Annotated in this window: 41 protein-coding genes and 2 tRNA genes; 26 read left to right on the top strand and 17 right to left on the bottom strand. The window is 62.7% G+C overall.

The genetic code is table 11. The features are described from left to right. The 6 genes from JHD73_RS09035 to hpaI form a co-directional block, all read left to right on the top strand. A partial coding sequence (locus JHD73_RS09035; protein ID WP_199029920.1) for a fumarylacetoacetate hydrolase family protein occupies window positions 1-733 on the top strand: 733 nt, incomplete at its 5' end. An 8-nt stretch (window positions 734-741) separates the two neighbouring features. Beyond that, complete coding sequence (hpaE, locus tag JHD73_RS09030; protein ID WP_199029924.1) at window positions 742-2,223, top strand: 5-carboxymethyl-2-hydroxymuconate semialdehyde dehydrogenase; 1,482 nt, start codon at window positions 742-744, stop codon at window positions 2,221-2,223. Between the two features lie 52 nt (window positions 2,224-2,275). Beyond that, window positions 2,276-3,145: a 3,4-dihydroxyphenylacetate 2,3-dioxygenase gene (gene hpaD, locus JHD73_RS09025; RefSeq protein WP_199029918.1), complete on the top strand. Its 870-nt coding sequence runs from the start codon at window positions 2,276-2,278 to the stop codon at window positions 3,143-3,145. A 13-nt stretch (window positions 3,146-3,158) separates the two neighbouring features. Next, window positions 3,159-3,548 carry a 5-carboxymethyl-2-hydroxymuconate Delta-isomerase gene (locus JHD73_RS09020; RefSeq protein ID WP_199029916.1) on the top strand — a complete coding sequence of 130 codons (390 nt, stop codon included), beginning with the start codon at window positions 3,159-3,161 and terminating at the stop codon, window positions 3,546-3,548. Between the two features lie 3 nt (window positions 3,549-3,551). Continuing rightward, on the top strand, window positions 3,552-4,355 hold the full coding sequence (hpaH, locus tag JHD73_RS09015; RefSeq protein WP_199029914.1) for a 2-oxo-hept-4-ene-1,7-dioate hydratase: 804 nt from the start codon (window positions 3,552-3,554) through the stop codon (window positions 4,353-4,355). Between the two features lie 29 nt (window positions 4,356-4,384). Next, window positions 4,385-5,188 carry a 4-hydroxy-2-oxoheptanedioate aldolase gene (gene hpaI / locus JHD73_RS09010; RefSeq protein WP_199029912.1) on the top strand — a complete coding sequence of 268 codons (804 nt, stop codon included), beginning with the start codon at window positions 4,385-4,387 and terminating at the stop codon, window positions 5,186-5,188. Window positions 5,189-5,194: 6 nt separating this feature from the next. On the opposite strand, the gene hpaR is transcribed toward hpaI, so the two are convergent. Further along, window positions 5,195-5,659 carry a homoprotocatechuate degradation operon regulator HpaR gene (gene hpaR / locus JHD73_RS09005; protein WP_021194657.1) on the bottom strand — a complete coding sequence of 155 codons (465 nt, stop codon included), beginning with the start codon at window positions 5,657-5,659 and terminating at the stop codon, window positions 5,195-5,197. Between the two features lie 12 nt (window positions 5,660-5,671). After that, window positions 5,672-6,481 (bottom strand): exodeoxyribonuclease III, encoded by an 810-nt coding sequence (gene xth, locus JHD73_RS09000; protein WP_199029911.1) that lies wholly within the window; start codon window positions 6,479-6,481, stop codon window positions 5,672-5,674. 140 nt (window positions 6,482-6,621) lie between these two features. On the opposite strand from xth, the gene JHD73_RS08995 reads away from it, so the two are divergent. Beyond that, on the top strand, window positions 6,622-7,896 hold the full coding sequence (locus tag JHD73_RS08995; RefSeq protein ID WP_199029909.1) for an amidohydrolase family protein: 1,275 nt from the start codon (window positions 6,622-6,624) through the stop codon (window positions 7,894-7,896). Between the two features lie 54 nt (window positions 7,897-7,950). Here the strand turns inward: JHD73_RS08995 and JHD73_RS08990 are convergent, their stop codons facing one another. The 4 genes from JHD73_RS08990 to JHD73_RS08975 form a co-directional block, all read right to left on the bottom strand. Then, window positions 7,951-10,053, bottom strand: coding sequence for a M3 family metallopeptidase (locus tag JHD73_RS08990; RefSeq protein WP_199029907.1), 2,103 nt, complete (start codon window positions 10,051-10,053; stop codon window positions 7,951-7,953). Window positions 10,054-10,145: 92 nt separating this feature from the next. After that, window positions 10,146-11,015: a bifunctional methylenetetrahydrofolate dehydrogenase/methenyltetrahydrofolate cyclohydrolase FolD gene (gene folD / locus JHD73_RS08985; RefSeq protein ID WP_199029905.1), complete on the bottom strand. Its 870-nt coding sequence runs from the start codon at window positions 11,013-11,015 to the stop codon at window positions 10,146-10,148. 94 nt (window positions 11,016-11,109) lie between these two features. After that, on the bottom strand, window positions 11,110-11,745 hold the full coding sequence (locus JHD73_RS08980) for a response regulator transcription factor (protein WP_199029903.1): 636 nt from the start codon (window positions 11,743-11,745) through the stop codon (window positions 11,110-11,112). A 37-nt stretch (window positions 11,746-11,782) separates the two neighbouring features. Continuing rightward, window positions 11,783-14,383: a PAS domain S-box protein gene (locus tag JHD73_RS08975; RefSeq protein ID WP_199029901.1), complete on the bottom strand. Its 2,601-nt coding sequence runs from the start codon at window positions 14,381-14,383 to the stop codon at window positions 11,783-11,785. A gap of 282 nt (window positions 14,384-14,665) precedes the next feature. Here JHD73_RS08975 and aceE point away from each other — a divergent pair, with 282 nt between their 5' ends. The 4 genes from aceE to lpdA all read left to right on the top strand — a co-directional run bounded on the left by aceE (window position 14,666) and on the right by lpdA (window position 21,657). Then, the gene (gene aceE / locus JHD73_RS08970; RefSeq protein ID WP_199029899.1) at window positions 14,666-17,356 is read left to right on the top strand and encodes a pyruvate dehydrogenase (acetyl-transferring), homodimeric type; all 2,691 of its coding nucleotides are present in this window, start codon (window positions 14,666-14,668) and stop codon (window positions 17,354-17,356) included. A gap of 153 nt (window positions 17,357-17,509) precedes the next feature. Then, window positions 17,510-19,168, top strand: coding sequence for a dihydrolipoyllysine-residue acetyltransferase (gene aceF / locus JHD73_RS08965; RefSeq protein ID WP_199029897.1), 1,659 nt, complete (start codon window positions 17,510-17,512; stop codon window positions 19,166-19,168). A 78-nt stretch (window positions 19,169-19,246) separates the two neighbouring features. Next, window positions 19,247-19,819, top strand: coding sequence for an MFS transporter (locus tag JHD73_RS08960; protein ID WP_199029895.1), 573 nt, complete (start codon window positions 19,247-19,249; stop codon window positions 19,817-19,819). Between the two features lie 56 nt (window positions 19,820-19,875). Then, window positions 19,876-21,657, top strand: a complete 1,782-nt coding sequence (gene lpdA, locus JHD73_RS08955) for a dihydrolipoyl dehydrogenase (protein ID WP_199029893.1) — start codon at window positions 19,876-19,878, stop codon at window positions 21,655-21,657. Window positions 21,658-21,755: 98 nt separating this feature from the next. Here lpdA and JHD73_RS08950 read toward each other — a convergent pair whose 3' ends face one another. After that, window positions 21,756-22,316, bottom strand: a complete 561-nt coding sequence (locus JHD73_RS08950; RefSeq protein WP_199029891.1) for a hypothetical protein — start codon at window positions 22,314-22,316, stop codon at window positions 21,756-21,758. 331 nt (window positions 22,317-22,647) lie between these two features. After that, the gene (locus JHD73_RS08945; RefSeq protein WP_021194645.1) at window positions 22,648-23,226 is read right to left on the bottom strand and encodes a phasin family protein; all 579 of its coding nucleotides are present in this window, start codon (window positions 23,224-23,226) and stop codon (window positions 22,648-22,650) included. Between the two features lie 405 nt (window positions 23,227-23,631). Here JHD73_RS08945 and JHD73_RS08940 point away from each other — a divergent pair, with 405 nt between their 5' ends. The 5 genes from JHD73_RS08940 to pbpG all read left to right on the top strand — a co-directional run bounded on the left by JHD73_RS08940 (window position 23,632) and on the right by pbpG (window position 28,364). Then, on the top strand, window positions 23,632-24,594 hold the full coding sequence (locus JHD73_RS08940) for a histone deacetylase (protein WP_199029889.1): 963 nt from the start codon (window positions 23,632-23,634) through the stop codon (window positions 24,592-24,594). Further along, window positions 24,591-25,508, top strand: a complete 918-nt coding sequence (locus JHD73_RS08935; RefSeq protein ID WP_199029887.1) for a DMT family transporter — start codon at window positions 24,591-24,593, stop codon at window positions 25,506-25,508. Before JHD73_RS08940 ends, JHD73_RS08935 begins: the two co-directional genes overlap by 4 nt. Window positions 25,509-25,574: 66 nt before the next feature. After that, on the top strand, window positions 25,575-26,018 hold the full coding sequence (locus tag JHD73_RS08930; RefSeq protein WP_199029885.1) for a thioesterase family protein: 444 nt from the start codon (window positions 25,575-25,577) through the stop codon (window positions 26,016-26,018). Between the two features lie 15 nt (window positions 26,019-26,033). After that, window positions 26,034-26,741, top strand: coding sequence for a nitroreductase (locus JHD73_RS08925; protein WP_199029883.1), 708 nt, complete (start codon window positions 26,034-26,036; stop codon window positions 26,739-26,741). A 432-nt stretch (window positions 26,742-27,173) separates the two neighbouring features. Then, window positions 27,174-28,364 carry a D-alanyl-D-alanine endopeptidase gene (pbpG, locus tag JHD73_RS08920; protein ID WP_199029881.1) on the top strand — a complete coding sequence of 397 codons (1,191 nt, stop codon included), beginning with the start codon at window positions 27,174-27,176 and terminating at the stop codon, window positions 28,362-28,364. Between the two features lie 69 nt (window positions 28,365-28,433). Here the strand turns inward: pbpG and JHD73_RS08915 are convergent, their stop codons facing one another. Beyond that, window positions 28,434-29,231, bottom strand: coding sequence for an IclR family transcriptional regulator (locus JHD73_RS08915; protein ID WP_039597466.1), 798 nt, complete (start codon window positions 29,229-29,231; stop codon window positions 28,434-28,436). A gap of 240 nt (window positions 29,232-29,471) precedes the next feature. Between JHD73_RS08915 and JHD73_RS08910 the strand changes: the two genes are divergently transcribed. From JHD73_RS08910 to JHD73_RS08890, 5 genes are all read left to right on the top strand, one after another. Further along, entirely contained in the window at window positions 29,472-30,197 is a 726-nt protein-coding gene (locus JHD73_RS08910; RefSeq protein WP_199029879.1) for a (Fe-S)-binding protein, read from the top strand. Between the two features lie 30 nt (window positions 30,198-30,227). After that, complete coding sequence (locus tag JHD73_RS08905) at window positions 30,228-31,637, top strand: LutB/LldF family L-lactate oxidation iron-sulfur protein (protein WP_199029877.1); 1,410 nt, start codon at window positions 30,228-30,230, stop codon at window positions 31,635-31,637. Beyond that, entirely contained in the window at window positions 31,634-31,915 is a 282-nt protein-coding gene (locus tag JHD73_RS08900) for a hypothetical protein (RefSeq protein WP_199029875.1), read from the top strand. Before JHD73_RS08905 ends, JHD73_RS08900 begins: the two co-directional genes overlap by 4 nt. A 69-nt stretch (window positions 31,916-31,984) precedes the next feature. Beyond that, window positions 31,985-32,299: a TM2 domain-containing protein gene (locus tag JHD73_RS08895; protein ID WP_199029872.1), complete on the top strand. Its 315-nt coding sequence runs from the start codon at window positions 31,985-31,987 to the stop codon at window positions 32,297-32,299. 14 nt (window positions 32,300-32,313) lie between these two features. Next, complete coding sequence (locus JHD73_RS08890; RefSeq protein ID WP_199029870.1) at window positions 32,314-32,481, top strand: hypothetical protein; 168 nt, start codon at window positions 32,314-32,316, stop codon at window positions 32,479-32,481. 3 nt (window positions 32,482-32,484) lie between these two features. On the opposite strand, the gene JHD73_RS08885 is transcribed toward JHD73_RS08890, so the two are convergent. The 5 genes from JHD73_RS08885 to JHD73_RS08865 form a co-directional block, all read right to left on the bottom strand. Continuing rightward, a complete protein-coding gene (locus JHD73_RS08885) occupies window positions 32,485-33,246 on the bottom strand; it encodes an arginyltransferase (protein WP_199029868.1) in 762 nt (253 codons plus the stop codon). Continuing rightward, on the bottom strand, window positions 33,233-33,979 hold the full coding sequence (aat, locus tag JHD73_RS08880) for a leucyl/phenylalanyl-tRNA--protein transferase (protein WP_199029866.1): 747 nt from the start codon (window positions 33,977-33,979) through the stop codon (window positions 33,233-33,235). Before aat ends, JHD73_RS08885 begins: the two co-directional genes overlap by 14 nt. 25 nt (window positions 33,980-34,004) lie before the next feature. Next, window positions 34,005-34,592, bottom strand: coding sequence for an NUDIX hydrolase (locus tag JHD73_RS08875; protein WP_199029864.1), 588 nt, complete (start codon window positions 34,590-34,592; stop codon window positions 34,005-34,007). 196 nt (window positions 34,593-34,788) lie between these two features. Beyond that, window positions 34,789-34,865 (bottom strand) — tRNA-Met (locus JHD73_RS08870). A gap of 28 nt (window positions 34,866-34,893) precedes the next feature. Continuing rightward, window positions 34,894-34,970: transfer RNA gene (locus JHD73_RS08865), tRNA-Met, on the bottom strand. A gap of 229 nt (window positions 34,971-35,199) precedes the next feature. Here JHD73_RS08865 and JHD73_RS08860 point away from each other — a divergent pair. Continuing rightward, complete coding sequence (locus JHD73_RS08860; RefSeq protein ID WP_199029863.1) at window positions 35,200-36,234, top strand: quinone-dependent dihydroorotate dehydrogenase; 1,035 nt, start codon at window positions 35,200-35,202, stop codon at window positions 36,232-36,234. 16 nt (window positions 36,235-36,250) lie between these two features. Here JHD73_RS08860 and JHD73_RS08855 read toward each other — a convergent pair whose 3' ends face one another. Further along, a complete protein-coding gene (locus JHD73_RS08855) occupies window positions 36,251-36,571 on the bottom strand; it encodes a hypothetical protein (protein ID WP_233176859.1) in 321 nt (106 codons plus the stop codon). Between the two features lie 313 nt (window positions 36,572-36,884). Here JHD73_RS08855 and JHD73_RS08850 point away from each other — a divergent pair, with 313 nt between their 5' ends. Then, window positions 36,885-38,789 carry a potassium transporter Kup gene (locus JHD73_RS08850; protein ID WP_199029861.1) on the top strand — a complete coding sequence of 635 codons (1,905 nt, stop codon included), beginning with the start codon at window positions 36,885-36,887 and terminating at the stop codon, window positions 38,787-38,789. A gap of 87 nt (window positions 38,790-38,876) precedes the next feature. On the opposite strand, the gene JHD73_RS08845 is transcribed toward JHD73_RS08850, so the two are convergent. Both JHD73_RS08845 and JHD73_RS08840 read right to left on the bottom strand, forming a co-directional pair. Further along, window positions 38,877-39,317 (bottom strand): hypothetical protein, encoded by a 441-nt coding sequence (locus tag JHD73_RS08845; protein WP_199029859.1) that lies wholly within the window; start codon window positions 39,315-39,317, stop codon window positions 38,877-38,879. A 202-nt stretch (window positions 39,318-39,519) separates the two neighbouring features. Then, window positions 39,520-41,856, bottom strand: a complete 2,337-nt coding sequence (locus JHD73_RS08840) for a Tex family protein (RefSeq protein WP_199029857.1) — start codon at window positions 41,854-41,856, stop codon at window positions 39,520-39,522. Between the two features lie 119 nt (window positions 41,857-41,975). Between JHD73_RS08840 and JHD73_RS08835 the strand changes: the two genes are divergently transcribed. The 3 genes from JHD73_RS08835 (at window position 41,976) to JHD73_RS08825 (ending at window position 45,179) form a co-directional block, all read left to right on the top strand. Next, window positions 41,976-42,743, top strand: a complete 768-nt coding sequence (locus JHD73_RS08835) for a hypothetical protein (protein WP_199029855.1) — start codon at window positions 41,976-41,978, stop codon at window positions 42,741-42,743. A gap of 38 nt (window positions 42,744-42,781) precedes the next feature. Beyond that, entirely contained in the window at window positions 42,782-42,985 is a 204-nt protein-coding gene (locus tag JHD73_RS08830) for a DUF465 domain-containing protein (RefSeq protein ID WP_021194625.1), read from the top strand. A 76-nt stretch (window positions 42,986-43,061) separates the two neighbouring features. Further along, complete coding sequence (locus tag JHD73_RS08825) at window positions 43,062-45,179, top strand: ATP-dependent DNA helicase (protein ID WP_199029853.1); 2,118 nt, start codon at window positions 43,062-43,064, stop codon at window positions 45,177-45,179. The last annotated feature ends 147 nt before the right edge of the window (window positions 45,180-45,326 follow it).

The following is a 45,326-nucleotide window of genomic DNA, read 5'->3' as shown; positions in this document are numbered from 1 at the left end:
TGCAGCGACCGCCGTACCTGGTGATGACACTCGTTTGCAGCTTGCCGATGGCCGCGTGCTGCATGAAAACGAAGTGATCTGGTTGCCACCGGTCGAGCCGCGCACGATCTTCGCGTTGGGCTTGAACTATGCCGATCACGCCAAGGAACTCGCTTTCAAGGCGCCTGAAGAGCCGCTCGCATTCCTGAAGGGGCCGAACACGCTGATCGGTCACCGCGCACACACCGTGCGCCCCGCGGGTGTGGCCTTCATGCATTACGAGTGCGAACTGGTTGTGGTGATCGGCAAGACTGCACGCGACGTGCCGCGTGAACGTGCCTATGAGGTTGTGGCTGGCTACACCGTGGCCAATGACTATGCCATTCGCGATTACCTCGAAAACTACTACCGCCCGAATCTACGCGTGAAGAGCCGTGACACGTGCACGCCCATCGGTCCATGGCTGGTCGACCGCGACGACGTGCCCGACCCGATGAACCTCGCCCTGCGCACCACCGTCAACGGCCGTGTTACGCAGGGAGGCAGTACGCGCGACATGATCTTCGACATCCCGGCGCTGATCGCATGGTTCTCCAGCTTCATGACGATCGAAGCCGGTGACATGATCCTGACCGGTACGCCCGAGGGCTTGGCCGACACGCAACCCGGCGACGAGGTCGTCACCGAAATCGAAGGCATCGGGCGATTGGTCAGCACCATCGCCGCAGAACAATCGAGCAAGGAGCCCGCATGAACACGCGCATGCATGCCGTCAGCATGGACCCCGTCAAACACTGGATCGACGGCCGTCAAATCGACAGCGCCGAGCGTTTCATTACCACCAACCCGGCCACGGGTGAGGCGATTGCCGAGGTGGCTTCGGGCGGCGAGGCGGAGATCAACGCAGCAGTGGCGGCGGCCAAGGCGGCATTCCCCGCGTGGGCCAATACCCCGGCCAAGCAACGCGCCAAGCTGATGCGCCGCCTGGGCGAGCTGATCGAGCAGAACGTGCCGCACCTTGCCGCGCTGGAGACGATGGACACCGGTTTGCCGATCGCTCAGACGAGCAAGCAGCTGATTCCGCGCGCATCGGAGAACTTCCACTTCTTTGCCGAGGTATGCACGCAGATCAACGGCCGCACATACCCGGTCGACGACCAGATGCTGAACTACACGCTGTATCAGCCGGTGGGCGTGTGCGCGCTGATCTCGCCGTGGAACGTGCCATTCATGACGGCCACCTGGAAGGTTGCGCCGTGCCTGGCGCTGGGCAACACGGCGGTGCTGAAGATGTCGGAGCTGTCACCGTTGACGGCGGATCAGCTGGGCCGTCTGGCGCTGGAAGCCGGCATTCCACCCGGTGTACTGAATGTGGTGCAAGGCTACGGCGCAACCGCTGGCGATGCGCTTGTGCGGCATCCGGACGTCCGCGTGGTGTCCTTCACGGGCGGCACCGCCACCGGCAAGCGGATCATGGAGCGCGCCGGCCTGAAGAAGTTTTCGATGGAACTGGGCGGCAAATCGCCCGTGCTGATCTTTGATGACGCCGATCTGGAGCGCGCGTTGGACGCATCGCTCTTCACCATCTTCTCGATCAACGGTGAGCGCTGCACCGCCGGCTCGCGCATCTTCGTGCAGGAGAGCGTGTATGACGACTTTGTGCGCAAGTTTGCCGAGCGGGCCAAGCGCCTTGTGGTGGGTGACCCAGGGGATGAGAAAACCAACGTCGGCTCGATGATCACGCGCGCGCACTGGGAAAAGGTGACGGGATACATCCGCCTGGGCGAGCAGGAAGGCGCCAAGATTCTAGCGGGGGGGGCGGATAAGCCGGCAGGTCTGCCGGAGCACCTGAAGAACGGCAATTTTGTCGGGCCTACGGTGCTGGCTGACGTAGATAACCGCATGTGCGTGGCCCAGGAAGAGATCTTTGGCCCCGTGGCGTGCCTGATCCCGTTCAAGGACGAGGCGGATGGCCTGAAGCTCGCCAACGACGTGGAATACGGCCTGGCCTCATATGTCTGGACACAAGATGTGGGCAAGGTGCACCGGCTGGCACGCGGCATTGAGGCGGGCATGGTGTTCGTCAACAGCCAGAACGTACGCGACCTGCGTCAGCCGTTTGGCGGCGTGAAGGCTTCCGGCACCGGGCGCGAGGGCGGCGAGTACAGTCTGGAGGTATTTGCCGAGATCAAGAACGTCTGCATTTCAATGGGCAGCCACCATATCCCGCGCTGGGGCGTGTGACACGCCGCAAGACAACGCAAGACAATCAAAGACAAGGGCGGAAGGAGACACCATGGGAAAGCTGGCCTTGGCCGCGAAGATCACCCACGTACCGTCGATGTACCTGTCAGAACTTCCCGGCAAGCACTACGGCTGCCGGGCGGCGGCCATCGATGGGCACCGCACCATTGGGCAGCGTTGCCGGGATCTGGGCGTGGACACCATCGTCGTGTCCGACGTGCACTGGCTGGTCAACGCCGGTTACCACGTCAATTGCAATGCGCGCTTCGAAGGCATCTACACGAGCAACGAGCTGCCACATTTCATCAAGGACATGCGGTATGCGTATCCGGGAAACCCGGTGCTCGGCCGACTGATTGCCGAGACGGCAACGGCGCGCGGCGTGTTCACGCGTGCGCACGAGATCGACAGCCTGGAACTCGAGTACGGCACGCTGGTGCCGATGCGCTACATGAACAGCGACCAGCATTTCAAGGTGGTGTCGATTGCCGGCTGGTGCGCGTGGCACAAGCTGGACGAGAGCCGCCGCTTTGGCGCCGCGCTGCTGGAGGCCATCGAGGCGAGTGACAGCACCGTCGCGTTCCTCGCCAGCGGATCGCTCTCGCACCGCTTCAACGACAACGGCAGCCCGGAAGCGTCCATCCACCAGATCAGCCGCGAGTTCTTCAGGCAGGTCGACCTGCGCGTGGTGGACCTGTGGAAGCAGGGCGACTGGAGGACCTTTTGCGCGATGTTGCCGGAGTATGCGGCGTTGTGCGAGGGCGAGGGCGGCATGCACGACACGGCCATGCTGCTTGGCCTGCTCGGCTGGGATGCCTACGACAAGGGTGTCGAAGTCATCACCGACTATTTCCCCAGTTCCGGTACGGGCCAGATCAACGCGATCTTTCCGCTGCCCGAACGGGGTCAAACCGGGGCTTGAGCAGGAGACCGTCATGCCGCACGTCATCGTCGAATACACCGACAACCTGGGCGACGACGCCCGTATTCCGCAACTGCTACAGGTCCTCAACGAGACCTTGATCGCGCAGAACGGCGTGTTCCCGACCGGGGGCGTCCGTTCGCGCGCCATCCGGTTGACGGACTACCGTGTTGCCGATGGCAAGGAAGACGACGCCTTCGTCCACGTCACGCTGAAGATCGGCGCTGGTCGCGCGGCCGCGGTCAAGAAAGCCGCCTGCGATGCGCTATTCGACGCCATCAAGACGCATTTTGCCGAGGCGTTTGCCAGGCGCTATCTGGCGCTCTCGATGGAGCTGACCGAATTCGATGAAGGCGGCAGCTACAAGCACAACAATATCCACGCGCGTTTCCGCAAAGCCTGACCCATGCTCGAACCCACGATCATCCAGACCATTGCGCGTCGCCTGCACCAGGCCGAGATCGACCGCAAGCAGATCCGTCAGGTTTCACTCGACCACCCCGGGATCACCATCGAAGATGCCTACGCCATCCAGCGTGAATGGGTGACCATGAAGCTGGAGGAGGGCCGGCGCCTGAAGGGCCACAAGATCGGCCTGACCTCGCGCGCGATGCAGCAGTCCTCGCAGATCGACGAGCCAGACTACGGCGCGCTGCTCGACGACATGTTTTTTGCCGAAGGCAGCGAGATTCCTACCAACCGCTTCATCGTGCCGCGCGTGGAAGTGGAGCTGGCCTTCGTGCTCGGCAAGCGGCTGGAAGGGCCGGAGGTGACGCTGTTCGATGTGTACGGCGCGGTGGATCACGTGATCCCGGCCTTGGAGATCATCGACGCACGTTCACAGTCGATTGACCCGGACAGCGGTCGCCCGCGCAAGGTGTTCGACACGATCGCGGATAACGCCGCCAATGCCGGCGTGGTGATGGGCGGCCGCCCAATCCGCATGCGTGATGTGGATCTGCGCTGGGTCGGTGCCATCCTGTCGCGCAATGCGGTGATTGAAGAGACCGGCGTGGCGGCGGGCGTGCTGAACCATCCTGCCAACGGCGTGGTCTGGTTGGCCAACAAGCTGGCCCCGCACGGTGTGGCGCTGGAGCCAGGGCAAGTCATTCTGGGTGGCTCGTTCACGCGCCCGGTGCCCGCCCGCCCCGGTGATACATTCCACTGCGACTATGGTCCGCTCGGCAGCATCGCCTGCCATTTCGTCTAACCGTCTAACGCTCAAAGGATGCCTCCGTCATGCAGCTCCCGGTGAACCACTTCAAGCGCGCGCTGGCCGAGGGTCGCCCGCAGATCGGCCTCTGGCTGGCGATGACGCATCCGTATCCAGCCGAGATCGTCGCGGGGGCTGGCTTCGACTGGCTGCTGATCGACAACGAGCACGCGCCGAACCAGTTGCAATCCACGCTGGCCCAGCTGCAGGCCGTCGCGCCGTATCCCTCTCACCCGATCGTGCGGCCAGCCTGGAATGACGCGGTGGAGATCAAGCGCCTGATGGACATCGGCGCACAGACGCTGCTGGTGCCGATGGTGCAAAGCGCAGACGAGGCCCGTGCGGCCGTTGAGGCGATGCGTTATCCGCCCGAGGGCATTCGCGGCGTGGGCAGCGCATTGGCACGCGCGTCGCGCTGGAACCGCGTTGACGACTACCTCCGCCGTGCCAACGCAGAAATGTGCACGCTGGTGCAGGTGGAAACCACCGAGGGCCTGACGCATCTCGATGCGATTCTTGCGGTGGATGGGGTGGACGGCGTCTTCATCGGCCCGGGGGACCTGGCGGCGTCCATGGGCCACCTGGGTGAGCCCGGCCATCCGGAAGTCCGCAAGACGATCGACGATACGATTCGCCGCATCGTGGCCTCTGGCCGGGCGGCGGGCATTCTCTCGGCTGACCAGGCGCAGGCTAGGCACTACTTGTCGCTCGGGGCGACCTTCGTGGCGGTCGGAACGGATGTGACCTTGCTGGCTCGCAGCGCCGAGCAACTGGCTCAGGCGTTCAAGGGCGAGGGCGCCAAGCCGCAGAGGGGCGGCAGCGTCTACTGACGGGCGTTATTCGTCACCGGTAAAACGCGACATCGGCGTGTGCGTTTCCATGACTCGGATGGATTCGTCGATGGCAACGTAGAGCGCATCCAGGCGCGCGCGCCCGAGCTGGGCTTCGATGCGCGCATACTCCGCGTCCACCTGAGGCTCCACATCGGCCAGGAACCTGCGGCTCTTGGGCGTGAGCGAGATCACCTGCCGGCGCTGATCCACCGACGAGCGCGTACGCACGATCATCTCCGACTGTTCCATTGCCGCCAGCATGCGCGTCAGGCTCGGACTCAGGATCAGGCATGCGTCGGCGAGCTGGTTGGGCTCCATGTCGCCGGTGTCGTTGAGCGTGCGCAGCACGCGCCATTGCTGCTCGGTGATGCCGTGCTCGCGCAGGATCGGCCGGAAGCGCGCCATGAAGGTCTCACGCGCACGCAGTAGCAGATGCGGCAGGTTGCGATGCTTGAAGGTGGATGCCATGCGGAGTCTGCCTTATGCGTCGCGCAAGGCTGCGACTACGGGCGTGTGGTCAGACGGCTGCTCCCAACCGCGCGGCACCTTGTCGATATGGCACGACTCGCACAGCTTGGCGAGTTCGGGCGACAGCATGATGTGGTCGATACGCAGGCCGGCGTTGCGTCTGAAGCCGAACATACGGTAGTCCCACCACGAGAAGAGCTTGTCTTCCTGCTCGAACATGCGGAATGCATCAACCAGCCCAGCACGCTCCATCGCCCGAAACGCCGCACGCTCCTCCGGCGATACCAGGTTCTGGCCCTCCCACTTCTTCGGGTCGTGCACGTCGCGATCTTCCGGAGCGATGTTGAAGTCGCCCAGTAGCATCAGGCGCGGATGCACGGCCATCTCGTCTTTCAGCCATGCTTGCAGCGCTTCAAGCCAGCGCAGCTTATAGACAAATTTGTCGGAGTCCAGCGCTTGGCCGTTTGGGATGTAGGCGGAGATCACTCGCACCGGGCCACCGGCCATGTCATAGGTGGCGGCCACGATGCGTTGCTGCTCGTCGGCAAAGCCAGGAATGTTCTTTACGACGTCGCGGCCTTCGGGCACGGCCGCCTTGCGCGCGAGGATGGCCACGCCGTTATAGGTCTTCTGTCCCGTGAAGAGCGACGCGTAGCCCGCGGCATCCAGTTCTGCCAGCGGGTAGCGGTCGTCAGGCAGCTTGAGTTCCTGCAGGCAAAGCAGGTCGATGGGGGTGCCGTCAGCCTCGCGTTCGGCCAGCCATTGCAGCACCTGCGGCAAGCGGACTTTGAGGGAGTTGACGTTCCAGGTGGCGACGCGCATGAGGGAGCGATCCTTGCAAATGGCGACGGCGCGTAGAAGCGGCGCCGTCCAAATCGAACGTTATTGTGCCATCAAGCGCCATCGCCGCCGCCATCGCCGGCTTGGGTTAGATTGGCGCAAGCGTAGCCACAGGAGCCCATATGGATTTCGTGATCCGCAATGCCAATCTGCCCGATGGATGCACCGGTATTGACATCGGCATCGAATCTGGCCGCATTGCCGCCGTGCAGCCGAACTTGCCCGTACGCGGTGTTGACGAGTTCGATGCAGCCGGGGCGCTCGTGTCGCCGCCGTTTGTCGACGCGCATTTCCACATGGATGCGACCTTGTCGTACGGCTTGCCGCGTGTGAACCAGTCCGGCACGCTGCTCGAGGGCATCGCGCTGTGGGGCGAACTCAAGCCAGCGCTTACGCAAGATGCGCTGGTCGAACGCGCCTTGCATTACTGCGACTGGGCCGTCGCGCGTGGCCTGCTGGCAATCCGCTCCCATGTGGACGTGTGCGACTCGCGTCTGTTGGCCGTCGAGGCGCTGCTGCACGTCAAGCGTCAAGTGGCGCCGTATCTGGATCTGCAGCTTGTCGCCTTCCCGCAGGACGGTCTGCTGCGCAGCCCGGGCGCCTTCGACAACCTCAAGCGCGCCATCAGCATGGGCGTGGACGTTGTTGGAGGCATCCCGCATTTCGAGCGGACGATGGCCGACGGCGCCGAGTCTGTGCGTCTGCTATGCGAATTCGCAGCCGAGTGCGGCCTGCGCATCGACATGCACTGTGATGAGTCTGATGACCCGTCCTCACGCCATATCGAAACACTTGCCGCGCAAACGCATCGCCTCGGTTTGCACGGTCGCGTGGCCGGCTCGCACCTGACGTCGATGCACTCGATGGACAACTACTACGTCAGCAAGCTGTTGCCGCTGATGCGCGAGGCGGGTGTGGCGGCGATTGCCAATCCGCTGATCAACATCACGCTGCAGGGGCGGTCCGATACGTATCCGAAGCGACGTGGCATGACGCGCGTGCCTGAGCTGCTGGCGGCCGGTATCGATGTCGCCTTCGGCCATGATTGCGTGATGGACCCTTGGTACAGCCTTGGCTCTGGTGACATGCTGGAGGTCGCCCACATGGGTCTGCATGTTGCGCAGATGACCGGACAAGACGCTATGCGCCAGTGTTTTGCAGCGGTGACCGAGGCGCCCGCGCGCATCCTGGGGTTGGAGGGCTACGGCATCGCGCTGGGGTGCCATGCGGATCTGGTGGTGCTGGATGCGCGTGATCCCATTGAGGCGATCCGCTTGCGCGCAACGCGCACGCTGGTGATGCGACGGGGTCAGGTGGTGGCGCGTACGCCGGCGCCACATGCAGCGCTATCACTGCCAGGCCGGTCTGCGCGCGTCGATTTTCGTTTGCCCCAATGAAAAACGCCGCTTCGGCTTGCGCGCGAAGCGGCGTTGTTCTTGCACCGTAGACCGTCAAGCGGCCTCGGCCACCATGCCGCCGTGGCGCAGCAGCGCGTCGATGCTCGGTGCACGCCCTCGGAAGGCTGTGAACGATTCGATCGCCGGGCGGCTGCCGCCAACTTCCAGCACTTCGCGGCGGTAGCGCGCACCGGTTTCAGTGTCGAGTACCGAGCCGCTCAGCTTGCTGGCTTCTTCAAACGCCGCGTAGGCATCTGCCGACAGCACCTCGGCCCACTTGTAGCTGTAATAGCCCGCTGCATAGCCGCCCGCGAAGATGTGGCTGAACGTATTCGGCCAGCGCGACAGTTCGGCCTGGGGTACCACGTGGAAGCGGTTGTTGACCTGGCGCGAAAGCTCCAGCACCGACGTTGAACCCTTCGGGTCGAAATCCGTATGCAGATGCATGTCGAACGTCGAGAACACGATCTGGCGCAGCGTCATCATGCCGTTCTGGAAGTTCTTCGCCGCCAGCATGCTGTCGTACAGCTTGCGCGGCAGGGGCTCGCCGGAATTGACATGGCGGGTCATGCGCGACAGGACTTCCCACTCCCAACAGAAGTTCTCCATGAACTGCGAGGGCAGCTCCACCGCATCCCATTCCACGCCGTTGATGCCGGACACGCCCAGCTCGTCCACACGCGTGAGCATGTGGTGCAGGCCATGGCCGAATTCATGGAAGAGGGTGATGACCTCGTCGTGCGTGAACAGCGCGGGTTTGTCGCCGACCGGGCCGGAGAAATTGCAGGTCAGGTAGGCCACCGGGGTTTGCACGCGCGAATCTGCCAGCGCCTTGCGGCCGCGCGCGTCATCCATCCAGGCGCCGCCACGCTTGCCGTCTCGGGCGTACAGGTCGATGTAGAACTGTGCGAGCAGCTCGCCCTGGGCCGATTCGACGCGGAAGAAGCGCACGTCCGGGTGCCACACCGCAGCTTGTTCCGGGCGAATCTTCACCGAGAACAGCGTCTGCACGACGTTGAACAGGCCGTCCAGCACAGCCGGCTCGGGGAAGTACTGCTTCACCTCTTGCTCCGAGAACGCATAGCGTGCCTCGCGCAGCTTTTCCGAGGCGTAGGCCATGTCCCATGGTTCGAGCTTGTCGATGCCGAGTGTGGTCTTGGCGAAAGCCTGCAGCTCTTCCCAATCCTTCTCGGCAAAGGGGCGGGCACGGTCGGCCAGCTCACTCAGGAAGCGCAGGACGTCTTCCGGCGAATCCGCCATTTTCGGCACGAGCGAGACCTCGCCAAAGTTGCGGTAGCCGAGCATGTGGGCTTCTTCCGCACGCAGCGCGAGCTGTTCTGCCATGTTGGCGGTGTTGTCCCACTCCGCCTTGCCGCCGCCGTACTGCGTGCCCAGTTCGGACGCGCGCGTGACGTTGGCTTCGTACAGCGTGCGGCGCAGCGCGCGGTCATCTGCGTATTGCAGCACCGGGAAGTACGACGGGAAGTGCAGGGTGAACTTCCAGCCGGTCGCGTTCGGGTTGTCGCGACGGGCGGCTTCCTGCGCGGCCTGCTTGGCGTCGTCGGGCAGGCCGGCCAGGCGGGCTTCGTCGTCGATCAGCAGCGCGTAGGCGTTGGTGGCGTCCAGCACGTGGTCGCTGAACGCCTTGGTCAGTTGCGCCTGCTGCTCCTGGACGGCGGCAAAACGCGGTTTCTGATCCTCCGGCAACTCGGCGCCACCCAGGCGGAAGCCGCGTAGTTCGTTGTCGAGCAACTTCTTGCGGGCGGCATTCAGGGTGGCGTATTCGGCACTTTGCGCGATGGCTTTGTACTTCTCGAACAGTGCGAGATCCTGCCCCAGGCCCGACCAGAATTCGGTGACGCGTGGCAGGTTGGCGGCGTGCGCTTCGCGCAGGGCCGGCGTGTCGGCTACCGCGCTCAGATGTCCGACGATGCCCCAGGCGCGGCCCAGCGGCTCAGTGGCGTCTTCCAGCGCGGTGACAACGGTATTCCAGGAGACTGGTGTGGCTGGGTCCTTGACCTTGGAGACCGCCGCTGCGGCGCGTTCAAGCAGCACGTCGATGGCCGGCGTGATGTGCTCAGGGCGGATATCTGCAAAGCGCGGCAGACCGGAGAAATCAAGCAGCGGATTATTGGCTTGGAGCGAGGTATCGGTCATGGCGGGCTCAGTAGGAAAAATCGGAGACAAAAAAAGCGTCCGATCCATCAGGTTGGGACGCTTTTTCCGTTTCCAATGGTGGAAAGTGAAGCTTACGCTGCCAGCGAACCTCCTGCGGCAACGCGTTCAGCAGCTTCCAGGGTGTTGATCAGCAGCATGGTGATCGTCATCGGGCCGACGCCGCCCGGCACCGGGGTGATGTAGCCGGCGACTTCCTTGACGCCGGCAAAGTCGACATCGCCGCAGAGCTTGCCGGCATCGTCACGGTTCATGCCCACGTCGATCACGACGGCGCCGGGTTTGACCATGTCGGCGGTGATGATGTTGCGGCGGCCCACGGCGGCCACGATGATGTCGGCCTCACGCGTGTGGGCGGACAGGTCGCGCGTCTTGCTGTTGCAGATCGTGATGGTGGCGCCGGCTTGCAGCAGCAGCATCGCCATCGGCTTGCCGACGATGTTCGAGGCGCCCACCACCACGGCATTGGCACCGCGCACTGGGTAGTTGATCGATTCCAGCATCTTCATGCAGCCGTACGGCGTGCATGGGCGGAACAGCGGGGCGCCGGTCATCAGCGCGCCGGCGTTGGCCACGTGGAAACCGTCGACGTCCTTCTCGGGCGCGATGGCTTCGAGCACCTTGTGGCTGTCGATGTGCTTGGGCAGCGGAAGCTGGACCAGGATGCCGTGGATGCGTGGGTCGCGGTTCAGGGCGTCGATGCGGCCGAGCAGGTCGGCTTCGGTCAGGTCAGCCGGGTAGCGGTCGAAGACGGAGAGGAAACCATTGTCTTCGCAGGCCTTGATCTTGTTGCGCACGTAGACCTGGCTGGCCGGGTCTTCGCCGACGAGGATGACGGCCAGGCCGGGCTGGTGGCCGCGCGCGGTGAGGGCGGCAGCGCGTTGTGCGGCTTCGGCGCGGAGTTGCTTGGCAAGCGCGTTGCCGTCAATGAGTTGGGCGGTCATGGCTGGGCGGAGGAGGGTGAGGGCAAACCGCGATTATAAATCGGCGCCTCCCTTCCAGCCGCCCTGGTTGCTCACAACCGGCCCACAAAACGGATCAGCTATTGCGCGAGAGGGCCAGGCGCAGCAGGTCAGCCACGGTGTTCACGTTGAGCTTTTCCATGATGTTGGCGCGATGGGCTTCCACCGTCTTGATGGAAATGCCCAGGTCATCGGCGATCTGCTTGTTCAGGCGGCCGGCAACGATGCGCTCGAGCACTTGTTGCTCACGTGTGGTCAGGCGGCCGAGCAGGTCCTTGGCGGCCTTCTGCTCGCGTGCGACGGAGTCTTCCGAGCGGGCCTTGCTGAGCATGCGCTCGACCAGTTCACGCAGTTCCGATTCGTCGAACGGCTTCTCGATGAAGTCGACCGCGCCTTTCTTCATGGTCGACACCGCCATCGGCACGTCGCCGTGGCCGGTCACGAACACGATCGGCAGGCGGCTGTTTTCGGCCATGAGGCGGTCTTGCAGCTCGGGGCCGCTCATGCCTTGCATGCGTACGTCGAGGATCAGGCAACCGACGCCGTCGGTGCGCTTGTCGTCCACGAGAAATTCTTCAGCGCTGCGGTAGGTGCGCACGGTGTAGCCGTTGCCTTCGAGCAGCCACGTCAATGAGTCACGCATGGCCTCATCGTCGTCGACGACGAACACGGTTTCGTTGCGCGGAGCAACTGCTGCGGGCGTTGTGCTCATGGAGAGTCCTCGGTCTACGTTCTGTTTTAAAAACGATTTACAGCGGGTTCAGCGGCAGGATGATTTTAAACGTACAGCCGATGCCATCGGCATTGTTTTCTACCCAGAGCCTGCCGAGGTGGGATTCTATGATGGAGCGGCAGATGTTCAGGCCCATGCCCATGCCGTCGGATTTGGTGCTGAAGAAGGGCTCGAACAGGCGCTCCTTGGTGCTGTCGTCCACACCCGGGCCCTGGTCGATGACTTCGATGAGCACGGAGTTGTCCGGATCGTCGATCAGGTTGGCGTGCAGGCGCAGGACGCTCGCGGCGCGCAAGCGCGGGTGGGCGGCCATGGCTTCGGCGGCATTCTTGAGCAGGTTGACCAGCACCTGTTCGATCAGCACCGGGTCGACGTACAGAGGCGGCAGCTCGGCCGGCAGGCGCGTGAGGATGGTGATGCCGCGACGCGTGGCCTCCAGCTCCGCCAGGCCTACGGCATCGGCCACGATGTCGCGCAGATCGGATTCGCGCCGCTGCGGCTGGCTGCGTTTCACGAAACCGCGGATGCGCTGGATGATCGTACCGGCACGCACGGCCTGGGCGGAGGTCTTTTCCAGCACGGGGATCAATTCTTCCGCCGTGCTGCGCCCACTCTTGAGGCGGCCGACTGCACCCATGCAGTAGTTATTGATGGCGGCCAGCGGCTGGTTCAATTCGTGCGCCAGGGACGATGCCATCTCGCCCATAGTCGTCAGGCGGCTGGTGAACTGCAGGCGCTCTTCGTGCTGGCGCGTCATTTCTTCAGCGGCCTTGCGCACGGTGATGTCGGTGGCGATTTGCATCTGCGCGAGGTGGCCGTCCACCCATTGGATGTAGCGGCGGCGCACTTCAAACCATTTCTGCATCGCTGGGACGTAGATTTCGCGAGCATCGGCGGCGTGCGGCGTCAGCTCGGAAGCGGGCAGGCCGGCGTAGCCGTCCACCATGTCCAGGGCATCGCTGGATACATCTTCCGTGTTGACGTCCTGGCCCGAGAGCTGCAGGTGGCCAAAGGCCTCCCAGCCGAAGAGCTGACGGTAGTAGCGGTTGGCAAACAGCAACTCGGCCTTGTCGGTGGAGAGCACGGACACGGCGGCGTCCAAGCTTTCCAGCACAGTGGTGAAGCGGTCGTGTGCGGCGGCCAGATCTTCGCGTGCGCGCTTGGGTTCGGTGATGTCGGTGATCGAACTCATCCAACCAGTGTGCCGACCGCGTGCATCGATCAGTGGCGAGACGTACATCCGTGCGTAGAAGCTCGTGCCGTCACGGCGCATCATTCGCAGCTCCATGCCATTGGCTGGGGCCTTGCCGCGCAGGGTCAGCTCGATGTGCTTCTGCATCTCGCCGATTTCGTTGGGTGGCCAGTACGGGAAGGGCGGCATGCGGCCGACCAGTTCGGCCTCCGTCCAGCCGATCATGCGGCAGAAGGCGGGATTCACATAGGTGATGCGGCCGTTGAGGTCGAGCGCGCGCATGCCGATCACCATGGAGTTTTCCATGGCGCGGCGGAACGAGGTTTCGGCCAGCAGCGCGCGCTGCGCTTCGGAGCGGCGGCTGGTGTGCCGCCAAACGCTCCACAGGCTCCAGATCACGAAGCACGACAGGCCCGCCACCAGCCACATCAGCATGTTGTTGGGCAGGTTGGACGGCGCCGGATACGCCTCCGCCCGCAGCGACAACGAATGCCCCGGCGGGTCCAGCAGCACTTCGTACGACGCAGCCGCCTTCGGCACCGGCCGTAGCGATGTGCTGGCGCGGATCACGTTGTTCTTGTCGACAAGGGAGAAGCGGTAGCGGTCCGTCAACTCCCCCGGCAGCAGCTGCGTAAGAATGCCGGTGACCGAGTACATGGCGCCCACCGTGCCGAGGAACTCGTTGTCGCGCACGATCGGTACTTCCATGAGCATGAAGCTCTCGCCGCGCTCGTTCTGGATGGGGCGGGAATAGACGGCGCGCTGCGTCTCACGCGCGGCGTCGTAGGCGGATTGAATCTCGGGTTCAAGCGGGTGCTCACGCGTCTCGCGTATGCGGGTGACGAATTCAGAGCTGGCGGGGAAAGCCCAGCGCGGGCGGCGGGTGGCGTCCAGCCAATTGATAAAGACCAGTTCGGGGTTCTCGCGCAGCAGTTGGCGCGCGGCGTCGCGGTAGGCGCTTGGGTCAAGCTGCGCGGCGCCAATGTCGCGGGCCAGCGCCGCCACCTGATCCTGGTTGCTCTGCAGTGACAGGCGCACCTTCTGCTCGGCCCAGGCGGCATCGCGGTAGAGGGCGTCGCGCTGCTGCTGCACCTCGGTGGCGTGCAACTGATACAGGATGAAGATCATCGCGCCGGCAAACAGGACGATTGCCACCAGCGGAATGAACATGAACCAGTTGGTCGTCCATAGTCGGCCCAGGCGCGTCATCCAGAGCCGGCGTGGCATGCTGGGGCGCACGCCCTCATCAGGCGGCAGCTCTGGCGCGGGCACCGCTGTATTTGCAGACGCAGGTGCGGCAGGCGTCGGCGGCTCGGACAACTCGGACACTTCAGATGACCGGGCCGGGTCCTGCTGGGCGTGGCGGGGGGAAAGCATGATGGGCGGACGAACGCCGGAATTCTGCGGAGGTAAGGGTGTGGACATCTGTGCAACTGCGCAAAACCAAGTGTAACGGCAATTAACGTGCTGGTCGCTTGGGGAAACCGCTTGGTGACGCACATTTCGCCAGCAGGGAAATGCTGCGCTGCAGCGTTAAAACTGATTTGTTTTGCATCGCCGCAATATTCCACATTATAAAAAACAATATCGCAATTTGAAAATTCCGCTTGTGCTGTATTTGCGTGTCCCCATAGAATCAGCGCAAAAGTTGGGGTACCCCCAATCTAACGAGACGCACCTACCGTTACTGCTACCAAGGAGACCGCCATGTCGGCCGTACCAGAACAAGTCCTGGGCGCCACGAGCGCCAGCGACGTCGATCCCCAGGAAACCAAGGAATGGCTGGAGGCGCTGCAAGGCGTCATCGGCGCGGAAGGCCCGCAACGCGCGGCGTTCCTCCTCGATAAGCAGATCGAGTACGCGCGCATCAACGGCGTGACCTCGCCGCTGCACGCAGAAACCCCCTATATCAATACGATTCCGGTCGAAAATCAGGACCGCATTCCTGGCGACCAGGAAATCGAGCACCGCATCCGTTCGTACACGCGCTGGAACGCCATGGCGATGGTCCTGCGCGCGAACAAGGACACCAACGTCGGTGGCCACATCTCGTCGTTCGCGTCTGCAGCCACTCTGTATGACGTCGGCTACAACCACTTCTGGCACGCGCCATCGGACAAGCACGGTGGCGACATGGTCTTCGTGCAGGGCCACTCGGCACCGGGCGTGTACTCGCGCGCCTTCCTGCTGGGCCGCTTGACCGAAAACCAACTCGACAGCTTCCGCCAGGAAGTGGACGGCCAGGGCATCTCGTCGTATCCGCACCCGTGGCTGATGCCGGATTTCTGGCAGTTCCCGACCGTGTCGATGGGCCTGGGCCCGATCATGGCGATTTACCAGGCGCGCTTCACCAAGTACTTGGCCAGCCGCGGCCTGATCCAGAACTGGGAAAACCGCAAGGTCTGGGCCTTCCTGGGCGACGGCGAAACCGACGAGCCGGAATCGCTGGGTGCGATCGGCATGGCCGGCCGTGAAAAGCTGGACAACCTCGTCTTCGTGATCAACTGCAACCTGCAGCGCCTGGACGGTCCGGTGCGCGGCAACGGCAAGATCATTCAAGAGCTGGAAAGCGAATTCCGCGGCGCCGGCTGGAATGTCATCAAGGTCATCTGGGGCAGCCGCTGGGATCAACTGCTGGCGCGCGACACCAAGGGCCTGCTGATGAGCCGCATGATGGAATGCGTCGACGGCGAGTACCAGACCTTCAAGTCGAAGAGCGGCGCGTACGTGCGCGAACACTTCTTCAACACGCCAGAACTCAAGGCCATGGTGGCCGACTGGTCCGACGACGACATCTGGGCGCTGAACCGTGGCGGCCACGATCCGCACAAGATCTACGCGGCGTTCCAATCGGCGACCAACCACAAGGGCCAGCCGACCGTCATTCTGGCCAAGACCATCAAGGGCTATGGCATGGGCGAAGCCGGTGAAGCGATGAACATCGCCCACCAGCAGAAGAAGATGCCGGTGGATGCCATCCGCAAGCTGCGCGATCGCTTCAACATCCCCGTGGCTGACGACCAGCTCGAGCACGTTCCGTACGTCAAGTTCGAAGAAGGCTCGAAGGAACTCGAATACATGCGCAAGGCCCGCATGGACCTGGGCGGTTACCTGCCGGCCCGTCGCCAGAAGGCCGACGCGCTGCAGATTCCGGCGCTGGCTGCCTTCGACGCGTTGCTCAAGGCCACCGGTGAAGGCCGCGAAGTGTCCACGACGATGGCCTTCGTGCGCATTCTGAACATCCTGCTGAAGGACAAGAACATCGGTAAGCACGTGGTGCCCATCGTGCCCGATGAGTCGCGTACGTTCGGTATGGAAGGTCTGTTCCGCCAGGTCGGTATCTGGAACCAGGAAGGCCAGAAGTACGTGCCGCAGGATCACGACCAACTGATGTTCTACAAGGAATCGCAGACGGGTCAGGTGCTGCAGGAAGGCATCAACGAAGCCGGCGCCATGTGCGACTGGATCGCAGCCGCCACGTCGTATTCGACGCATGGCGTGGCGATGATCCCGTTCTACATCTACTACTCGATGTTCGGCATCCAGCGTATCGGCGACCTCTGCTGGGCCGCCGGCGACATGCGCTCGCGCGGCTTCCTGCTGGGCGGCACCGCTGGCCGTACGACGCTGAACGGTGAAGGTCTGCAGCACGAAGACGGCCACTCGCACGTGTACCACGCTGCCATCCCGAACTGCATCTCGTATGACCCGACGTTCCAGTACGAACTGGCCGTGGTGATGCAAGACGGCCTGCGCCGCATGTATGTCGAGCAGGAAGACGTCTACTACTACCTGACGGTGATGAACGAGAACTACGAACACCCGGAAATGCCGGCGGGTGTCGAAGCCGACATCATCAAGGGCATGTACCAGTTCAAGAAGGGCGTCGAGAACAGCAACGCACCGCGCGTGCAACTGCTGGGTTCGGGCACCATCTTCCGCGAAGTGATTGCCGCTGCTGAGCTGCTCAAGAAGGACTGGGGCGTCGAGTCCGACCTGTGGGGCTGCCCGAGCTTTACCGAGCTGGCCCGTGAAGGCAACGCTGTCACCCGCTGGAACCTGCTCAACCCGACCGAACCGCAACGCGAGTCGCACGTCGAGAAGCTGCTCAAGAACGCACGCGGCCCGGTTATCGCATCGACAGACTACGTTCGTACCTTCGCTGAGCAGATCCGCGCCTTCGTGCCGCGTCGCTACGTGGTGCTGGGCACCGACGGCTTTGGCCGCTCGGATACCCGCGAGAAGCTGCGCCACTTCTTCGAAGTGGATCGCTACTGGGTGACTGTTGCATCGCTCAAGGCGCTCGCCGACGAAGGCGTGCTGCCGCGCGAAAAGGTGGCCGAGGCACTGAAGAAGTACAACCTCGATCCGAACAAGCCCAACCCGATGACCGTATAACGGAGCCGCCGGGCGCGCGGGTTGCGTCCCGGCCGGACACCGCTCCGGCAGACTTTCCGCGACGTGCATTTGCCTGCACGATGCGGTAGCCTGCGGGGCACTGTGTGTCCGCCGCCGGATGCTCTCGCCGCCAGACCCTCTGGAGACAGAAGAATGAGTCAAGTCGTAGAAATCAAGGTGCCGGACATCGGCGACTACAAAGACGTCCCGGTGATCGAAGTGCTGGTCAAGGCGGGCGATACCGTCAACGCCGAGGATTCGCTGGTCACGCTGGAATCGGACAAGGCGACCATGGATGTGCCGTCGCCCAAGAGCGGCGTCGTCAAGGAAGTGAAGATCAAGGTGGGCGACACCGTGTCAGAAGGCGCGCTGGTGCTGCTGCTCGAAGAGCAGGGCGCTGCCGCTGCTCCGGCGCCTGCCGCACAAGCTCCGGCACCGGCTCCGGCCGCCGCTGCGCCGGCACCCGCGCCTGCTGCGCAAGCCCCGGCACCCGCGCCGGTGGCTGCAGGTGGCGGCACGGTTGAAGTGAAGGTCCCGGACATCGGCGACTACACCGACGTGCCGGTCATCGAGATCAGCGTGAAGGTGGGCGACAAGGTGGAAGCCGAGCAGTCGCTGATCACGCTCGAATCGGACAAGGCCACGATGGATGTACCGTCGCCGGCTGCCGGTGTCGTCAAGGAAATTCGTGTGAAGGTGGGCGATGCCGTGTCGCAAGGCACGCTGATCGTTGTGCTGGAAGGCGCTGGCGGCACGGTTGCTGCACCGACCCCTGCGCAAGCTCCGGCCTCTGCGCCGGCTGCCGCTGCACCGAGCCCGGCCCCTGCCGCGGCCCCCGCAGCTGCACCCGCCACGTACACCGCTGATACGGTCGGTACGGTGGGCAAGGCCGCCCACGCCAGCCCTTCGGTGCGCAAGTACGCACGCGAACTGGGCGTCAACGTGAACCTCGTTGGCGGCACGGGCCCGAAGAACCGTATCACGCAAGAAGACGTGCAGCGCTACGTCAAGGGCGTGATGAGCGGCCAGGCTGCAGCGCCGGGCAAGGCTGCTGCTGGCGCACCGGCTGGTGGTGGCGAGCTGAACCTGCTGCCGTGGCCGAAGGTGGATTTCACCAAGTTCGGCCCGGTCGATCCGAAGCCGCTGTCGCGCATCAAGAAGATCTCGGGCGCGAACCTGCACCGCAACTGGGTCATGATCCCGCACGTCACCAACAACGACGAAGCGGACATCACCGACCTCGAAGCCCTGCGCGTGACGCTGAACAAGGAAAACGAAAAGGCCGGCGTGAAGTTCACGATGCTGGCATTCGTGATCAAGGCCGTGGTCGGCGCACTGAAGAAGTTCCCGACCTTCAACGCGAGCCTGGACGGCGACAACCTGGTGTTCAAGCAGTACTTCCACATCGGCTTCGCGGCGGATACGCCCAACGGGCTGGTGGTGCCGGTGATCCGCGATGCGGACAAGAAGGGCCTGGTCGATATCGCCCGCGAAATGGCGGAATTGTCGAAAGCTGCGCGTGACGGCAAGCTCAAGCCAGACCAGATGCAGGGCGGCTGCTTCTCGATTTCGTCGCTGGGCGGCATCGGTGGTACGAACTTCACGCCGATCATCAACGCGCCGGAAGTGGCCATCCTGGGCCTGTCGCGTGGCTATCAGAAGCCGGTGTGGGACGGCAAGCAGTTCGTGCCGCGCCTGACGCTGCCGCTGTCGCTGTCGTACGATCACCGCGTGATCGACGGCGCGGAAGCAGCGCGCTTCAACGCGTATCTGGCCAGCGTGCTGGCGGATTTCCGCCGCGTCAGCCTGTAAGCCTGCACGGGCACGGCACGCGTCTGGCTTCGAGCCCGAGCGTGCCGGCCCAGTCGGCTGACTTTTGGCGAGGACGACATGACAACGTGCGTGGTGGTCAAGAAAGATGGCGAAGTGGCAATCGCAGCCGATTCGCTGGTGACGTTCGGTGATACGCGCCTGGCGCGCGGCTACGAGCAGAACCAGAAGATCTTCCAGGTGGGCGAGTCGCTGATCGCGCTGGCGGGTACGACGGCTCACTTTCCGGTCATGCGCAGCCTGCTGACCGGACTGGCGGATGAGTGCCGGCTCGGCACGCGCGACGACGTTTTCCGGACCTTCCTCAAGGTGCACGAAAAGCTCAAAGACGAGTATTTCGTCAACACCAAGGAAGACGACGATGATCCGTACGAGTCGTCGCAGATCACCTGCCTGATCGCCAATGCAACGGGCATCTACGGCGTCTATTCATACCGCGAAGTGTTTTCGTTCGACCGCTTCTGGGGTATTGGCTCCGGGCGCAATTTCGCGTTGGGCGCCATGTCGGCGGTGTTCGACATGCCGGGCAAGACGGCGGCGGATGTCGCACAGGTTGGCGTGGCAGCCGGTGTTGAGTTCGACAAAAGTTCTGGCGGCCCGATCGAAGTGCACACAGTACGTCTGCAGGATTGAAAGCGTCGGCGGCCAAGGCAGTGCCTGCAGCCGACGACAAGAACAAGGAGTCAGGAATGAGCTTGGTGGAAATCAAGGTGCCGGATATCGGCGATTTCGATGCGGTAGAAGTCATCGAAGTGCTGATCAAGGCGGGCGACGCCGTTGAGAAAGAGCAGTCGCTGATCGTGCTGGAGTCCGACAAGGCCAGCATGGAAGTGCCGTCGGACGTGGCTGGCAAGATCGTCGACGTGAAGGTCAAAGTCGGTGACAAGGTCGCCAAGGGCGCCGTGATTGCCACGGCGGAAGCGGGCGCAACCGCTGCTCCCGCGCCTGCGCAAGCACCGGCTCCGGCCGCAGCACCTGCTGCTGCACCGGCAGCCTCCGCACCTGCACCGCAAGCGGCCAAACACGCCGGTGGTGCTGACATCGAATGCGACATGCTCGTCCTCGGCTCCGGCCCGGGCGGTTACTCGGCCGCTTTCCGCAGTGCCGATCTCGGCATGAACACTGTGCTGGTCGAGCGTTTCTCCACGCTGGGCGGTGTCTGCCTGAACGTGGGCTGCATCCCGTCGAAGGCGCTGTTGCACACCGCTGCCGTAATGGAAGAAGTGAAGGCGATGGCCGCACACGGCATCGTCTATAGCGAGCCGAAGGTTGATATCGACCAGCTGCGCAAGCATAAGGAATCCGTGATCGGCAAGCTGACTGGCGGCCTGGCCGGCATGGCCAAGTCGCGCAAGGTGCAGGTCGTGCGCGGTGTCGGCACGTTCCTCGATCCGAACCACCTCGAAGTGCAACTGACGGGCGGTGACGGCAAGGCCGCGACCGGCGAGAAGAAGGTCATCCGCTTTGCCAAGGCGATCATCGCGGCGGGCAGCGAGGCCGTGAAGCTGCCGTTCATTCCGGAAGATCCGCGCATTGTCGATTCGACCGGCGCGCTGGAACTGCGTGAAGTGCCGGCCAAGATGCTGGTCATCGGCGGTGGCATCATCGGCCTGGAAATGGCCACGGTGTACAGCACGCTCGGCGCACGCATCGACGTGGTGGAAATGCTCGACGGCCTGATGCAGGGCGCCGACCGCGACCTCGTCAAGGTGTGGGACAAGATGAATAAGGGCCGCTTCGACAAGGTCATGCTCAAGACCAAGACGGTCGGGGTCGAAGCCAAGCCGGACGGCATCTACGTCAAGTTCGAAGGCGAGGCTGCACCGGCTGAGCCGCAACGCTACGACATGGTGTTGGTGGCTGTCGGCCGCAGCCCGAACGGCAAGCGCATCGGCGCCGAGAGGGCCGGCGTGGCCGTGACCGACCGCGGCTTTATCGAGGTCGATAAGCAGCAGCGCACCAACGTACCGCATATCTACGCGATCGGCGACATCGTCGGTCAACCGATGCTGGCGCACAAGGCCGTGCACGAGGGCCACGTGGCAGCCGAAGCCGCGCACGGCGAGAAGGCGTACTTCGATGCCAAGCAGATTCCGTCGGTGGCCTATACCGATCCGGAAGTGGCGTGGGCTGGCCTGACCGAAGACCAGTGCAAGGCACAGGGCATCAAGTACGGCAAGGGCGTGTTCCCATGGGCCGCCTCGGGTCGCGCCATCGCCAACGGTCGCGACGAGGGCTTCACCAAGCTCATCTTCGATGAGGAAACGCATCGCATCATCGGTGGCGGTATTGTCGGCACGCATGCGGGCGACCTGATCGGCGAGGTCTGCCTGGCCATCGAGATGGGTGCAGACGCTGTGGATATCGGTAAGACCATCCACCCGCATCCGACGCTGGGTGAGTCGGTGGGTATGGCTGCGGAAATCTACGAAGGCGTTTGCACGGATGTGCCGCCCGCTCGCAAGCGTTGATGTGCAATTAACCGCCATATTTCAGGCAGACTCTGAAAACTGACTGGCAAAGGAAAGGGCCGCTCGATTGGGCGGCCCTTTTTCATTGGAGTGGCGATTTACTGGCGGGGTTGGGCTGGGCGGCGGTGCCGCCGTAGCAATCGCAATGCGGCGGTTAGCCGGCGCCAAGCCAGCCGTGCCAGCCCACGACGGTGCGCACGCCAGACGGCGATGCGAGCCTGCAGTGCTTGCCAGGTCGGCGTGGCTCGCAAGGCGGCAACCATACGCTGCTTCCAGGCCAGGAAAGCGGCTTCCCAGCGTGCGTACCAAGCGATCGCCTGCAACTGCGGCCGTACCGCAATGTAGATGCGCGCACCCAATGCCGTGCTGACGACCTTTGCCAAGATCAGGACCAGCGTCCCAGCAATGAATTTACCGCGTGCCAGCACGTAGACGGCTGCCAACTTGAATGGCAGCAACGCCAGCATCGGCAGAGCGAACGCGCAAAGGGCCTCGATCGGTTCAAGCGCTGCCAGGCGTTTCTCTACTACTTGCACCCAAGGGTGCTTGGCCAGTCGGGCAGTAACCCGCAGCATGGCGTTCCAGATCCATTCTTCGAAGAGCAGGATGAGCGCGGCCAGGAAGATCAGGCCGCGTTTGGCCAGGGATTCGCGGGACATCGGTGTGGGGCTGGGGCGGTAATCCGCAATATAGGATGGAGCGCCGGGTATCCACAAAAGTTCGCAGTTTGAAGCGCTGGGGCGATTCGAGCGCACACAAAAAACCCGGCCGAAGCCGGGTCAAAGGTACCCACTGATCACCACTGAGGACAGGTTTTCTCTGGCGGTACCGAGGAGACAAACCAACGAACACAGTGGAATTGACCGCCGTGCGTGCGTTTCGGTTCCGCGCAAATGCACGCAAACGATATGTTTGGAGGATTGTTTCGAGCGCCAAAAACAAAACGGGCCTCCCGAAGGAGGCCCGCTTGAGCAGAAAGTTTCAGACCGATTAGGCAGCGGTCGTGGTCTTCTTGCTGGTGGCAGCACGCGCTTGAGCCGAAGCTTGGGCGGTTGCCTTGCTGGCAGCGTTGGCAGCAGCGTGGAAGTTGCTTTCAGCCAGTTCCACAGCTTGCTTGGTGGCCTTTTGGACCGAGTCGTACGCGTTGTTGGCGGCCGACAGAGCCGACTTCACCAGAGCAACAGCCGATTCCGAACCAGCCGGGGCGTTCTTCGACACGTTGTCGACCAGCGCTTGCAGCTTGCGGCTGTTTTCGGCGATTTGCGATTCTGCAGCCTTGCTGAATTCGGTTTGCGTGTCCGAAGCGATTTCGTACAGGTGGCGGCTGTAAGCCAGAACCTTTTCTGCCAGCGGCTGAACAGCAGCAGTTTGCACCGACAGCAGTTCTTGTGCGTCTTTGGCAGTCAGGGCCTTCTTGGCGTGCTCGACGTTTTCGGCCAGGGTAGCCTTGACGACTTGCAGGTTCAGTTCGACCAGTTTCTCGACGCCTTCAAAAGCCTTGTTGGTCAGGCCAAAGAAGGTTTCCAGGTTGGCCTTGTGCGCCGCAGCGATCTGTTCCTGAGTCAGCATGTTGTCTCTCCAATGCAAGGTGGACGGGGGGAATCAAAATCAAAAATTTAGATCGCCCAGATGTACAAAGCATGACGGTCTGCGTCGGGCCTTCCAGGCGACATCACGATGGCTTAAAGATGGTGCATCGCAACAATTCCATTGTTGTTGAACGTCAAACCAGTGTCAAGCGGCTTTTGTGCATCGCACAAAAATCAGAATTGGCTGATTTTTCGTGCACAGGAATTGCGCAGCAAACCGTTTGCCGTAACTTTTTGTGGCAAAAGAATGCGCATTTGTGGTGCGTGACGAAGTTGTTCTCACGCAATAAGCGGCAATTTCGTCTCAAAAAACATACTGACGCAGCCTAGGTTAGGATGCGTCCGTTCGCCAATTCTGTTGCGCTGCAATTATTTGCTATCTCTCATGCGGGCGTTCTATACCGATCACTTTGTGCTGCCGCTGCCCCCTGGTCACCGGTTTCCGATGCGTAAATACAGTGAGCTACGCGAGCGGGTGTTGACCGAGGTACCCGGGTTGGCGATGCATGAAGCCCCGCGCGCCGACGACCAGGCTTTGCTACTGGCGCATGGGCTTGACTATGTCCAGGCGGTGAGTGCCGGCCTGCTGGATCCGGCACGCCAGCGTGAAATCGGCTTCCCGTGGTCGCCGGAGATGGTGGAGCGTAGCCGCCGGTCCGCCGGCGCAACGATGGCCGCATGCGAAGCGGCGATGACCGATGGCATTGCCGTCAATCTGGCGGGCGGTACGCATCACGCTTATGCAGACAAGGGCGCTGGTTTTTGTGTCTTCAACGACGCAGCCATTGCTTCGCGTTGGATGCAGCGTCAGCCGGGCAGGGTGCCCGCCGAGTTTCCTGTTGCGATCATTGACCTGGATGTGCACCAGGGCAATGGCACCGCGTCGATCCTGCGTGACGATGCCTCGGTGTTCACGTTGTCGGTGCACGGTGAGAAGAACTACCCGTTCCGCAAAGAGGCATCTGACTTGGACGTGGGCCTGCACGACGGCTGCGGCGATCACGACTATCTGGAAGCACTGACCGGCGCGCTCGACATCCTGGCGGGGCGATTCAAGCCAAGCCTGATCATCTATCTGGCTGGCGCCGATCCACACGAAGGAGATCGTCTGGGCAGGCTCAAGCTGACGATGGCGGGGCTGGCCGCGCGCGACCAACAGGTGTTCGATTTTGCGTATCAACGACGGATTCCGATTGCCGTTACCATGGCGGGCGGCTACGGCAACAATATCGACGACACCGTGGCCGTCCACGCGCAGACGGTCGCGCTGGCTGCCCGGCATGCACAGCGTTGGGCGGCGCGCGACAAGGCTGCCACCGCATCGATCTCTTTTCCGCTTTCCGCATGACCCAAGCGTATTCCGCTGTGCCGGCGCCGGCTCGCGATTCCCTCTTCGTGGCTGCGATGCCGTGGCTGTTCGTGCTGATCTGGAGCACTGGCTTTATCGTGGCCAAGTACGGCATGCCGTACGCTGAGCCCATCACGTTCCTCTTCCTGCGCTTTGTTGGCGTGCTGGTGTGCCTGCTGCCGCTCGTGTGGTTGGCGCGGGTGCCGTTGCCGCGTCGCGCGGGCACGAATGAAGTCGATTGGGCAACCGTTGGCCACCTTGCCGTAGCGGGTGTGTTGATGCAGTGGGGCTATCTGGCCGGGGTGTGGGCGGCGGTCAAACTGGGTATGCCGGCAGGCATGACGGCACTGATTGTCGGCATGCAGCCGATCCTCACGGCGTTGTATGTATCGATGCGTGGCGAGCGCGTGACGGGGCGCCAGTGGCTGGGCCTGCTGTGCGGTATCGCCGGGGTGGGGCTGGTTGTGGCGAATAAGTTGCACCTGGCCGGCGTGGGCGTGACGACGCTGGCGCTATGCGTGGGCGCACTGCTGTCGATCACGATTGGCACGCTGTACCAGAAGCGCCATTGCCCGGTGTTCGATCTGCGCATGGGCGCATGCATTCAATTCGGCGCGTCGGCGCTGCTGTGTCTGCCGTTCATGTTCCTGTTCGAGACGCGCGAGGTGCACTGGACTGCGCAGATGATCGGCTCGCTGGTGTGGTCGGTGCTGGCACTGTCCATCGGCGCGATCTCGCTGCTGTTTGTATTGATCCGTCAGGGCGCGGCGACCAAGGTGACGTCTCTGCTGTACCTGACGCCGCCAACGACTGCGGTCATGGCCTGGGCCCTGTTCGGTGAGCGCTTTCCGCCGCTGGCCGCACTCGGCATGGTGATCGCTGCGTGTGGTGTGGCACTGGTGATCCGCAAGTGAGCGCCGCTGACTTGAAAACGGCTGGCGTATCCTCGTAGTTTTCCAATCTCCAGAGCGCACGCCAGCATGAGCACGCCCCGACAGACGCGCGACGACTACCGCCACTTCCACACCATCACCACGCGCTGGATGGACAACGACGTCTACGGCCACGTCAACAACGTCGTCTACTACAGCTACTTTGATACCGTGGTGAACGCCTACCTGATCGAGCAGGGCGTGCTGGACCCTGAGCACAGCGACACCATCGGCCTCGTCATCGAAACGCAGTGCAACTACTTCGCGCCGCTATCGTTTCCTGATCCAGTGGTCGCGGGCTTGCGCGTTGCGCGCCTGGGCAACACCAGCGTGCGCTATGAGGTAGGGCTGTTCCGTGGCGATGCACGCGAGGCGGCAGCGCAAGGGCACTTCGTGCACGTCTACGTTGATCGAGAAACGCGCCGGCCCGTGCCGCTGCCAGAGGCGTTGCGTGCCGTGCTGGAACCATTGGTCGCCAACGTCGTTGCTTGATTGACCTGCCTTGTCATGAACGATCGATGCCCCAGCCCCGCCGAGGTCGAGCTCGTCGACCAGGCCATCACGTCGCGCCGCTCAATTCGCGCGTTCCTACCCAAGCCTGTCGCGCGGGAGGATATCGAAGCCATTCTGGATGTCGCACGCCGCGCGCCCTCAGGTAGCAATACGCAGCCGTGGAAGGTCTACGTGCTGATGGGCGAATCAAAGGCGCGTTTGTCGGAATCTGTGCTGGCTGCGTATGACCATCCGGAGGTCGATACGCTGCATCGCGAAGAGTATCCGTACTATCCGCGCACGTGGGTCGATCCGTATCAAAGCCGTCGTCGCAAGGTCGGTTGGGACTTATACGGCCTGCTCGGTATTGGGCGTGCAGAGAAGGCGCGCATGCATGCGCAGCACGCACGCAATTTCCGCTTCTTCGATGCGCCGGTCGGTCTCATCTTTAGCATCGATCGCGTGATGGAGCAGGGCAGTTGGCTCGACTACGGCATGTTCCTCGAAGCCGTGATGGTAGCGGCGCGTGCACGCGGCATCGATACGTGTCCGCAAGCGGCCTTCACGCCATTCCATCGCATCATCAAAGCGCACCTGGCGTTGTCTGATGACGAAATGGTCGTGTGCGGTATGTCGATGGGGTATGCCGACCCGTCCGCCATCGAAAACACGCTGATCACCGAGCGTGCACCTGTCTCAGACTTCACTCGATTTCTCGATTGACGCGCCAACGCGCCATCGCCTGCACGCTACAGCGCACATCTTCGTGCAAAGAGCGAATAGAGGACAAAAAATCGTCAAGCTGTGTCAACAGATTCAGTCGGTGTGTCGTTAGACTTCCATCATGCAGTCGGCGTGTAAGCGCGGGCGCATTGTGAGGAAGTGTTGGACGACGTTGTAAACCGTATTCGAGCGGGATGAGGTGCTCTGTTCCGGAGCCTTCGCAATACGTTTTGACGCGTTACTCAGAAAGTGCCCTATGCGCAACTTTCTTCGCAAATTGTGGCCTGCCGTAGCAGGGAATTGCGTCGAAATGATGTCTGAATGATAAGGCTCCACAGGTCAAACTTTAAGGCTGTGAGCTAAGTCCTTCATCTTGCTAAGAATTTTGTTTTTGCCTACACTTGCGCCATCTCACGCGCGGGTGATCGAATCATGTCACGGTCTGTATCCTCATTTTTCCGACGTCTCGGCCTAGCTTCGCTGATGACCGTCGCGCTCGCCGCTGTTTCCGTCGCCTCCGTGGCCCATGCTGCCACTGCTGACAAAAAGCCCGCCGCCAGCAAGAAAGCAAAATCCAAAGGCAAGACTGTCGCCAGCAAGAAAGCCAGCGCCAAGGTCGCGGCTGCCAGCAGCGATGAAACTGCCACCTCCAAGGTCCGCAAGGTCGTGACCGTAAAGGGCAAGCGCCGCGTGATCGTGGTTGAACGCGGTGCACGCCCGGTGCGCGCGGCCTTTGTGCCGGCCAGCCCGACGCTGGGCGAGGCGATGGGTCTGCGTTCCACGCCGGATGCGCTGGCGCTGCGTTCGTCTGTCGCACTGGTGATGGATCAGAACACTGGTGAAGTCCTGTTTCAGAAGAATTCGGCCGCTGTGTTGCCGATCGCCTCGATCACCAAGCTGATGACCGCGCTGGTCGTGACCGAAGCGCATCAGCCGATGGACGAACTGCTTGAGATCACTGAAGAAGACCGCGACTACGAGCGCAACACCGGCTCGCGTCTGCGCTTTGGCACGATGCTCACGCGTGAAGACTTGCTGCTGCTGGCGCTGATGTCGTCTGAGAACCGTGCGGCTTCGGCGCTGGGGCGCAACTATCCGGGCGGCCGTCCGGCATTCGTTGCCGCCATGAACCGCAAGGCGCATGAACTCGGCATGAACGACACGCACTACGTCGATTCGAACGGCCTGTCGAGCAGCAACGTATCGAGCGCACAGGATCTGGCCAAGATCGTCGTTGCCGCTTACAAGGTCCCCACGATCCGCCAGTTCACAACCACCACCGAGCACACTGTCAACGCCAACGGCCGCTCGCTGCACTACGTGAATACCAACCGCCTGGTGCGTGGCGGCGAATGGGACATCGGTCTGCAGAAGACCGGCTTCATCAACGAAGCGGGCCGCTGCCTGGTGATGCAGGCCAACGTGCATGGCCGCAACGTGGTGATGGTGTTCTTGGATTCCGCTGGCAACCTGACGCGCTTTGCGGATGCCACGCGCGTGCGCAACTGGCTGGAACGCAATCCGCATGTCGAGGCCGCTACGCAGGCTGCTGCGCCGCTGCGCAACGTGCCGGTGTCGACGCAACCGACGACGGTGCTGGCTTCGGAGCAGCGCGGCGCCTGAGTTGCAGTCTGATCGCCCAACAAAAAAGCGCGTCCGATGACGCGCTTTTTTGTTGGGTAAAGCTGGCGCTCATTCTGCGCGTACCGGCTCCTCGTCATAGGTGTAGCCCATGCCCTTGGAAATCTGCAGGGCGGTGTCCTTGAGATTGTCGAGCCAGCTGTCCTGCAGCCGGTCTGCCGGTGCGGACAACGACAGGCCCGCCACCAGCCGGCGCGAATCGTCGTAGATGCCGGCAGCGATACAGCGCACGCCGAGTTCCAGCTCTTCGTTGTCACGTGCGTAGCCGTTGGTGCGCACCCAATTCAACTCACGCTCCAGCTTGGGCAGATCGGTAATCGACGTACGCGTGTGGCCCGACAGCCCGGTGCGCGTGGCATAGGCACGCACGCGGCCGATCTCGTCTGCCGCCAGGAACAGCTTGCCGACCGATGTCAGATGCAGCGGCGCGCGACCACCAATGGCGCGCACGACCTGCATGCCGGAGCGCTCAGAGTAGGCGCGCTCGATGTAGACGATTTCATCGCCCTGGCGTACGGAAAGGTTGACGGTCTGGCCGGTCAGGCGATGCAGCGCGCGCATGGGCGTCAGCGCGGCTTCACGCACTGACAGGCGCGCCTTGACCAGATTGCCGAGTTCCAGCAGGCGCATGCCGAGGCGATAGCTGCCCGGGTCGGAGCGATCGACAAAGCGGCACGCCACCATGTCGTTCAGGATGCGGTGGGCGGTGGACGGGTGCAGTCCGGTGCTGGCGGACAGCGCCTTCAGGCTGACCGGATCGGCGTGCTCGGCCAGTGCGTCAAGCAGCATCATCATGCGTTCGATGACCTGGATGGACGTCTTGCCGGGGTCCTTATCTGCTTCTGCCATGGGTGCCGGGATAGGTGCGAATGCGATGCAAAATTTTATCCCACGATGTGAAAATGCGCACCATCCTGATACGTGATTCCGGATATTTTCGAGGGCATTCTCGGTCGCGCCTGCGTTGTGCTTAAGAGGGCATCGTGAAGCGCACTCATGGGCGGCATGAAGAAGTTCTATGCCTGAAAACCCGCGCTGGCTGGGCGTCGGGCGCATAATGACGGCTTCCAAGAACACACGAGACTCCCCATGCGCGTAGGACTGTTCGTCACTTGCCTGGTTGATCTGATGCGGCCTGACATCGGTTTTTCGGTGCTCAAGCTGCTGGAAAAGGCCGGTTACGACGTGGTGGTGCCGCCGGCCCAGACGTGCTGCGGCCAGCCTGCCTACAACTCGGGTGATCGCCCGCTGGCGCGCGATCTGGCCGAGAAAACGCTCAAGGAATTCGAACAGTTTGATTACGTGGTCATCCCGTCCGGCTCGTGCGGCGGCATGATCCGCAAGGGTTACGCCGATCTCTTTCGCGATGATCCGGAGCTTGCCGGCCGCTACGAGCGCTTGGCGCCCCGCGTGCACGAGCTGACCGATTTCCTTGTCAATGTCGCGCGTATCGAGTCGCTCGATTCCGAATTCAAAGGCCACGTCACGTATCACGATTCATGCTCGGGCCTGCGCGAGCTGGGCGTAAAGACGCAGCCGCGCGAGTTGCTCGGCAAGCTGCCCGGCGTGCAACTGACCGAGATGCCGTCGTGCGAGGCGTGTTGCGGCTTCGGCGGCACGTTCTCGATTAAGTACGGCGATATTTCCACTGCCATCGCCGACGAGAAGTGCGCCAACATCAAGGCCAGTGGCGCTGATGCCGTGGTGCTTGGTGATGTGGGCTGCATGCTCAACATCGAAGGTCGGCTGCGCCGCACGGGCGATACGAGCACGCGTGTGCTGCATATCGCGCAGGTCCTTGCCGGCGACGCCTGAGCGCCAAGAACACGACGGAGACGCAATCGCATGCAAGTCCGCAGCATGGAATTCAAGGCGCGTGCCGGGCAGAAGCTTGCCGACAAGCGCCTGCAGCAGAATCTCACCAAGCTCTCGACCAAGTTCGTCACCGCACGCGCGACGGCCATTCAGGAGATTGATTTCCCGGCCACGCGCGAGGCGTTGAAAGAACGTCGCAACCGCGCGCTGGAGAACCTTGATGTATGGCTCGCCACATTCGAGGCTGAGGCCACGCGCCGCGGCGCCAAGGTGCTCTTTGCTGAAACGACGGCCGATGCCGCTCGCCTGGTGGCGGAAATCGCCCGCAAGCACGAGGTCAAGAAGGTCATCAAAAGCAAGTCGATGGTGACCGAAGAGATGCGTCTGAATCAGGTGCTCGGCGAGATGGGCGTGCAAAGCATCGAAACGGATCTGGGGGAATACATCCTCCAGATCAACGACAGCGAGCCACCGTCGCACATCATCGCGCCGGTGGTGCACAAGGATAAGGAAGAGATCGCAGACCTCTTCGCCAAGACGCACAACAAGCCGCGCCTGACCGACATCCCTGAAATGACCCGCGAGGCGCGCGAGGTGCTGCGCCCCGAGTTTCTTTCTGCCGACATGGGTGTGACGGGCGGCAACTTCATCATTGCCGAGACGGGCTCGGTCGCCGTCGTTACCAACGAAGGCAATGAAGGCATGTGCACGATCATGCCGCGCGTGCACGTCGCCGTGACGGGCATCGAAAAAGTATTGCCGACACTCGAAGATCTGGCGACCGTGATGCGCCTGTTGCCGCGCTCGGCCACAGGGCAGGCCATCTCGAATTACTTCTCGTTGTTGACCGGTCCGCGCGCGCCCGGCGAGAAAGACGGCCCTGAGCACATGTACTTCGTCATCGTCGATGGTGGCCGCAGTGGTTTGATCGGTGGCGAGTTTCAGGAGATGCTGCGTTGTATCCGCTGTGGCGCATGCATGAACCATTGCCCGGTCTATCAGAAGATCGGTGGGCATGCCTATGGTTGGGTGTATCCAGGCCCGATGGGCAGTGTGCTCACGCCGAGCTACGTCGGACTGTCGAACGCGCTGGACCTGCCGCAGGCGGCTACGCTGTGCGGCGAATGTAATCGCGTCTGCCCGGCATCGATTCCCTTGTCGGACCTGCTGCGCAAGCTGCGCGAGAAGCAGATGGAGCGCGAACTGCGCCCGCAATCCGAGCGTTTCGGCTTGCGCGTATGGGGCTTCATGGCGCGGCGGCCGGCGCTGTATTCAGCGGGTACATGGGTTGCGGCGCGTGCACTGCGCTGGATGGGCGGCGACAAGAAGCTGATCCATTCGCTGCCGGTCGGCAAGGGGTGGACCGATACACGAGACATGCCGGCCCCCGCCGGTAAAACATTCCGTGAGTTGTACCGTGAGAAGAGGGCGCGTGCATGACCGCTGCTGAATCCCTGCAAACGCTGCGTGACGCGCTGGATCGCCATGCGCAATCGCCTGACATTCCGCGCTTGCTCAAGCATTGGCGCGATGAAACCACGCTTGCGCCGCTGGCCGTGCTGCCGCCGGCATACGACCAGGTCCGCCGGTCGATGCTGCAGCGGCTGGACATGGCCGTGTCGTTCAGTGAGGAGAGTTGCTCGTTCTCGCCGGCGTCGCTGCTTGCCGAGATGCGCCTGTGGGCCGACAAGGCAGAGGCCAAGCTCGCCAGCATGTAATCGATACGCGACATGGAACGCGCGAGCCGCGCTGCTGTCTGACCGGAAACGCCCACGCTTACCGACCCTATGAACGAAACTGCCCGCGAAATCATGCTGTACGACGCCCAAAAGAAGACCACCGGCGTCGCCTACCTCTGGTGGTTCCTGTTGGGCTTTCTCGGGGCGCATCGTTTCTACGTGAAACGGCCGGGCAGCGGCATCGCGCAGGCGGTCGCCAACATTGGCGGGACCTGGCTGGCGTTTCGCGACATGAGCAATACGGCGGGCTGGGTGCTGGCCGTCATCGGCGGGCTGTGGGTTTTGGTGGATGTATTCCTGATCCCGGGGATGGTCCGCGCATACAACACGGTGCTGGCCGAACGGCTCACAACCACGCCATGAGAGGAGTTGACCCGATGAACCGAACGACTGGATGGAAACGTGCCGTGCTGTGGGCCGCGGGGTTGGTGTGCGTGGGTGCCGCGCTGGCAGGTTGCACGACCTCGCGCGAGCAATACAGCCAGAGCTCCAATATCAGCGCATACGGCGTGATCGATGCCGGGATTGAGCGAACCTCTCGCTGAGGCTTACTCCGTGGCCGGTGCTACGTCCTCAAATCGCCGCCACTCCCCATTGACCAGCAACTCCAGCGGCTGGAACAAAGCCTTGTAGGCCATCTTGCGGCTCTGTTCGATCCAGTAGCCGAGGTAGACATAGGGCAGGTCCAACGCCTGCGCCTGGGCGATCTGCCAGAGCACATTGTATGTTCCGTAGCTCGCCTTGTGCTCCATCGGATCGTAGAACGTGTAGACGGACGACAAACCGTCCTCCAGCACGTCGATCATGCTTACCATGCGCAGCTTGCCCGCCAATGGCGATTCGGGTGGCTCGCGAAACTCGACTAGACGCGAATTCACCCGGCTTTGCAGCAGGAACTGCTCGTACTGGTCGCGGCTGTCATGATCCATGCCGCCGCCGGCGTGGCGGACGGATTGGTAAAGCAGGTAGAGCTGGTAGTGCTCTTCGACATAGGTGAGCGGAGCGACCAGCGCCTCGAGCGACTGATGCCGCTCCACAGCGCGGCGTTGCGTGCGTGAAGGCGAAAACTGATCGACCACGACGCGACAGGGCGTGCATGCGTGGCAGTCGTCACAGTGGGGGCGATACGTGAAGATGCCGCTGCGCCGGAACCCGGCGCGCACGAGCTTGGAGTAGACGTCCGCGTTGATCAGGTGCGCCGGCGTGGCGACCTGCGAGCGCGCCAAGCGGCCATCCAGGTAGCTGCACGCGTAAGGCGCGGTGGCATAGAACTGCAATGCCGAGAGAGGAAGTTCCTTAAGCTTGCTCATTGCGCACGGTCCATCGACGAAGCGCGGATTTGTCGAAGTGCCACGGCACGATGGCCGGCGCGTTGGCCGCTTCCCGCACATGCGCGAGAAACGCTGCGCGCGGCACCGGGGCTCCTCCCAGCGACGCCAGATGTTCGGTCTCCTGCTGGCAGTCTATCATCGCGACGCCCTGACTGCCGAGGAAGGCGCACAGTGCCGCCAAGGCGATTTTTGAGGCGTCGGTACGGTGGGCGAACATGGATTCACCGTAGAACATACGGCCCAAAGATACGCCGTACAGACCGCCTACGCGCTTGCCGGCATACCAGGTCTCGACGCTGTGGGCATAGCCGCGACGGTGCAGGGCGGTATACGCCTGGATCACGTCTTCGGTGATCCACGTGCCGTGCTGGCCAGGACGCGCGGTGGTGGCGCAGTCGACCATCGTTTCGCGGAATGCGTGGTCGATGCGGATTTCCCAGGCGGGGTTATCGAGCACGCGGCGCAGTGTCTTGCGGAACGTAGCTGATACGCGAAAGTCCTCCGGGCGCAGCACCATGCGCGGATCAGTGCTCCACCACAGCACCGGCTGGCCCTGCGCATACCAGGGAAAGATGCCTTGCCGATACGCAATCAGCAGCCGCTGCGGAGAAAGTTCGGCGCTTGCGGCAAGCAGGCCCGGCGCCTCGGATTCAGGCCCGAGCGCGCGATCGACCGGCGGAAAGGGATCGTGCGGATCCAGCCAGGCGATCATGATGCGGAGAAATGTTGAGGCCGGATTACGACGTCGTGGCCGGTGTGTCGACCGTGGCCGAGCGCATTGGCTTGTAGATGTCCAGCGTGTGGAGGCGGAAGCTGCCGTCGGTCAGCTTGCCTGCCGCGCGGTCGGCAAAGAAGCAGCGAAGCGTATGGATGACGGTCGGGAAGGCGAGGTCATCCCAGGGGATGTCGGCTTCATTGAAGAGCGCGACTTCCAGGCTTTCCTCGCCCGCAGCGAAATTGAGATTGCTCAACTTGGCCAGGTAGAACAGGTGCACCTGATGCACGTGCGGCACATTCAGCACCGAATACAGTTCACCGATCTCGATGCTGGCGCCAGCTTCTTCCAGCGTTTCTCGCTCGGCGGCTTGCGCGGTCGTCTCTCCAATTTCCATGAAGCCTGCGGGCAAGGTCCAGAAACCGTAGCGCGGCTCGATGGCGCGTTTGCACAGCAGGACCTGATCGTTCCACACGGGCACAGTGCCGACCACGTTGCGCGGATTCACGTAGTGAATCGTATTGCAGTGATCGCACACGTCGCGCAGTCGGTTATCGCCGGCGGGGATGCGCGAGACGACTGGCTGGCCGCAGTTGGAACAGAATTTCATGGGAACCATGTGCACTCAGGCAGGTGGAATATCTCAGTGTATCACCGAGGTGGTGTGGTCCCGCATGGTCGGGGTATCGACTGAGCTGCGGGCTGTGGCGGCACGCAGAAAAGCAAAAAGCCCGCTAGTTGCGGGCTTTGCTGCAGTGTTTCTTATTCGGCCCAGGTCTTGGAGCGAGCCGTTTGACTTTCGTCGTTGGTTGCGGGGGCAGGATTTGAACCTGCGACCTTCGGGTTATGAGCCCGACGAGCTGCCAGACTGCTCCACCCCGCGTCCGTAAAAAACACGTTCGACTTCTGGCTGGTTGCGGGGGCAGGATTTGAACCTGCGACCTTCGGGTTATGAGCCCGACGAGCTGCCAGACTGCTCCACCCCGCGTCCGTCGAATAAAAGAGTATATCGAAACTGCTGTGGCGATGCAACATCTTTCTCGTGCAATCGTCACTGTGGTGGTGCGTGATGCTTGTGCGATGTGCCTACGAGGGCAAGCCGTGCCTGATTGTTAGACGCATCCAGTATCGTGATGTTCGAATGCGGCGCACACGATGCATTGCAATGCGCGCGCCGTTTACAATGCGGCCTTTCGCGTTTTCTCCTGACTCTGACCGTGCTCAACGCCCTGTACCCGCTTGCCCGCCCGCTGCTGTTTTCGATGGACCCCGAAGACGCGCACCACTTCACGTTGAACCAGCTCAAGCGGGCGCATGCGATGGGGTTCTCCAGTTGCATTGGTGCGCGCATTGCGCCGCAACCGCGCACGGTGATGGGTGTGACGTTTCCGAACCCGGTGGGGCTGGCTGCTGGCCTAGACAAGGACGGTGCCTATATTGACGCGCTCGGCGCGCTTGGCTTCGGCTTCATCGAGGTGGGCACGGTCACGCCGCGCGCGCAGTCGGGCAACCCGCGTCCGCGCATGTTCCGCTTGCCGGCCGCGAATGCGCTGATCAACCGCATGGGTTTCAACAACGGTGGTGTCGATGCCTTCATCAATAATGTCAAGGCATCGAAGTGGCGCGAGGCGGGTGGTGTGCTCGGCCTGAACATCGGCAAGAACGCCGATACGCCCATCGAACGCGCCGTCGACGATTATCTGCACTGCCTGGAGCGCGTGTACCCGCATGCCAGCTACGTGACGGTGAACATCTCGTCGCCGAATACGAAGAACTTGCGTCAGCTCCAGGGTGCGAGCGAACTCGATAGCCTGCTCGGTACGCTGCGCTATGCCCAGCAGCGCCTGGCCGATCAGCACAAGCGCTACGTGCCGGTGGCGTTGAAGATCGCGCCGGATCTCGACGACGATCAGATTGCCAACGTGGCCGATGCGTTGTTGCGCCACAAGATGGATGGCGTGATCGCGACCAACACGACGATCCGCCGCGAAGCTGTGACCGGCTTGGCGCATGCGGAAGAGGCGGGCGGCCTGTCGGGTCAGCCGGTGCGTGAAGGTTCGACGCGAGTGATTCGCGCGCTGCGCGGTTTGCTGGGCGATACCGTGCCGATCATCGGCGTGGGCGGCATTCTGGCGGGTGAGCACGCGCGCGAGAAGATCGACGCTGGCGCACAGCTTGTGCAGCTCTATACCGGGCTGATCTATCGTGGTCCGTCGTTGGTGGCGGAGTGCGCTCGCGCGCTGGCACGTTGAACCGTGTCAACCGGCCCTAGCGCCGGGTCAGGTAGATGACGATGGCGCTGACGGCCACCACGGCCGCCGCCACGTCATACGGGCCTGTGTAGTCCGCCCACACCGCCGGATCGAGACGCTGCGCGAACGCCGACTGCGTCCAGGGCAGGATCACGCGCGGAATGGCGAACAGCACCACAGCGACGACCAGCAGCACGATCAGTGCGGCCAGTGCGGTCTGTGTACGTCCCCAGATGCGGATGGATGAATAGGACAAAGCCCGACCTTGTTCAGGAATTGCCGCGTCGCCGTCCGGGCGGTCTGGCAAAGAAGTTTGCAATTCAGCTTTGTCGGTCATTCTCCTACAAATTTCTGTCCGCTGCTGTCCTACGTTTGGCTATGTGCAGTACAGCACGCCTGATCCGGCAACAAGGTGCATAGCGCTTGGCTTTGCTCCGGTTTCCGTTACAGATATCAAACGGCTGTTTGTCGATGCGATTCGACGCGGGCGCCCCAAAACGCCAATGGCAAGGGGGGATTTGTCCTGATGCAGCGCGGCAACGACTGCCCGTTTGAGGGGTTGGCGTGAGAAAGGCGCGGAGTACAATCCGCCCTCATTGTGCATTGCACTATTTTTTGAGCGGCCAGTACTTTGGCCGATTTACAAGCACATGAGTCAAGCTCTTACAGCAGCGGGGTCCCCCCCCAAGACCAACGTAAACCTGCGCGCCATGGTGATCGGCGCGGTCGGTGTGGTGTTCGGCGACATCGGGACCAGCCCGCTGTACTCGCTCAAGGAAGCCTTCAATCCGGAGCACGGCATTCCCTTTTCCAATACCGCGGTGCTCGGCATCATTTCGATGCTTTTCTGGGCGATGGTGATCGTGGTGTCGCTCAAGTACGTGCTGTTTGTCATGCGCGCCGACAACAACGGCGAAGGCGGCATCCTCGCGCTGATGGCGCTGTCGCTGCGCACGGCCAATCCGAACTCAAAACGCGTGTCGCTGCTGATGATGCTCGGCGTCTTCGGGGCGTGCATGTTCTATGGCGATGCGGTGATCACGCCGGCCATCTCGGTGCTTTCAGCCATGGAGGGCCTGGAAATCGCGGCGCCTGCGCTATCGCCGTTCGTGCTGCCGGTTACGCTGGTAATCCTGACAGCGCTGTTCCTGATCCAGCGCAGCGGTACATCGGTGGTCGGCAAGCTGTTTGGTCCAGTGATGTTGGTGTGGTTTGCCGCACTGGCAGCGCTGGGCCTGATGAACCTAGTGAAGGCTCCCCAGATTCTGGTGGCCATCAACCCGATGTATGCGATTTCGTTCCTGCATGACCACGCGCTGCAGGCATTCATCGTGCTGGGTTCGGTGTTTCTGGTGCTGACCGGCGCGGAAGCGCTGTACGCCGACATGGGCCACTTTGGCGCGCGCCCGATCCGCTGGGCGTGGTTCTTTATCGTGGCACCGAGCCTGTTGCTGAACTACTTCGGCCAAGGCGCCATGATGCTGACCGACCCGAGCACGATCGAGAACCCGTTCTACCGCTCCGTGCCGGAGGCGCTGCAGCTGCCGATGGTGGTGCTGGCCGCGGCCGCAACGGTCATTGCCTCGCAGGCCGTGATCTCGGGGGCGTTCTCGCTGACGAGCCAAGCGATTCAGCTGGGCTTTGTGCCGCGCATGCGCATCCGTTATACGTCGGAAGCTGAGATCGGCCAGATCTACGTGCCGATGGTCAACTGGATGCTGCTGATCCTGGTGATTGGCGTGGTGCTGGCGTTCAAGAAGTCCGACAACCTGGCCGCGGCCTACGGTATTGCCGTGACGACCACGATGGTCATCACCACGGTACTGGCGGCGGTGGTGATGCGCTCGGTGTGGCGCTGGAACCCGGTGCTGGTGTCGTTGGTGTGCGTGGGCTTCCTGGTGGTCGACCTGGCGTTCTTCGCGGCCAACCTGCTGAAGATCCGCGATGGTGGCTGGTTCCCGCTGATGCTGGGTGCCGGCGTGTTCTTCCTGCTGATGACCTGGTACAAGGGCAAGAAGTTGTTGCGCGCGCGCAGCCTGGAAGACGGCATTCCGCTGGAGCCGTTCCTGGCGGGCCTGCTGGCGCATCCGCCGCATCGCGTGGAAGGCACGGCGGTGTTCCTGACCGGCAATACCGACTTTGTGCCGGTGTCGCTGCTGCATAACCTGAAGCACAACCGCGTGCTGCACGAACGCGTGATTTTCATCAGCTTTGTCACGCGCGACATTCCGTACGTAGATGACAAGCACCGCGTGACGGTGCGTGACCTGGGCGGTGGCATCTACATCGTCAAGGCCGAATATGGCTTCAAGGAAACGCCGGACGTGTACCGTGTGCTCGAACTGGGTCAGCCGCAGATCGGCACGCGCTGCGAACTGATGGACACGTCATTCTTCATCGCGCGTGAATCGGTGGTGCCGTCCAAGCTGCCGGGGATGTCGATGTGGCGCGAGCGTCTGTTTGCCTGGATGCACCAGAACGGCGCCAAGCCTTCGGACTTCTTCCATATCCCCGCCAACCGCGTGGTGGAACTGGGGACCAAGGTCGAGATTTAAGACCGTCGTCACTGAAAAACAAAACGGCCCGTGCGAGAGAGACGCACGGGCCGTTTTGCTTGAGGCGTACCGCAAACACCATCGGAATTACATCTTCGACGCAGCCTTGTTGCGCTCATGCACTTCGTCGTTGCGCGCGTGCACGTCGTGGTTGCGGTCCTTGACGTCGTGATGCAGGTCGCGACGATCATTGTGCAGGTCGCGGCGGTCGGCGTTGATCTGGTGCTGGTCTTGAGCGCGCTGCTTGTTCCAGTATTCGGCCCCCTTGACGTTGCCATGGGCCAGATCGCGATCTTCGCGGCGTTGGGCGGCGTTGCGTTCAGCACGTTCGTCAGCCAGGGCGGCCTTGTCTGCGCCAATGTCTGCACGGTCACGGCGGATATCGCGGTTGTCGTGACGGATGTCACGGTTGTCCTGGCGAATCTGCTGGTTGTCTTGCTGGACTTGCGTGGCTGGGCTGGTCTGGGCGAAGGCAGCGGTGCCAGCGGCAGCAAGCAGGATGGCGATCAGGGTATGGCTCGTCTTCATGGTGTTTCTCCTCGTGGGTGCCAGGCGCGATGTGTGCCTGTGCCTCCTTAACGGGCCGAAAAGACGCGCCGACGACGCGCGAGTGTTAAGAAAGTTCCATACAAGTAAGGACTTGTAACGCACTCCGCATAGTTCGAGATGGGCCAACAAAAAGCCCGCCGGGTCCGAAGACCGGGCGGGTTCTGTCCAGCGAAACGCGCGTTTAGCGCTTGAGCTTGGCGAAGGCGGCCGCCATGGCGCCGCCTGCCGGTGCTGCCTCACGGCGTTGCTGCCCGCCTTGGCGATTGCTGCCGCTATTCGGGCGATCACCGCCGCCGGTGCGGGCAGGCGTCTGGCCCGGCTCGTCCGACAGGCGCATCGTCAAACCGATGCGGTTGCGCTTGACGTCCACCTCCATCACCTTGACTTTGACGATCTGGCCGGGCTTGACCACCTCGTGCGGGTCGCGCACGAACTTGGTCGACAGCGCCGACACGTGCACCAGACCATCCTGATGCACGCCGATGTCGATGAACGCGCCAAACGCGGCCACGTTCGTCACCACGCCTTCGAGCACCATGCCTGGCTGCAGGTCCTTGATGTCTTCCACGCCGTCCTGGAAGGTCGCGGTCTTGAACTCGGGGCGCGGGTCGCGGCCGGGTTTTTCCAGTTCCGAGAGGATGTCGACCACGGTCGGCAGGCCGAACTTCTCGTCGGTGAAGTCACGGGCGGTCAGGCCGCGCAGTGCCTCGCGGTTGCCGAGCACGTCGCCGATGCCTTTCTTGATGCTGTCCAGAATGCGCTTGACCACCGGATACGCTTCCGGGTGGACGGACGAGCGATCGAGCGGGTTGTCGCCATCATTGATGCGCAGGAAGCCGGCGGCTTGCTCGAACGTCTTGTCGCCCAGGCGTGGCACCTTCTTCAGTGCATCGCGGTTGGAGAATGCGCCGTTGGCATCGCGGTATTCGACGATGTTCTTGGCGAGGATCGAGTTCAGGCCCGACACGCGCGCCAGCAGCGGGGCAGAGGCGGTGTTCACATCCACGCCGACCGCGTTCACGCAATCCTCGACAATCGCATCCAGCGCGCGGGCCAGCTCGCGCTGGTTCACGTCGTGCTGGTATTGGCCAACGCCGATCGACTTCGGGTCGATCTTCACGAGCTCGGCCAGCGGGTCTTGCAGGCGGCGTGCGATCGACACCGCGCCACGCAGCGACACATCCAGCTCCGGAAATTCCTTGGCGGCCAGTTCCGACGCCGAATACACCGACGCGCCAGCCTCGCTCACCACGATCTTGGTGAGCTTCAGCTCGGGCATGTTGCGCATGAGGTCTTGCACCAGCTTGTCGGTCTCGCGGCTGGCCGTGCCGTTACCGATGGAAACCAGCGCCACGCCGTGCTGCTTGGCCAGGCGTGCCATCGTCGCGAGGGAGCCGTTCCAGTCGCGGCGCGGCTCGTGCGGGTAGATCGTGGCGGTTTCCAGCAGCTTGCCGGTGTGATCCACCACCGCAATCTTGCAGCCCGTACGGATGCCCGGGTCGACGCCCATCACAGCCTTCGGGCCAGCGGGTGCGGCCAGCAGCAGGTCGTGCAGGTTGCGGCCGAAGATCTTGATGGCCTCAGCTTCAGCCGATTCGCGCAACTGCGTCAGCAGTTCCGTCTCGATGTGTGGCTGCACCTTGACGCGCCAGCACCAGCGGCACACGTCCGACAGCCATTTGTCGGCCGCGCGACCCTTGTTTTCGATGCCGACATGGCGCGCGATCATGGTTTCGCACGGGTGCGGGCTCATCGCATCCTGTTCTTCGCCCAGGCCCAGCTTGACGAACAGCACGCCCGCATTGCGGCCGCGGAACAGCGCCAGCGCACGGTGCGACGGCACGTTGCGGATCGGCTCGCTGTAGGCGTAGTAATCGCGGAATTTCTCTTCCTCGGCGGTTTCCTTGCCTTCCACCACCGTTGACGAGACCAAGCCCTGGTTCCACAGGTGCTCGCGCACCTTGCCCAGCAGCTCGGCCGTTTCGCCAAACTGTTCGGAGAGGATGTCGCGTGCGCCGTCCAGCGCGGCCTTCACATCGGGCACGCCCCCGTCTGCGGTCGGATTGCCGTTGACGAACTTGGCGGCTTCGGCCTGCGGGTCAAGTGTCGGATCCGCCAGTAGCGCCAGTGCCAGCGGCTCCAGGCCGCATTCGCGGGCGATCTGCGCGCGCGTGCGGCGCTTGGGCTTGTAGGGCAGGTAGAGGTCTTCCAGCACCTGCTTGGTCTCGGCGGCTTCGATGGCCGTGCGCAGCGCGTCGGTCAGCTTGCCTTGCTCTTCGATGGAAGCCAGGATGGCCGCGCGACGGTCTTCCAGCTCGCGCAGATACAGCAGGCGCTCTTCCAGGTTACGCAGTTGCGTGTCGTCCAGGTTGTCCGTCACTTCCTTGCGGTAGCGTGCGATAAACGGCACGGTGGCGCCTTCGTCCAGCAGTTGCACGGCGGCGGCAACCTGATGTGGCTTGACCGCCAGTTCAACGGCAATGCGGGAGACGATCTTCTGCAACACGGAATCGGTCATTGCTTCCAGAGAGTGCGATGGGAAGCCGCGCATTTTGCCATAAGGCACAATCTGTTCCGGCGCTGACTGCGCCCCCCACGCGACGTTTGCCGCACAGGCGCGGTGATAAAATGCACGTTATGCCTACGCTCCCGTTTTCTGCCCATTGCCACACGGTTGGCCGCGCCGGTGCGCGCCGTGTTTCCCGCCTGGTTCTGCTGATTGCCGCGCTCTGTGCCGCACCCGCATGGAGCCAATCTCAGCCGGCTGTTGCGTCAACGTCCGCATCGGCTTCCGCCGTGCCTGCCACGCCACCGGATTTCGGCGCGGAACACGACCGCATCAACAGTGCCAAATCGTGGGCCGAGTACCGCTATGCGCAGGCCGAGCGCGCGTGTTACGACAAGTTCTTCGTTACACACTGCATCGACAAAGCCAAGGATGTGCGCCGAACGGAACTCCACACCATCCGCGAGCGCGAGCTGGCGCTGGACGAAGCGGAGCGTGCCGACAGCGCTGCACGCCGCGATCAGGATCGCGCCATCCGCGAAGCCCAGTACAACGCCGAGCGTCCACAGCGCGAAGCCGCCGAGCAGAAGAACCGCACCGACTTCCAGAACAAGCAGGAACAGCAGCGCTTGAACGAAGCGCAACGCCAGGCCGAAGCGCCGCAGCGTGCCGCCAACGCGCAAGCGAACGCTCAGAAGCATGCGGAGCACGACGCCAAGCTCAAGGCCGCGCAAGAGCAGGGCGCCGCCAATGCCGCCAAGCGCGCAGAGAACGTCAAGCAGTTCCAGGAGAAGCAGCAGGACGCCGTGCAGCGCCAGAAGGAACTGGAAGAGCGCCGCGAGCAGACCAAGCGCCGCAACGAACAAAACAACGGCAACGCGAGCCCGCTGGGGTTCTAAACTCGGAAGCGTGGACGGGTGTGTCCCGGGAGGAAGTGATGGACAGCGATCTGAACACGATCTCACGTCGCATCATCGAACTGCAGATCGAGCATCGTGATCTCGATTTCCTGATTGACAAGCTGGCGTCGGAAATCGATCACGACGAGCTGCAGTTGCGGCGGCTCAAGAAGCGCAAGCTCAAACTCAAGGACGCCATCACGCTGCTACAGTTGCAGCTTGAGCCGGACGTGCCGGCTTAAGCATCGCCTACCCCAACATCGAGAAGCCGCCAGCACGTGCGGCTTCCTTCATTTGCCCCCAAGGGACTTTTCTCCGTTGACTTCGCTTTCCCCGCTCGCCGAGCCGCCGAGTGATTCCGGTGCGGCTGGTGACAGCTCTGCTCCCGCCGCCGTCCCCGCCGATGCCCATCATGGTGAACTGGCGACACTCTTCGCCGACGACGGCACGCTGGCCAAAGGCATCGACTCGTATCGGCCGCGCAGCTCGCAGCTGACGATGGCGCAGGCGGTGGCCAATGCCATTGAGGCCGCCGATTCGCTCATCGTCGAGGCCGGCACGGGCACGGGCAAGACTTACGCGTACCTTGTTCCGGCGATGCTGTGGGGCGGCAAGGTGATCCTGTCCACGGGGACGAAGAACCTGCAGGATCAACTCTTCCTGCGTGACATTCCGACGGTGCGCAAGGCGCTGAATGCGCCGGTCTCGGTGGCGCTGCTCAAGGGGCGTGCGAACTACGTCTGCCATTACCACCTGGAACGCACGTCGCAGAACGGGCGCCTGTCGTCGCGTCAGGATGCGGCGTGGCTGCGCCAGATCAATCTCTTCCTGAAGACCACGAAGACGGGCGACAAGGCCGAGATGTCCACCGTGCCCGAGAACGCGCCGGTGTGGAATCTCGTGACGTCCACGCGCGACAACTGCCTTGGTTCCGATTGCGCGTACTACAAGGACTGCTTCGTCATGCGCGCCCGCAAGGAGGCGCAGCAGGCCGATGTGGTGGTGGTCAACCATCACCTGTTCTTTGCAGATGTGATGTTGAAGGACACGGGAATGGCCGAGTTACTGCCGGCGGCCAATACGATCATCTTCGACGAAGCGCACCAGTTGCCCGAAACCGCCACGCTGTTCTTTGGCGAGACGATTTCGACCAACCAGATTCTGGAGCTGGCACGCGATGCCGTGGCTGAGGGGCTGTCGCATGCGCGTGATGCGGTGGATTGGGTTGCGATTGCCGCACCGCTGGAGCGTGCCGCACGTGATCTGCGCCTGGTGTTCCGCCAGGACGGCGCGCGCCTGTCGATCAAGCAGATCGACAACGATCAGGAGACAGCCAAGCCGTTCTACGAAGTGCTGCCGAAGCTGGAGCAAGCGCTGTCGGATTTCACAGGCGCGTTGGAGGCCCAGGCCGAGCGCGCCGAGACCATCGAGCAGTGCCATCGGCGTGCCGCCGCGCTGTGCGACCAGCTGGATGCGTGGGCCAACCCCAAGCCGGCGCCCGTGGTGAAGAACGAAGAGGGTGAGACGGTGGAAACCGCACCGTTCGATGAGCGCGTGCGCTGGGTCGAGGTCTTTGCCAATTCTGTGCAACTGCATCTGACGCCGCTGTCGATTGCGCCGATCTTTTCGCGCCAGCGTGCGGGCCAGCCGCGCGCATGGATATTCACCTCAGCCACGCTGTCGGTGCGCGGCAACTTCACCCATTACGCGGCACAACTTGGGCTCAATCGCGATCAGTCGATGACGCTGGACAGCCCGTTCGACTACGCGTCGCAGGGCTTGCTGTATGTGCCGCGTGATCTGCCGCAACCGAGCGATCCGCGCTTTACGGATGCCGTGCTCGACGCTGCGTTGCCGATGATTGAGGCGGCGGGTGGCAAGACCTTCGTGCTGTGCACGACGCTGCGTGCCGTCAACCGCGCAGCCGAACGACTGGCCGATGAGTTTGCCCAGCGTGGCTGGGATTTTCCGTTGCTAGTGCAGGGGCAGGCCAGCCGCACCGAGCTGCTCGATCGTTTCCGCACGCTCGGTAATGCCGTGCTGATCGGCAGCCAGAGTTTCTGGGAGGGCGTGGACGTGCGCGGCGAGGCGTTGTCGCTGGTCGTGATCGATAAGTTGCCGTTTGCGCCGCCCGATGATCCGGTGCTGAGTGCGCGCATGGAAGCACTGGAAAAGAAGGGCTTGAGCCCATTCGCCGTACACCAGTTGCCGCACGCCGTCATCACGCTCAAGCAAGGGGCGGGGCGGTTGATTCGCTCCGAGACCGATCGCGGCGTGCTGATGATCTGCGACCCACGCCTGGTGGAGAAGAACTACGGCCGGCAAATCTGGCAAAGTCTGCCGCCCTTCAAGCGCACGCGTGAAGCTGATACCGCAGCGGGCTTTTTGCGCTCGCTGCAACCCGATACGCTGCCGGTAGACGCCGGTTCAGACTGATGTTGACGTGACGCACAAATAAAGGTAATTCCTACCCAAACCGGACCAGAGTTACCCTGGTCCGACCATGAAGCGATGCCCGGATTGTTCCGCAAGCAGGCCCTACAAACTCTCCGATGGGCGGCTCAAATGCCGCGCATGCGGCAA

This window comes from Ralstonia sp. ASV6 (genome assembly GCF_016429285.1).
GTDB classification, from domain to species: Bacteria; Pseudomonadota; Gammaproteobacteria; order Burkholderiales; family Burkholderiaceae; genus Ralstonia; species Ralstonia flaminis.
This window is presented reverse-complemented; position numbering and strand designations above follow the sequence as displayed.

Excerpts from the sequence above, each read along its gene's own strand:
- hpaE (WP_199029924.1), top strand. The coding sequence starts at position 742 with ATGCATGCCGTCAGCATGGACCCCGTCAAACACTGGATCGACGGCCGT.
- hpaD (WP_199029918.1), top strand. The coding sequence starts at position 2,276 with ATGGGAAAGCTGGCCTTGGCCGCGAAGATCACCCACGTACCGTCGATG.
- JHD73_RS09020 (WP_199029916.1), top strand. The coding sequence starts at position 3,159 with ATGCCGCACGTCATCGTCGAATACACCGACAACCTGGGCGACGACGCC.
- hpaH (WP_199029914.1), top strand. The coding sequence starts at position 3,552 with ATGCTCGAACCCACGATCATCCAGACCATTGCGCGTCGCCTGCACCAG.
- hpaI (WP_199029912.1), top strand. The coding sequence starts at position 4,385 with ATGCAGCTCCCGGTGAACCACTTCAAGCGCGCGCTGGCCGAGGGTCGC.
- hpaR (WP_021194657.1), bottom strand. The coding sequence starts at position 5,659 with ATGGCATCCACCTTCAAGCATCGCAACCTGCCGCATCTGCTACTGCGT.
- xth (WP_199029911.1), bottom strand. The coding sequence starts at position 6,481 with ATGCGCGTCGCCACCTGGAACGTCAACTCCCTCAAAGTCCGCTTGCCG.
- JHD73_RS08995 (WP_199029909.1), top strand. The coding sequence starts at position 6,622 with ATGGATTTCGTGATCCGCAATGCCAATCTGCCCGATGGATGCACCGGT.
- JHD73_RS08990 (WP_199029907.1), bottom strand. The coding sequence starts at position 10,053 with ATGACCGATACCTCGCTCCAAGCCAATAATCCGCTGCTTGATTTCTCC.
- folD (WP_199029905.1), bottom strand. The coding sequence starts at position 11,015 with ATGACCGCCCAACTCATTGACGGCAACGCGCTTGCCAAGCAACTCCGC.
- JHD73_RS08980 (WP_199029903.1), bottom strand. The coding sequence starts at position 11,745 with ATGAGCACAACGCCCGCAGCAGTTGCTCCGCGCAACGAAACCGTGTTC.
- JHD73_RS08975 (WP_199029901.1), bottom strand. The coding sequence starts at position 14,383 with ATGTCCACACCCTTACCTCCGCAGAATTCCGGCGTTCGTCCGCCCATC.
- aceE (WP_199029899.1), top strand. The coding sequence starts at position 14,666 with ATGTCGGCCGTACCAGAACAAGTCCTGGGCGCCACGAGCGCCAGCGAC.
- aceF (WP_199029897.1), top strand. The coding sequence starts at position 17,510 with ATGAGTCAAGTCGTAGAAATCAAGGTGCCGGACATCGGCGACTACAAA.
- JHD73_RS08960 (WP_199029895.1), top strand. The coding sequence starts at position 19,247 with ATGACAACGTGCGTGGTGGTCAAGAAAGATGGCGAAGTGGCAATCGCA.
- lpdA (WP_199029893.1), top strand. The coding sequence starts at position 19,876 with ATGAGCTTGGTGGAAATCAAGGTGCCGGATATCGGCGATTTCGATGCG.
- JHD73_RS08950 (WP_199029891.1), bottom strand. The coding sequence starts at position 22,316 with ATGTCCCGCGAATCCCTGGCCAAACGCGGCCTGATCTTCCTGGCCGCG.
- JHD73_RS08945 (WP_021194645.1), bottom strand. The coding sequence starts at position 23,226 with ATGCTGACTCAGGAACAGATCGCTGCGGCGCACAAGGCCAACCTGGAA.
- JHD73_RS08940 (WP_199029889.1), top strand. The coding sequence starts at position 23,632 with ATGCGGGCGTTCTATACCGATCACTTTGTGCTGCCGCTGCCCCCTGGT.
- JHD73_RS08935 (WP_199029887.1), top strand. The coding sequence starts at position 24,591 with ATGACCCAAGCGTATTCCGCTGTGCCGGCGCCGGCTCGCGATTCCCTC.
- JHD73_RS08930 (WP_199029885.1), top strand. The coding sequence starts at position 25,575 with ATGAGCACGCCCCGACAGACGCGCGACGACTACCGCCACTTCCACACC.
- JHD73_RS08925 (WP_199029883.1), top strand. The coding sequence starts at position 26,034 with ATGAACGATCGATGCCCCAGCCCCGCCGAGGTCGAGCTCGTCGACCAG.
- pbpG (WP_199029881.1), top strand. The coding sequence starts at position 27,174 with ATGTCACGGTCTGTATCCTCATTTTTCCGACGTCTCGGCCTAGCTTCG.
- JHD73_RS08915 (WP_039597466.1), bottom strand. The coding sequence starts at position 29,231 with ATGGCAGAAGCAGATAAGGACCCCGGCAAGACGTCCATCCAGGTCATC.
- JHD73_RS08910 (WP_199029879.1), top strand. The coding sequence starts at position 29,472 with ATGCGCGTAGGACTGTTCGTCACTTGCCTGGTTGATCTGATGCGGCCT.
- JHD73_RS08905 (WP_199029877.1), top strand. The coding sequence starts at position 30,228 with ATGCAAGTCCGCAGCATGGAATTCAAGGCGCGTGCCGGGCAGAAGCTT.
- JHD73_RS08900 (WP_199029875.1), top strand. The coding sequence starts at position 31,634 with ATGACCGCTGCTGAATCCCTGCAAACGCTGCGTGACGCGCTGGATCGC.
- JHD73_RS08895 (WP_199029872.1), top strand. The coding sequence starts at position 31,985 with ATGAACGAAACTGCCCGCGAAATCATGCTGTACGACGCCCAAAAGAAG.
- JHD73_RS08890 (WP_199029870.1), top strand. The coding sequence starts at position 32,314 with ATGAACCGAACGACTGGATGGAAACGTGCCGTGCTGTGGGCCGCGGGG.
- JHD73_RS08885 (WP_199029868.1), bottom strand. The coding sequence starts at position 33,246 with ATGAGCAAGCTTAAGGAACTTCCTCTCTCGGCATTGCAGTTCTATGCC.
- aat (WP_199029866.1), bottom strand. The coding sequence starts at position 33,979 with ATGATCGCCTGGCTGGATCCGCACGATCCCTTTCCGCCGGTCGATCGC.
- JHD73_RS08875 (WP_199029864.1), bottom strand. The coding sequence starts at position 34,592 with ATGAAATTCTGTTCCAACTGCGGCCAGCCAGTCGTCTCGCGCATCCCC.
- JHD73_RS08855 (WP_233176859.1), bottom strand. The coding sequence starts at position 36,571 with ATGACCGACAAAGCTGAATTGCAAACTTCTTTGCCAGACCGCCCGGAC.
- JHD73_RS08850 (WP_199029861.1), top strand. The coding sequence starts at position 36,885 with ATGAGTCAAGCTCTTACAGCAGCGGGGTCCCCCCCCAAGACCAACGTA.
- JHD73_RS08845 (WP_199029859.1), bottom strand. The coding sequence starts at position 39,317 with ATGAAGACGAGCCATACCCTGATCGCCATCCTGCTTGCTGCCGCTGGC.
- JHD73_RS08840 (WP_199029857.1), bottom strand. The coding sequence starts at position 41,856 with ATGACCGATTCCGTGTTGCAGAAGATCGTCTCCCGCATTGCCGTTGAA.
- JHD73_RS08835 (WP_199029855.1), top strand. The coding sequence starts at position 41,976 with ATGCCTACGCTCCCGTTTTCTGCCCATTGCCACACGGTTGGCCGCGCC.
- JHD73_RS08830 (WP_021194625.1), top strand. The coding sequence starts at position 42,782 with ATGGACAGCGATCTGAACACGATCTCACGTCGCATCATCGAACTGCAG.